Here is a 55,574-nt window from a genome sequence, read left to right as displayed (position 1 = left end):
GAGAAGTATCAGGCCTATATCGAGCGGATGCTGACCAACATCGGCTGGGCCGACCCGGCCGGTTCGGCGACCGCCATCGTCGCCCTGGAAGATCGAATCGCCGAGGCCCACTGGACCCCGATCGAGAACCGCAACCGCGACAAGACCTACAACCCCTATTCGATCCAGACCCTGGCCGCCGAAGCGCCCGGCTTCGACTGGGCCGGCTATTTCAACGCCGCCGGCCTGGGCGCGGTCGACCGTGTGATCGTACGTCAGAACACGGCCATGCCGAAGATGGCCGCCATCTTCGGTGAGACGCCGGTGGCGACCCTGCAGGCCTGGCAGGCCTTCCACACCACGGACGACGCCGCCCCCATGCTGTCGCAGCGCTTCTCGGACGCCCAGTGGGAGTTCCATTCGCGCGACCTGGCCGGCCAGCCCGAGCAGCGCAGCCGCGAGAAGCGCGCCATCAGCTTCGCCGAGGGCGCCCTGGGCGAGGCCGCGGGCCGTCTGTATGTCGCCGAATACTTCCCGGCCGAATCCAAGGCCAAGATGGAAGAACTGGTCGCCAACCTGCGCACCGCCCTGTCGCACCGCATCGACAACCTGACCTGGATGGGCACGGAGACGAAGGCGGCGGCCCAGGAGAAGCTGCGCAAATTCACCGTCAAGATCGGCTATCCGAACAAGTGGCGCGACTATACGGCGCTCGAGATCAAGGCCGACGACCTGTTCGGCAACAGCCAGCGCATGGGCCAATTCCAGTGGAACTACCGCCTGTCGCGCCTGGACCAGCCGGTCGACAAGGACGAGTGGGGCATGACGCCCCAGACGGTGAACGCCTATTACAACTCGGCCAATAACGAGATCGTCTTCCCGGCCGCCATCCTGCAGCCGCCCTTCTTCGACCCGGACGCGGACCCGGCCGTCAACTACGGCGGCATCGGCGGCGTGATCGGCCACGAGATCGGCCACGGCTTCGACGACCAGGGCTCCAAGTCCGACGGCGACGGCGTGCTGCGCAACTGGTGGACCGATCAGGACAAGGCCAATTTCGAAGACCTGACCAAGCGTCTGGGCGCCCAGTACGACGCCTTCGAGCCCCTGCCCGGCTTCCACGTCCAGGGCGGCCTGACCATGGGTGAGAACATCGGCGACGCGGCCGGCACGGCGGTCGGTCTCGAGGCCTACCACCTGTCGCTGAAGGGCCAGCCCGCCCCGGTGATCGACGGCGTGACCGGCGACCAGCGCTTCTTCTACGGCTGGGCGCAGGTGTGGCAGTCCAAGTACCGCGAGGACGCCCTGAAGAACCAGATCGCCACCGATCCGCACAGCCCGGCCGAGTTCCGCGTCATCGGCCCGGTGCGCAACGTCGACGCCTGGTATGAAGCCTTCGGCGTCAAGCCCGGCACGAAATACTATCTGGCGCCGGAAGACCGCGTCCGCATCTGGTAAGACGCAGCGCCTGCTGAATGAAGAGGGCCGGAGCGTCGCCGCTCCGGCCCTTTTTCATGGCGGTTAAAGCTCCCCGCCGTCATTCTCGGGCTTGACCCGAGTATCCAGGAGGCAGCGGTCGGAAGGGTCAGAAGCTTGAGCGCGCGGTTGTCTGGATCCTCGGGTCAAGCCCGAGGATGACGGCGCATTAGGTCAACGCTCCAGCAACTCTCGAATATTCTTCGATACGTGTCCTGAGCTCCGGGCATGAAAAAGCCCGCTGCGGGGGATACATCGCAGCGGGCCTTCTCGCTCTCTCAGGAGCGGACGTTTCCTCCCCGAAACGCCTTCAAGATGTCGCTGCGGCTGAGCGCTGCGCCTCTTGAGTGAGACCAAATGACGCCATGGAGGGGGTCAAGTCAATCAAGCCTCCATCGAAAGAGCGTTCTTTCGTAACTGAACGTTGATAACTCACGTCTTCGTCAGGGTTTTTATCGAAACCTATTCGATAATGGAGCAAACCACCGCGACCAACTGATCGCGCGCCACGGTCTGCTGCCCCGGACGTTCGGCCTTCCAGGCGTCGTTGTCGGCGATGGCGGCGGCGCGGGCGCGTCCGGCGTCCAGATCCTTGATCGTCACCTGACCGGCGGCGATCTCGTCTCCGCCCAGGATGACGGCGGCCGGGGCCCCGCGCCGGTCGGCGTATTTCATCTGCGCCTTCATGCCCGCCCGGCCCAGATACAGCTCGGCGGCGATGCCCGCCGCCCGCAGTTCGGACACGGCGTCGAGATAGTGCTGCATGTCGTCCTCGGAGAAGACGATGGCCACCACCGGCCCGCGCGTCTCGTCCTCGGCGCCCCGTCCGGCCGCGCGCAGAGCCGAAACCAGACGCGACACGCCGAAGGAGAAACCGGTCGCCGGGGTCGACTGACCGGTGAAGCGCGACACCAGATCGTCATAGCGGCCGCCGCCGCCGATCGAGCCGAAGCGCACGGTCCGGCCCTTCTCGTCCTTGGTGTCCAGCAGCAGTTCGGCCTCGAACACCGCGCCGGTGTAGTATTCCAGCCCGCGCACGATGGTCGGGTCGAAACGCACGTCGTCCTGCGCCACGCCCATGGCGGTCAGGGCGCGGTCGATAGCGGCCAGTTCCTTCAGAGCTTCTTCACCCGCGGCGCCCAAGGCGGCGCCGGACACGGCGTCCAGCACGCCCGCGCGGCTGAGGCCCGGCGTCTCGGCCGAGGCCAGGAAGGCTTCGATGGCCCCGATCACCGAGGCAGGCAGGTTCGCGCCCTTGGTGTAGTCGCCGGACTCGTCCAGACGCCCCTCGCCGAGCAGCAGGCGCACGCCTTCGACGCCCAGACGGTCGTACTTGTCCACTGCGCGCAGAGCCGTCAGCCGCTGCACCGGATCCGTGATCCCGCCCGCGTTGAACAGGCCGTCGAACAGCTTGCGATTGGAGACGCGGATCACCGCCTGCCCGGCCGCCAGACCCGCGGCGCGCAGGCCCTCGCAGCCCATGGCGATGATCTCGGCGTCGGCCTCTGGCCGGTCGGAGCCGACGGTGTCGGCGTCGCACTGCCAGAACTCGCGGAAGCGGCCCGGACCCGGCTTCTCATTGCGCCACACCGGCCCATAGGCGTAGCGGCGGAACGGCTTGGGCAGGGTCTCCCAGTTCTGGGCGGCGAAACGGGCCAGAGGCGCCGTGTGGTCGTAGCGCAGGGCCATCCATTGGTCGTCATCGTCCTGAAGCGCGAAGACGCCCTCGTTCGGACGGTCGGCGTCCGGCAGGAACTTGCCCAGCGCGTCAGCGTATTCGAACGCCGGAGTCTCCAGCGCCTCGAAGCCCCAGCGCTCATAGACCTCGGACACGCGCGCGACGATGCGGCGCTCGGCGGTCAGGTCGCGGCCGCGACGGTCGGCGAACCCGCGGGGCGCGCGGGCTTCGGGGCGGTTGGAGGCTTCGTCGGTCATGGGGCGGCGATTAAGCCATCAGTTCCGCCGCCGCAACTCACAGTCCGCCCGACGCTCTCAGGCCGTGCGGCGCAGCGGCAGATCGCGCCCATAGCTGAGGCGCCGCCACAGCCACTCGAACGGCCCCATGGTGAACTTCGACAGCCACAGCGGCGACCAGATCAGCTGCAGCGCCCAGACGCCGACGACGATGGCCCACTGCATCGGATAGTCGACCTGACCGAACAGACGCGGCCCCCACGGCATGTAGAAGATGGTCGTCATGATCAGGGTCTGGGTCAGGTAGTTGGTGAAGGCCATCCGCCCCACCGGCGCCAGCGCCTTGCGCAGCCAGCCCACGCCGCGCGTCGTCATCAGGATCAGCGCCGAGGCGTAGGCCAGGGTGATGATCAGCGGATAGGAGCCCACCGCCATGGCCCAGCCGCCGGTCGCCTCGACCTCGGCCCCGGCCTGGATTTCGAACCATTCCAGCACGCCCAGCAGGGCCAGAACCGCCGCCCCGCCCGCCATCAGCATCGCGTAGACGCGCGTCGGAACCCGCCCGTGGAAGAAGCCCGCCTTGAACAGACCCAGGCCCAGCATCATCAACGGCACGGTCGAGAACACATACATGAGCAGGCTCATGCCCTGGGCGATGGCCCAGGCCTTCAGGTTCTCCAGCGCCGCGCCGGCCCAGCCGCTCTGATAGGCGGCGATCGAGGCGGCGACCGCCCCGTCCGAGGCGCCGCCGCTGCTCATGGCCTCGGGGAAGCGCGCCGTCAGCAGCATCAGCCCGGCCTGAAGCGTCGCCAGAAGGACCGTCGCCCCGGCGCCGATCCAGATCAACGGCTTGGCGGGCATCGACCGCATCAGCATCATGAACAGGCCGGACCAGGCGTAAAGCAGCAGAATGTCGCCGTACCAGAAGGCCGCGCCGTGGATCAGGCCGAACAGGGCCAGGAACAGCAGACGGCGACGCAGGACGCGCCCCTTCGCCTCATCGCCCCGTTCGCCGCCGACCAGGAAGACCGACACGCCGAACAGCATGGAGAACAGGGTGACGAACTTCTGCTGGAAGAAGACGGCCACGACCCATTGCGCCACGCCCGACGCATTGGGGCCCGCCGGAAAGGGCGACTGGCCGCTCGTCATCTCGATCGCCATCATCGGCAGAGCGAAGGCCGCCGCATTGACCGCCAGGATTCCGAGAACCGCCGCGCCGCGCAGCACGTCCAGGGTCACGATCCGCTGATCCGCCGCCACCGGCTTCGGCTGGGCCGTCTCGACCTGATCCCTCATGCTCGCCCCCTGTTCTGCGTGAAGAGGTTGAGGCTTAGGCGGGACCGCCGCTCCGCTTCACGTTAAATCCCCGTAACGTCCCGTTCGGCCAGGACGCCCATGCGGTTCTTGACCGTCGGCGCCGGGACAAAGCCCAGATAGGCCACGCACAGGCCGCCCCACAGGGCGTAGCTGACGCCCATCATGACCGCCAGCGGCAGGCCGCCGACGCCATAGATCAGCAGGGCCGTCTCGATCGCGCCCAGGCCCTGGACGAGGCTCTGCGAGGCGGCGCCCGCCAGGCCCGCCATGATCACGGCCATAACCGTCTGCATCGCCGCCGCCAGCAGGCCGCCGAACACGGTGAAGCGGCAGACCACGCCCAGCCGCGTCGACGGCCGACCGGTCCTGCCGTGGCTGTCAAGCAGCAGCCAGAGACCTGCCGGCGCCGCGATCAGTCCGACCGCCAGCATCACCAGCCGCCAGTCCGTATCCACGCCCGACCACCAGTTCTCGGGCGGCCAGATGAACAGGGTCAGGATCACCGGAGGCCAGGCCGCCGCCGCCAGGGCGGCCGGAACCAGGGCGCCCGCGCCGCGCCGCGGCGCCACGCGCTTCAGGCCCGGCAGGGAGGGAAAGGCGACGGCCATCAGCGGGTCGGAACCGGCGTCTCGCCGGAATAGTCGTAGAAGCCGCGCCCGCTCTTCTTGCCCAGCCAGCCGGCCTCGACATATTTCACCAGCAGCGGACAGGGCCGGTATTTGCTGTCGGCCAGGCCTTCATACAGCACGTTCATGATGGCCAGGGCCACGTCCAGCCCCATGAAGTCGGCCAGCTCCAGCGGTCCCATCGGATGGTTGGCGCCCAGCTTCAGCGCCTTGTCGATCGAGACCACGTCGCCGACGCCTTCATACAGGACATAGACCGCCTCGTTCATCATCGGCACCAGGATGCGATTGACGATGAAGGCGGGGAAGTCCTCGGACTCCGTGATGATCTTGCCCAGGCTCTCGGCGAAGGCGACCGCCGTCTCGAAGGTCGAGGCCGAGGTGGCGATGCCGCGCACCAGTTCGACCAGCTTCATCGTCGGCGCCGGCTTCATGAAGTGCAGGCCGATGAAGCGCTCGGGCCGATCCGTGACCGAAGCCAGGCGGGTGATGGAGATCGAGGAGGTGTTGGACGCCAGCAGAACATCCGGCCCCAGCAGCGGCGTCAGTTCGGTGAAAACGCCCTTCTTGACCGCTTCGTCCTCGGACGCGGCTTCGATGACCAGATCGGCCCCGGCCGCCTCCGCCAGGGTTTTCACGGCGGTGACGCGCTGAAGCGCCGCCTGGGCCTCCGCCTCGGTCGACAGGCCGCGCGCCGCACGCCGCGCCAGGCTGGCCGCGATCTCGCCCAGGGCCAGGGTCACCCGGTCCGGCGCAATGTCGTACAGCTTCACCTCATAGCCGCCGGCGGCCACCACCTGAGCGATGCCCGAACCCATTTGCCCGGCGCCGATGACGGCGACTGTCCTGATCGTGGTCATGAATTACGCGTAAAAGGCGGTCCGCCAGGGACCCATCGTCGGCACCTTAGGAGCCCGCTCGCGCCGCGCAAGGGCGGAAATGGGCGCCGAACGCCGAATCCCGCGCCGCCGTGGCTTCGCTTCAACGGAGGCTCGCTCGCCTCAGCCCAGCGACATGATCAGCATGGGCGCGACCGACCGGTTGAACAGCACGCTCAGGAACTGCAGCGCCAGAAGGGCGATGATCGGGGTGATGTCGATCCCGCCCAGCGGCGGCACCACGCGCTGGATCGGACCCAGGATCGGCCGCGTCACCGTATCCAGCACATAGGCGATCTGGCCCACGAAGCGGTTGCGCGGATTGATCACGTCGAAGGCGAACAGCCAGCTCAGGATCGCCGAGGCGATGATGCACCAGATCATCAGGGTGACGACGGCGTTCACCAGCCAGACAAGGGCGAAACCCATGAGAAACTCCTGCTTCGTTCACGCCGCTTCTAGCGGCCCGGCCGCGGATCGCCAAGGATTCGTGCGCGGCCCGTTGACACGCCCCCCTGGACGCTTCTATGTCCCGCCCCTGCCTGTCGGTCGGGGCCGTAGCTCAGTTGGTAGAGCGCGTCGTTCGCAATGACGAGGTCAGGGGTTCGACTCCCCTCGGCTCCACCAGGGCATCTCCGCGAAATCGTTGAAGACCACCGTCTTTGGGCGCGGTGCCGACGCGCGCGTCAATTCTCACGATAGAAGTTGCAATACCAGTCGACGAAGCGGGCCACGCCCTCCTCCACAGGGGTCGTGGGGGCGTAGTCGAGGGCCGCCAGGGTCTCGGCGACGTCGGCCTCGGTGTCGGCCACGTCCCCGTCCTGCATGGGCATGAGGTTCAGCTTGGCCTTGCGGCCCAGCTTGCTCTCCAGCACCTCGATATAGCGCATCAACGGCACCGGACGGCCGGCGCCCAGGTTCAGGATGCGCCAGGGGGCGACGCCGCTGGTGGCGGGGTTGGGGGCCGTCGCGTCCCACGTCGGGTCGACGGCGGCCGGTCGGTCGAGGGCGGCGATCACGCCGGTGACGATGTCGTCGACATAGGTGAAGTCGCGGCTCATCCGGCCCTCGCCGTAAACGTCGATCGGCTCGTCCTTCAGAATGGCGCGGGTGAATTTGAACAGGGCCATGTCCGGGCGCCCCCACGGGCCATAGACGGTGAAGAAGCGCAGGCCCGTCGCCGGAAAGCCGAACAGGTGGGCGTAGGAATGAGCCATCGCCTCATTGGCCAGCTTGGTCGCGGCGTAGACGGTCAGCGGATGGTCGGCGGGCTGGCGCACCGAGAACGGCAGGGCGCGGTTGGCGCCGAACACCGAACTGGTCGAGGCGAAGACCAGATTATCCGCCCCGACCGCGCGGCAGCCCTCCAGGATGCTGAGGAAGCCGACGACGTTGGAATCGACATAGGTCTCGGGCGCTTCCAGGCTGTAGCGGACGCCCGCCTGGGCGGCGAGGTGGACCACGCGGCGGGGCTGGTGCTCGGCGAACAGGGCGGCGACGCCCGCGCGGTCGGCCAGGTCCAGCGTGTGATGGCGGTAGTTCGGATGGGCCTGAAGCTGAGACAGGCGCGCCTGCTTCAGCGACGGATCGTAATAGGCGTTGAGGTTGTCCAGACCGATCACGCGCTCGCCCCGCTCCAGCAGACGCCGGGCGGTGTGGAAGCCGATGAAGCCGGCGGAGCCGGTGACCAGGACGGGATCGCTCATGATCGGCTGCGATAAACGGTCGCGCGGCCGGACGCCAGCGTTCGCATTTTAGGGCAGAGTCTCGACCACCGCCGGCGAGGGGCAGCATCTGGGCCGACAGATTCAGCCCGACGCCCGCGATCAGGCAGGCGGCTGCGGCGAACAGAACCAGGCGCGTCGTCTTCGCTCCGGGCGCCAAGGGGCGGGCGAACAGCAGGATCAGCAAGGCGATCATGGCCAGGGCGCCCGGCAGGTCCATGCCGACGCCCAGGAAGACGAAATGGCCGATCCCCGCCAGCCAGGCCCCGCCCAGCACTGTCATGACCGCCGGCGGCAGAAGGCTGACCGGCCGCGTCAGGCCCGGATCGATCAGGGCCGCCAGGACCGCCGCCGTCGCCGCCAGCAGCACCGGCCAGACGAACAGCAGCGCCGCCTCGGGCGCCGCGCCCTGTAGGGCGCAGCCGAAGACGAAGACAATGGCGATCAGGCCCAGCCAGCCGCCCCAGGCAGAACGCTCGGCCTGTCCCGGCCACAACGACAGGCCGACCGCGATGACGCCGAGCGCCAGCATCACCGGGCTGAAGCCGCCGATGATCAGAACCACGGCGGTCAGCAGGGCGAACGCCCCGGCGATCACGCGCGGCCGCGTCCGGCGCGCGCCGCTCAGCAGGACCAGCGCCAGGGCGAGCGCCGCCAGCGCCGCTCCCGCCTCCATCCACGGCAGGCGGCGCAGCAGGGTGTAATAGACGTCCGGCGAGGCGGCGCGGCTCGACATCGGCCCGGCCAGCAGACGCGTGGCCTGCAACAGGATGACGCCCCCGGTCAGGAACCACAGCCCGTCCAGCACGCCCAGGCCGACCTGCCCCGCCGTCAGCCCCGCCCCGCGCCGCGCCCGCCAGGCGGCGAAGCCGCCCAGGGCCGCCGCCAGCGCCAGCAGGATCCAGCCCGTCCCTTGCGTATGGGCGATCACCCAGCGGCCGAAGACGTCGGCATAGACCAGGTTCTCGCCCCTGGCCGGCAGGCTCGGCGCGCGCAACAAGGCGTCGGCCGCCTCCAGCGCCTGAGAGCCCAGATGCTGCACCGCGCCCCGGTCCAGATTGGCGGGCGTCGCATTGGCGGCATGATACTGGTCGGGACGGCCGATGAAGGCCAGGTTCAGACCGCCGACGCCTCGGTCCTTGGGCACGGTGAAGTCGGTGCCGTTGGGCATCCGCTCATACATGAAGGCGGCGATGGAGGTGGCGGTGGTCCCGCCGTCGGCTTTCGCCGCCGCACGGCGGAACAGCTGGACCGTCGGCCCCGCCTCGCGCCCGGTCTCGAACATGGCGGCGCGGCCGCCGCCGCCGCGCGCCTCGAGATTGACCACGGCCCCGATGCGGTCGCGCAGGAGATGGCCGCCGAAGAAGACCCGCGCCCCGTCCAGGCCCAGCTCCTCCGCATCGGTCAGCAGGACGATCAGATCACGCTCGGCCGGGCCGCGCGCCTGGATCGCCCGCACGGCCTCCAGGATGGCGGCCGCCCCGGCTGAATCGTCGGCCGCGCCGGGCGAGCCGACCACGGTGTCGTAATGGGCCATCAGCATGACGGCGGGCTGGCTGCGGTCTTTTCCGGGCAGGACGCCGATCAGATTGATCGCCTGATTGTTCGCCGCGCCGGGATCGCCGCCCGCGCGCTCCAGCCGCTTGACGGCGGCGGGCGACAGCGGCCCGGCCTGCTCGCTGACCTGAAGCCCCAGTTGCGTCAGGCGGTCGTTCAGATAGGCGCGGACCCGCGCATGTTCGGTTGAGCCGACCGGGTGCGGCGCGCGGGCGATCTGTTCGATGTCGGTCATGGCCCGGGCGGCCGAGAAGGCGACAGCGGTCGCGTCCGCCGCGCGCGGCTTCGGCGCCTGGGTGGTCCACACCGCCAACAAGAAGGCGAGCGCCAGCGATCCGAACAGCAGGGCCAGCCGCATGAGAGATCCTCCCCGATCCGGGCGGCAGTAGGACCAAGCCCGAGCGGAATGGCAAGAGGGCGGCGGCAGGTCTCCCCGCCGCCGCCCTCCCGATACGATCCGCCGTATCGGCTTAGAAGCGCTTGGACAGCTCCACGCCGTACATGCGCGGCTCGTTGACGAAGGCCGTCAGGTTGTTGAAGTCGATGGCGCCGATGACGTTGGCCTCGTCCGTGATGTTGCGGACATAGACGGCCGCCTCCAGACCCCGGTTCAGGTCGCGCCAGCCTGCGCGCAGGCCGCCTTCGAAGTTGGTGTCCTGACGGAACTCGACCGCCTCATAGAGGAAGAGGTTGAAGTCCTTCTGCATCACCCAGTCGGTCGAGGCGAACAGCTCCTGATCGTCGCCGATCGGGCGGACGTAGGACAGGGTCAGGTTGGCCGAATACTCGGGCGCCTGCGGGAAGGGGTTGCCGTCGATGTTGGCTCGATCCGTGCCGCCGACATTCACCATGGGGTCGGTGATGGTGCACAGGTGGTTGCCGCAGATGGCGACCAGCAGGTCCTTGTCCTTGATCTCGGTGTGGTTCCACGCCACGCCGCCGGCCAGGGTGAAGCCCGCGCCCAGATAGACGTCGCCGTCGATCTCCAGACCGTAGCCCTGACCCTTGTCGGCGTTGATCAGGCGGTTGGAGTTGTCGATGCCGCCGATAGCCGTGAACTGCATGTCCTTGACGTCATACAGATAGGCCGTGGCGTTCAGGCGGGCGCGGCCGTCCCACAGGCGAGCCTTGAAGCCGGCCTCATAGGACATGACCGTTTCCGAATCCGCCGTGGTCAGAACCGGCAGGTTGCGGCCTTGAATCGACGGACCGCGATAGCCGCTGGCCACGCGGGCGAACAGGTTCAGGCTGTCGTTGACCTCATACAGGGCGCTGACGTCCCAGCTGACCTGCTCGTCGCCGACCGAGACGGCGCCCTCGGACACCGTCGGAACCAGAAGCCAGCCATGATATTCGCGGCTGTCGTCGGTGTAGCGCAGGCCGCCCGTCAGCTTCAGGGCGTCCGTGACCTGATAGTTGGCCTGACCGAAGATCGACCAGGAGTCCGACTTCTGCACGATATCGGTGAGCTTGACCGTTGGGAACAAACCGCCAAAACCGTCGAAGCTGCCCGACACCAGGTTGATGCGCTCATCCCAGTAGAAGGCTCCGACCTGCCAGCCAAGACGCCCCTCGGCGTTCGAGGCTAGGCGCAGTTCATAGCTATTCTGCAGCAGGTCGCTGGACAGGGTGCCGGACTCGACCGGGAAGGGGATGGCGCCGCTGTGGACCGGATCGCCCAGCACGCCGCCGTCGATATCGCCGTCGCCCTGGGACCAGCCCTGGAAGGAGCCGACCACGCCGGTCAGGGTCGCCGGGCCGAAGTCATAGGCGACCTGCAGCGACTGGGAGGTGGTCTTCTGCTTCTGGAAGTTGTTGCGGCCGCCGTCATACCAGACCGTCTCGCGATCGAAGTTGTCGTTCAGCTTGTTCGAGCCCTTGGTCAGGACGTTGGCGCGGTTCATCGTGCCCGTGCCCTCATAGTCGCGCGCCTGCAGGGTCAGCAGGGTCGAGAGACGGTCGGTCGGCGTCCAGGCGACGTGGATGCGGCCCGCCACATCGTCGAAATTGCCCAGGTCCTTGCCGTCCTTCTTGGCGAAGGGGGCGTCATAGGCGTTGTTGATCCAGTCGTCGCGGTGGTTCCACAGGGCCGCCACGCGCACCGACAGCGTATCCGACGCCGGCAAGGTCACGGCCGCCTCAGCGCGGGTCGAGCCATAGTTGCCGTAGGTGATCGAGCCGAAGCCGGTGAACTCATCGCCCGGCTTGGTGGTGTCGATCTTGATCACGCCGGCCGGGGTGTTGCGGCCGAACAGGGTGCCCTGCGGCCCGCGCAGCACTTCCAGCTGCTTCACGTCGAACAGAGGGAAGCCCTTCAGATAGACGCTTTCCAGAACCAGCTCGTCCATCACCATCGACACCGGCTGAGACGCCGTGAAGTCGAAGTCCACATTGCCCAGGCCGCGGATGTAGAAGCGCGGGGCGTAGCGGCCGTTGGAGCTTTCGACCTGCAGGCTGGGCACCCGGCCCGACAGCTGCAGGATATCGCCGCCGCCGGCGTTCACGGCGTTCAGCGTCTCGGTGTTCATGGCGGTGACGGCGAAGGGCACGTCGCGGATGCTTTCGCTGCGGCGCTGGGCGGTGACGACGATGTCGCCGACGGCGGCGGCCTGGTCGGCCTGGACATCGGCGGATTGCGCCAGGGCCGGCGTGGAGAGCAGCAGGGCCAGACCGCTGGCGGAGGCGGCGAGAACCGAGAGACGCGTCATCGAGATATCCCCTTCTTGATGATCTTGGGTGGGTGAATTCGCCGCAGCCCCTAGGCCCGTAGCGTCGCGGGTTCCAGCGCCGATGCGGGCTGGCGCATGAACCTTTCGCGACAGGGACACAGACCGCAAGAAACCGCCGTTCGATTCACACGTCGCCGTAGCGCGACATTGTGCGCCGCAACAGGACATGCCAAGCAGACCGGCTGCGCCTTCCTTCTGCCGCCCTAGATGCGCGAAGCGCGCGACCTGCCGCAGGAGACGCCATGCCCCTCGCCGCCCCGTCCCGTCGCCGATTTCTTGCCGGCGCCGCCGCCCTGCCCCTGGTCGGCGGAACCGCCGCCCTCGCGCTGGATCAGCCGCCCGCCGTCATCGGCCGCGTCCTGGCCATGTCGGACCTGCATTCCGCCTATGAGCGCAGCGCCCAGCTTCTCGCCGCCTTGCGCGCTGAGGTCCGCAGCCGACCGGTTCCGCATCTGATCGCGGTCGACGGCGACATCTTCGAGCATGGCAACGTCGTGTCGGTGCGGTCCGAAGGCGCGATCGACTGGGCCTTCCTGGCCGCCCTGCCCGCCATCGCCCCCACCGTGGTCAACCTGGGCAATCACGACAACGACCTGATCCCCGACCTGCATGAGGTCGTGAAGCGGATGCAGGGCCTGGGGATCACCGTCCTCAGCAACATCATCGACGCCCGCAACGGCCGACCCTACGCCCCGGCCGCGACGGAGCTGACCTTCGGCGAGCGCCGTCTGCGCATCGCCGGCTTCGGCACGAATTCGCTGAACACCTATCCCAAGGCCAGCCGCGACTGGCTGTCGATCCCCGATCCGACCGAATGGGCCAACGCCCATCTGTCGTCGCTGCTGGAGGGCGCCGATCTGACGCTGGTGATGAGCCACGCTGGCGTGGCGGGCGACCGCGGGATGCTGGCCGCCCTGCCCGACGACGCCCTGATGATCGGGGGACACAACCACCTGCTGTTCCAGGAGCCGCTCGGGCGCGGCCTCTACGCCCACACCGGATCGTGGAGCAACGCCTATACCGCGGCGGACTATCTCAGCGATGGAAGCGTGCGGGCCCAGTCGCGCACCGTCGCCCTGGACGGCGTCGTCGACCCGACCCTGGCCGCGCTGATCCGCACGACGCTGGACCGGCATCTGACCGCACAGGAGCGCGCCGTTCTCGGGACCAGTTCGACCGCCCTGTCGCTGGGGGACACCGGCCGCGCCGTGGCCGCCGCCTTCGCCCGCTTCGCCGGGGCCCAGGCCGGCTTCATCGGCCACACGACGCTGGGGACGGGTCTGTCCGCCGGGCCGGTCAGCCGCTACGCCTTCGACGCCGTGGTGCGCTTCGACGGCAAGCTGATGGCCGCCGAGGTTCCCGCCGCGCGCCTGGCCGAGCTGACCGCCCTGGCCAACCAGGATCGGGTCATGCCCTTCGCACGGCGCACCGGCGACTTCGTCTATGGCGCGGTCGAGGGAATCGAGGCGCGCGAGACCGTCCGCATCGTCACCACCGACTGGTGCGCCCTGAACCAGCAGGAGTATTTCGGCGTGACCGACCTGGCCTTCGCCGAGGTTCCCGGCCCCGGCGTCAAGGCCGTCGCCGCCCAGGGCCTGCTGTCGGTCGCCTGACAGCTCAGGCGGCGCGGCGTGCGGCGGCCGCGCTCTTCACATAGAGGCCCTTGCGTCCGGCCACCGGACGGAAGGCCACGCTGTCGCCGTCCGGCCGCTCGTCGCGCCCCAGGAACAGGCAGCCGTCGTCGACCATCCGCCGCTCCAGCCCGTCCAGCACCCGCGCGCGGCGTTCCGGCGCCATGTCGCCCAGGACATTGCGGCAGAAGACCACGTCGAACCGGCCCTCGTCGGCCGCCTCGTCCAGCAGGTTGGCCCGCTTGAAGGCGATGGCGGCGCGCAGTTCGGGCCGCGCCCGCCACTGATCATCGACCTGCTCGAACCAGCGCAGCATGGCGCGCGCCGACAGGCCGCGCTGTATCTCGAACGAGGTGTAGAGGCCCGACAGCGCCTTCTCGATCGCCTGACGCGACAGATCCGTAGCCTCGATCTCGACCTGGGCGCCGGCCTCGAGCGCGGCGATAGCCAGGGAATAGGCCTCCTGCCCGGTCGAGGCGCCGGCGCACCAGAGGCGCACCCGCCCGCCCGGCCGCGCCGCCGTCAGGGCGGGCAGCAGTTCGCGCTCCATCACCTCAAAGGCCGCACGGTCGCGCCGGAACCAGGTCTCGCCGTTCAGCAGGGCCTCGATCACGCTCCAGCCCAGGGAGGCCACCGGCCGGCTCCACAGGCTGGCCAGCATGGCTTCGACGTTGTGATAGCCCTCGCGCCGCGCCACAGGCCCCAGCCGATGCTCGGCCAGCTGCATCCGGTCTCTGGTCAGCCGGAAGCCGGCGCGGGACGCCAGCAGGGTCTGAAGACGATCAAAATCCTCCGGCGTCATGACGGCGACTGCACCACTCCCACTTCGGCGAGCTTGGCCTGAAGGATCTCGCCGTCGAAGGGCTTCATAACATATTCGTCGGCCCCTGCGGACAGGGCTTCGGCGATCCGATCCGCCCGCGTCTCGACCGAGCAGAACAGAACCTTGGGCGTGCGCCCGCCCGGCAGGTCGCGCAGGCGACGCAGGAAGGCCAGGCCGTCCATCACCGGCATCTGCCAGTCCAGCAGCACCACCTGGGGCATGGCCGCCTGGCAATAGTCCAGCGCCTCGGCGCCGTCGGCCGCCTCGGCCACGTCAAAGGACAGGTCCTCCAGGATGCGGCGCGCCACCTTGCGGATGATGCGGCTGTCATCGACGATCAGACAGGTTCTGGGGTCCACAGGGTCTATTCCCGTTTGGCGCGAGATTAAAATCACGCTCACGCCATAGTCGTTCAGGCAGGTTAACGGAGCGTTGGCTAGACGAACGCGGGTTGCTCACTAGCGCCCGGCAAGCGCGCCATCAAGGCCACGCGGCCGTCTTCAGCCGCCAGGTCCAGCCGCCCGCCCGCCTCGCGCGCCGTCAGCCACAGCCAGTAGGGTTGGATCCACTGCCCGGCCAGCCCCTCAGTCAGCCGCTCGCCCTTCAGGCCGACCACGGCCTCCGGCTTGAGCCGGGCGCGGGCGCCCTCGGCCGATCCGACCAGAAACAACTGATCGCCTTCCCGGCGGACGGTCACCACCGCCGCCCCGCCCATCGGCAGGGCCGAAACGGTCAGATAGGCCAAGTTGATCAGGGTCCGCGCCTGGATCTTGGAGAAGGTCTCATCCCCTACGCGCCAGTCCAGCGTGGCGCGCCCGCCGTCGGTCAGGCCCGCGACCAGGCCGTGCAGTTCGGCGCCGGAGAACTGTTCGCTGCTGGTCGCGGCGCCGAAGGCCACCCGGGCGAAATGCACCAGGGCCACCATCTTGGCCGCGCTCTGACGGATCAGGCCCAGGGCGTCGTCGCGCATGTCCTGGGCGCCGGGATCGTCCAGCAGGTCCAGCCCCGACATCACGGCGCCGGCCGGGCTGATGAAGTCGTGGCACAGCTTGGCGGCGATGAAGGCGGCCAGCTCGGCGCCGTCCACAGGCAGATCGGCGGCGGATAGGGAGGCAGGGTCGTCGGAAACGGTCATGGCGCACAAGGTTTCGAAAAGGTTAAGGCCAAGGTGGCCTGATTTGCCGGTTCGTTAAACCGGCCGCATGGTCTATCCAGCCCTTCATGACCGCCTCCGCCTACGCCGACCTTGAATCCGATCTCGCCTCCGGCCGCCTGGCCGAGGTCATCGCCGACATCGCCGAGGAGGCCGCCCGCCTGATCCTGCCCTACTGGCGGGCCGATACGGCCGTGGAGACCAAGGCCGACGCCAGCCCCGTGACCGAGGCCGACCGCGCCGCCGAGGCCCTGATCCTGGCCCGCCTGGCCGAACATTGGCCCCAGGTCGAGGCCGTCGCCGAGGAGGCCGTCGCCGCCGACGGCGCCCCGTCGTCGGTCGGTACGTGGTTCTGGCTCATCGACCCGCTGGACGGCACGCGCGGGTTCGTCCAGGGGCGCGAGAGCTATTCGGTCAACATCGCGCTGATCCGCGGCGACGCCCCCGTGGCCGGTGCGGTGACGGCCCCGGCCCTGGGCGTCAGCTGGCGCTCCGCCGCGCCGGGCCAGGGCGCGCTGCGCCGCGCCTTCGGCGAGCCGTGGAGGACGATCCGCGTGCGCGAACGCCCCGCCGATGCCGTCGCCCTGGTCAGCCACAGCATCAGCGACGAAGACGCCCTGCGTCTGGCCGCCCGCAACGGCTGCACCCAATGGCAGGGCATGGATTCCTCGCTGAAGTTCTGCCTGATCGCCGAGGGCCGCTTCGACGCCTATCCGCGCACCGGCCCCACCAGCGAATGGGACACCGCCGCCGGCCAGGCCGTGCTGGAGGCGGCGGGCGGCCGCGTCCTGGCCGAGGACGGCCGTCCCCTAGCCTACGGCAAGCCCGGCTTCCTCAACGGCCCCTTCTCCGCCATCGGCGCCTGAAGCCGATCAGGCCGAGGCGTCCACCCGCGCCATCTCGATCTGTGCCGAGAGGCCGGCGGGCAGGTCGCGCTCGGGCACGCTCGCCAGGTCTTCCAGATGCGCCCGGTCCCTGGGCCGGATCAGCACGCTGGCCACCGCAGGGTCCGCCAAGGCGTAGGCCAGGCAGATGGCCTCGCCGGTCCACCCCGGCGTCCGGTGCAGGAAGGCGAAGGAGCCCGGCCGCTCCAGATCGGCCTCGCCGCGCCCCGCGCCCCAGCCGCCGAACAGGCCCCGCTTCTTCGCCCCGCCCGCATCGGCGGCGCGGCGCTCGGTGGCCAGGCTTTCGGGAAAATAGTCATAGGCGAACAGGCTCATCTCCCGATCGCGCGCGGCCTTCATGCGCGAGCGCACCTGCCAGGGCACATTGGCGTGAAAGGGGGTGAACAGGACGTCGAACGCCCCGGTCGAGACATAGAGATCCGTCACCGGTTCATCGCCCGACACGCCCAGCATCCGCACATACTCGGCCTTCCGCATCGCCTTCAGGGCGGTCAGGGAGGTCTGGGGCAGCTCATCCTCGGCCGGGCGCTCCAGCACCGCCATATCGAACCAGCCCAGGCCCGAGGCGTGCAGCCCCTGTTCGATCGAACGGCCCAGCCTCTCGGCCGAGAAATCCCGGTCGGCGCCCAGGGTCGTGCTGACCCACACCAGCCGCCGCTCGACATGGCCCAGGGCCTCGCCGACGGCCTGAAGCAGCATCGGGTCCAGCCGCTCGATATGATAGGCGTTCACCCCCGCCTCAAGCCCGGCGAACACCAGGTCGCGGACAGGGTTCGGCCCCCGCGTCGCCGCCTCGGCCCCCAGGCTGAGCGTCAGACTGGAGACCGCAGCCCCCGAGGCGCCGAAGGGGCGGTAGCGCATGGGGTTCAGCCCGCCTCGACCGGCGCCGAGGTCTCCAGCGCCAGGGCGTGCAGTTCGCCGCCCATCTTGCCCTTCAGCGCGGCGTAGACGGTCTGGTGCTGACGCACGCGTGGCATTCCGCGAAAGACCTCCGACACGATGCGGGCGCGATAGTGGTCGCCGTCGCCCGCCAGGTCCTCGATGGCGATGTCCGCGTCGGGAAAGGCCTCCACCAGATGGGCGCGAAGGTCGTCGGCGGACATGGGCATCTTGGAACTCCTGAAACGCAGAAGGCCGCTTCCGGGCCTGGATTGTAAAGCTTATCGCCCCGCGCCCCGCCTGTCAGCCGCTCATCCGGCGCGAGGGCGCTCATACAGGTCGACGGCCGATCCCTTGTAGTCCGCGCGGGCGTAGGGGCGATAGCCCACCCGCTCGGCCAGACGCACCGAGGGCGCGTTCTCGGGCGAGATCATGCAGACCGTGCGCGGCTCCAGCCGATAGGCGTCGGTCCAGGCCAGGGCCGCCTCCAGCGCCTCGCGCGCCAGGCCCGCGCCCTGGAAGGCCGGCGCCACGCCCCAGCCCAGTTCCGGCGCGTCGAAGGGCGGCTCGATCTCGCGGCGGTAGTCCAGCACGCCGACGCTGCCGACATAGGCCCCCGTCGTCGTCTCGCGGATCGACCAGTTGCCGTAGCCCTTGGCCTGCCAGTGGCCGATGTCGCGCAGCAGGCGGAACCAGACCTCCTCCTCCGACAGGCCTCGCCCCATGATGTGGCGGGTGAACTCGGCGTCGGCCCACAGGGCGGTCAGGTCGTCCATGTCGCCGACGGCGGCGGGCGTCAGGGTCAGGCGTTGGGTGGTCAGAACAGTCACATCAATCCCAGTTGCTTGAAGCTGGCCACGCCTTCGCGGCCGACGATGAGGTGGTCGTGAACCTGAACCGACAGGGCGCGGGCGGCCTCGATCACCTGTCTGGTCATGTCGATATCGGCCCGGCTGGGCGTCGGATCGCCCGAGGGGTGATTGTGGACGATGATCATGGCGCTGGCCGACAACTCCAGCGCCCGGCGCACCACCTCGCGCGGATAGACGGGGGCGTGGTCGACCGTGCCCCGGTTCTGAATCTCGTCGAGGATCAGCTGGTTCTTCTTGTCGAGATAGAGGACGCGGAACTGCTCGCGCGGCTCATGCTGAAGCGACAGGCGCACGTAAGACAGCAGCGCCGTCCACGACGAGATGACCGTGCGCTTGTTGGCCTCTTCCTTAGCCACGCGGCGCGAGACTTCGTGCAGGGCGGCCAGGTCCAGCGCCGTCTCAGGCCCCACCCCCTTGGCCCGGCCGCGCGAATCCTCGGCTTTCACCGTCATCAGATCCTCGACCGAGGCCGCCAGCACCGCCGCCAGCGACCCGAACCGCGTCAGCAGTGCCTTGGCCACCGGCTTGACGTCGCCCTGCGGCTGGCTGCGGAACAGGAACAGCTCCAGCAGCTCATAGTCCGGCAGATGATGGAGGCCCGCCGCGCGCGCGCGATCACGCAGCCGTTCGCGATGACCGGCGTGGTGCGGCTTGGCCTTCGGTTGTTCCGGCGGTTGATCCAGCATCAGCCTCCCCCACGGGGGAGACTAGCTCAGAATTTCGGGCGGAACAGGCCCTTGGGCGAGGCGGTGAAGATTTCCAGCCCGTCCTCGGTCACGCCGATCGAGTGTTCGCACTGCGACGACAGCGATTTGTCGCGCGTCACGGCGGTCCAGCCGTCCGACAGCACCTTCACCGCCGGCTTGCCCAGGTTCACCATCGGCTCGACGGTGAAGAACATGCCCGGCTTCAGCACCGCGCCCTCGCCGCGACGGCCGTAGTGCAGGACGTTGGGGCTGTCGTGGAAGACCCGGCCGATGCCGTGGCCGCAGAAGTCGCGGACCACGCTCATGCGCTGGGCCTCGACGAACTTCTGGATGGCGAAGCCAATGTCGCCGAAGGTGTTCCCCGGCTTGATCTGGGCCAGACCCAGGTCCAGCGAGTCATAGGTGACGTCGATCAGCCGCTTGGCGCGGGCGTTGATCTCGCCGACCGGGTACATCCGGCTGCTATCGCCGTGCCAACCGTCGACGATGACCGTATGGTCGATGTTGACGATGTCGCCTTCCTTCAGAACCTTGTCGCCGGGAATGCCGTGGCAGACGACGTGGTTGATCGAGGTGCAGACCGTCCTGGTGTAGCCCTTGTAGCCCAGGCAGGCGGGGACGCCGCCGTTGTCCAGGGTGAACTCGCGCACCAGATCGTCCAGCTCGCCCGTAGTGACGCCCGGCTTCACATGGTCGGTGATCATGTCCAGCGCCTCGGCGACCAGGCGGCCGGCCTTGCGCATGCCCTCGAACCCTTCCGCGTCATAGATGCGGATTTCGTGGCTGCGGACGAAGACGTCGGTTTCCAGGTCGGGGGTCTCGTACATGATCGGCTTTCGGGGAGGCGCGCGCTCCGCGTGCAGGCGGACCGGGCGAAGAAACGACTTCAGGACTTCAGATGGTCAGACTAGCACAAAACCTCAAGCCCGTCAGGGTTCACGGCTGACGCATGGCCTGGCGCTTCCTATCTTCAGCCCATGTCACAATCGTCCCCCTCCCCCACCGCCGCCGTCCTGATCATCGGCGACGAGATCCTGTCGGGCCGAACCCGCGACAGCAATCTGAACACCCTGGCCCGCTTCCTGGCGCCGCTCGGCGTCGATCTGATGGAGGCGCGGGTGGTCGGCGACCGTCAGGACCAGATCGTCGCGGCGCTGAACGCCCTGCGCGCGGCGCACGACTATGTCTTCACCACCGGCGGCATCGGCCCGACCCATGACGACATCACCGCCGATGCGGTCGGCGCCGCCTTCGGCGTTTCCGTGCGCGAACACCCCGAGGCCCTCGCCATCCTGGAGCGCCGCTATGCGCCGGGCGAGTTCAACGCTGCGCGGCGCCGCATGGCCCGCGTGCCCGAAGGCGGCGTCCTGATCGCCAATCCGGTCAGCGACGCGCCGGGCTTCCAGGTCGACAACGTCTTCGTCATGGCCGGCGTGCCCAAGATCATGGAGGCCATGCTGGACGATGTGGCGCCGCGCCTGAAGACGGGCGCCCCGGTGCACAGCCGGTCGTTGCGCGTCACCGGCGTCGGCGAGGGCGCCGTGGCCGACATCCTGCGCGCCGCCGCCGAGGCCAGACCGCATCTGTCCTTCGGCTCCTATCCCTTCGGTTTCGGCGCCGGACAGACCGCCGGCGAGGTCGGAACCCAGCTGGTGATCCGGGGTCGGGATCAGGCCGAAGTTGACGCTGCGGAACACGATCTTGCCGCAAACCTGCGTTCTTCAGGCATCGAAATTGCCGCTACGTAACCTCACCAAGGTGTGAAATTGTGCGATTTTTGCGCCACGCTTTCGCCGAGAAGCGGTCCGACACCGGCCTTGGACGCAACGCTTTCATGACACGGACGCTGTGATGGGTAGCGTGGCGGCCCTCCCCGAACCAAGGCCGCCCGCCTTTCTCAAAATGGTCGGCCCACGACATAGGTGAAGCGTAATGACTCCCAGGAACATGGCCCGCCTCGGCGGCCTGGCTCTGACCACCGCCCTGATGACGGGCGTCGCCGCCCCGGCCTTCGCGGGCTCCTTCTATCTGCAGGAACAGTCCGTGCGCGGCGCCGGACGCGCCTATTCGGGCGAAGCCGCCGACCGCGGCGTCGGCTCGATGTGGTGGAACCCCGCCTCCATCGCCCGCAGCGGCCGTGAAGTCTCGGTCGGCCTTCACGCCATCCGCATCGACTCCGAAGTGAAGAACGCCGGCTCCTACGTCACCTATCCGGGCGGCGTGGACGTGCCGGTGGTCAACCCGCGCAACACCGAGGTCGACCCGATCGAAAGCGGCCTGGCGCCGAACTTCGCCTTCGCCACGCCGATCGGCGACCGCTTCGCCGTCGGCGTCTCGGTGGCCGCCCCCTACAACTTCACCACCAAGTACGAACAGGGCTCCTTCGCCCGCTACGACGCCCTGACGTCGGAGCTACGCTCGGGCGACGCCAGCCTGACCGTGGCCTATCAGGTCAACGACTGGCTGGACGTCGGCGCCGGGCTGAACGCCCAGTTCGTCAAGGCCAAGCTGACCTCGGCCATGCCGAACCTGTCGCCAGCCCTGCCCGACGGCTCCAACAGCCTGGAAGGCGACGGCTGGGACTTCGGCTGGAACGTCGGCGCCCAGGTGCACAGGGGGCCGTGGGACTTCGGCCTCAGCTACCGCTCCAAGATCGAGCATGAACTGGAAGGCGACGTGGTCGTCGCCGGCCTGCTGGGCCCGCTGGCGGGCGCCAACATCTCGACCGGCGGCAAGGCCAGCTTCAACACCCCGTGGTTCGCCTCGGCCTCGGTCCGTTACGCCGTCAACGACAAGCTGACCCTGAACGCCCAGGTCAACCGCATCGGCTGGTCCGAGTTCCAGGCCATCACCGTCGAATATCCGGGCGGCGGCGACGTCATCCATCAGGACTACAAGGACGTCACCACCGGCGCGATCGGCCTGGACTACGCCATCAGCGACAAGACCACCCTGCGCGCCGGCGTCGGTTACGATCCGACCCCGACCCGCGACAGCCTGCGCACCGCCCGCATCCCGGACGCCGACCGCTGGCTGTTCTCGGTCGGCGGCTCGACCGAGGTGACCGAAGGCGTCACCTTCGACGCCGGCCTGACCTACATCGCCTTCAGCGACTCGACGATCCACGACGACCGCGCCTTCTACGCCGGCACCCCGGCGGCCGTGACCTCGCACCTGCGCGGCGAGGCCGAAGGCTCGGCCCTGGTCGCCTCGATCGGCGCCCGCTGGGCCTTCTGATCCTCGCCTGACGACGGATACGGAAACGGCGGCTCCCGCAAGGAAGCCGCCGTTCTTGTTCCTGCGCCGATCTCGACGATCAGCCTTGAGCGCCGTGTCCCTTGCCGCCGTTCGACGGGCGGCGACGACGAGGACGGCGCTTCAGCTCGCCGACCGGCTTGGGTTCGGCCTCGGGCGTCGCCCGGACGGCCGAGCGGGCGCGGTCGCCCGCCATCGGGTCATAGGCCGCCGCCGGGCGCTCGGCGTGATGAGTCCGGTCGCGTTGCCCCTTGCGCTGACGGTGCGGCTGGCCGCCGCCCTCGGGCTTGACGCCGTCGCGACGCGGGTTGCGACGACCGCCGCCGCGGCCCTCGCCGCCCGAACGACCTTCGCGCTCGGGCAGGGTCGCCTTCTTGGCCACGCCCGCCGCCATGATGGAGGCGTCCAGTTGGGCCAGGGCCTTGTCGTTGCGACGGTCGATCGCGGGGATCTTCTGGCGCGTGACCTTCTCGATGTCCTTCAGCAGCTTCATCTCGTCGCCGGCGACGAAGCTGATGGCGGTGCCGTCCTTGCCCGCGCGGGCCGTGCGGCCGATGCGGTGGACATAGGCTTCCGGCACATAGGGCAGCTCGAAGTTCACCACGTGGGTGACCTTGTCCACGTCGATGCCGCGCGCGGCGATGTCGGTGGCGACCAGGACGCGCAGCTTGCCGTTCTTGAAGGCCTCAAGCGCGCGCTCGCGCTGGGGCTGGCTCTTGTTGCCGTGGATGGCCCCGGCCTCGACGCCGCCGGCCTCCAGATAGGCCGCGACCTTGTCGGCGCCGTGCTTGGTCTTGGTGAAGACCAGGCAGCGCGTATAGGCGGGGTCCGAGAACAGTTCGGTCAGCAGGGCGCGCTTCCTGCCCTGTTCGACCCAGATCACCGACTGCTTGATGCGCTCGACCGTGGTGGCCTGCGGCGTGACCTGGACCTTGACCGGATCCTTCAGCAGTTCGCCCGCCAGCTTGCCGATCTCCGACGGCATGGTGGCCGAGAAGAACAAGTTCTGGCGCTTTGCCGGGATGCGGCTGACGATCTGGCGGATCGGCTTGATGAAGCCCAGGTCCAGCATCTGGTCGGCCTCGTCCAGGACGAAGATCTCGGTCTGCGACAGGTCCAGCGTCTTCTGTTGCAGGTGGTCCAGCAGGCGGCCGGGGGCGGCGACCAGGACGTCGAGACCCTGTTGCAGGGCGCGTTCCTGCGGGCCGTATTTCACGCCGCCGAAGATGACGGCCACGCGGAAGCCCAGGTGGGCGCCGTATTGCTTGAAGCTGTCGGCGATCTGGGTGGCCAGTTCGCGCGTGGGGCTCAGGATCAGGGCGCGCGTGGTGCGCGGCTTGGGCGCCACGCGGTTCTCGGCCAGGCGATGCAGGATCGGCAGGGCGAAGGCCGCCGTCTTGCCGGTGCCGGTCTGGGCGATGCCCAGCAGGTCCTTGCCCTTCATGACGTCGGGAATGGACTTGGCCTGGATCGGCGTCGGCTTCTCATAGCCGGTCGCGGCCAGGGCGGTCAGGAGAGCCTTGTTCAGGCCCATGGATTCGAAGGTGATGGTGTCGCTCACGTCTGTCTTTCACGAACGGCGGCGCGCGCGGCTGGACAAGCCAGGCCTTCACTAGGGGCGCACGTCGCCTGCCCGAAGCTCGGGCGGGGAACGGGCGCCGCCCCGCGTGTATGGACGACGTATGAAATCGAATGATCCGGCCGCTCGACAGACAGGCCTTCCGGGGAGGGAAGCCCAACACGCGCTGGAACGCGCCGGTCACCGCATTGTGCGATGCAGCGCAGATGGGCCTCAATAGCGGCCAAGTCAAGGCGGACCGGGCGAAAGCCTACAGCAGGTTGACCGCCAGATTGACCGCCAGAGCCAGGATCACCGTGTTGAACAGCCAGGCCACGATGCTGTGGACGGTGGCGATGCGGCGCAGGCGCTGGCTTGAGATCTGCACGTCGGCGGTCTGGTTCGCCACGCCGATGATCAGGGCGAAGTGCAGAAAGTCCCAGTAGTCGGCGTCGTCCTCGCCCGGAAACATCAGGCCCTGACGATCCCCCTGGCCGGCCTCGGCGGGCGCATAGAACTCATGGGCGTAATGCAGGGTGAAGATGGTCTGCACGAACAGCCAGCTCAGGGCGATGGTGACCACGGTCAGAACCGCCGCCGCCGTCGTCGGCTTGCCGCCCGACGCCGCCATGAAGACGATGACGAAGACGCTGGCTCCCGCCGCCAACAGGCTGAGCGGCAGCACCGCCCCGCCCGCCTGATCCAGCTCCGCCGACCGCGCGCGGATCGCCGCCACCGATCGGGCGCGACTCAACCGCATGAAGGTCAGCAGCAGAAAGGCCGTCACGCCCGCGTCCCAGGCGACCGCCAGCCGCATCGGCCAGCCCCAGACGACCGGCGAGACGGCGCTGGCCGCCGCCATCACCGCCAATCCCAACCAAAGGGCGAAATGCAGACGAAAGAGGTGCGCGACCGGCTTCATGGCCGCATGATTGCGCCGTTCCGTGCGAACGGCCAGAGCCCCGCCGCCGGACTTCAGCCGTCAGCTCTTCCAGCGCAGCACCGTCTCCTTGATCGGATTGACGAAGGCGCGGCCCTCGGCGCGGCTCTTCAGCCATTCGCGCTTCAGCTGCTGATACCATTTGGCCTGTTTGTCGGCGTCGTCGATCCAGATCAGGGCCGGGTCGTATTTCAGCCCCTCGTTCTGCAGGTTCACCATGCCGCCGTCCTGCTTCAGGAAGGCGACGACGCCCATCCGCAGGAAGGGCTTGGCGATGCCGAACACCCAGTGATCGGACCAGAAGATCTGGGTGATGCGGGTCTTGATCTCGCTCACCGGCGTCAGGCAGGTCAGGGCCAGCACCTGCTTTTCCCCCACCTGGATATGCTCCCAGCGATAGCCCGGCAGGCGGAAGGTGATCTCGGTCGCGGGCGCCCCGCCCAGCACCTTGTAGAGGCGGCTGTTCGACGACGGCGCGTGACGCACCATGGCCCAGCCGAAGTCGACCGGGGCGAAGGTCTTGGCCTTCTCGTGCATCGAATGTTCGGACCGCCACCACCACTGCTGGTGGACATAGGGGCCGTGGGCGGGGTCCATCAGGCCGACGACGGCGTGGTCGATATGGCTGTCGAAATCCATCCACTCGACCAGACGGGGCTGGCCGACCGCGCCGGGGAACTGCGGCGGTTCCTGATCCGGCTCGGACGGGTTGCGGGCGTCCGCCGCCATCCAGACGAAGACCATGCCCTGGCTCTCGCGCACTGGGTAGGACCGGACCTTGATGCGGTTCGCCTCGAACGCCTGATCCTCGACCAGCGATGGAATGGCCGCACAGACGCCGTCGGGCCGGAAGCGCCAGCCGTGATATGGGCATTCGACCGTCTCGCCCTCGCCCGGCTTCTCGACCAGCCGCCCGGCCGACAGCGGCGCCGCGCGGTGGGGGCAGATGTCGCGCATCCCATAGACCTCGCCCGCGCGCGTGCGGCCGATCAGGACCGGCTCGCCCATGATCTCATAGCGTTTCAGGCTGGCGACCGGCACGTCGCGCGCCAGGGCGACGAAATACCAGGCGTCGGTGATGAAGCCCTTGCCGAAAGCCGTCGGCGGGGCCTTGGCTTCTGGGGCGGCGGAAGATGCGGGCGCGGCGTCTGCGGTCATGGCCGCCTTGTAGCAGCAGCGACGGTCGGCCGTCCAAAGACCATTCCCTTCCTCAGCCGATGAATTAATCTGGCGCAAATTCTCTTTGGGAGAGACGCCTTGATCCGCACCGCCTCCACCGCCCTTTTCGGCGCCGCCGCCCTGTTGCTAGCCGCCGCCCCCGCCGCCCTGGCTCAGGACGGCCCCGCCAATCACGCGACGCACGCCGCCTTCGCGTCCGATCGCCTCAGCGTGGTGGTCGACGGGCCGGAGGGCGCGCCCGACCTGATCCTGATCCCCGGCCTGTCGTCCTCGCCCGCCGTCTGGCAGGGAACGGTCGATCACCTGAACGGACGCTATCGCGTCCACCGCATCCACGTCGCCGGTTTCGCCGGCGCCGCGCCCCAGGCCAACGCGCAGGGCGACGCGCCTCAGCCGGTCGGCGCCCCCGTGGCCGAGGAGATCGCCCGCTACATCCGCGAACAGCATCTGAACAAGCCCGCCGTCGTCGGCCACTCCATGGGCGGGACCATGGGCATGATGCTGGCCGCGCGCCACCCCGATCAGGTCGGCAGGCTGATGGTCGTGGACATGATCCCCTTCATGGGCGCCATGTTCGGTGCGCCCGGCGCGACCGCCGAAAGCGTGACCCCCGTCGCCGATCAGATCTGGACCGCCCAGTCCGCCAGCCCGCGCGACGCCTACGTCGCCCAGGCGACAACCGCCATCAACGGCATGATCAACACCGAAAGCCGCCGCGAGGAGGCCCTTCAGGACATGCGCGACAGCGACCAGAAGGTCTCGGCCGCCGCCTTCCGCGAACTGGTCACGACCGACCTGCGCCCCGAACTAGCCCGCATCACCGCCCCGACCGAGGTGCTCTACGTCAAGTTCAACGACGCCCGCATGACCGATGCGATCACCGACGCCATCTATCAGGCGTCGTTCGCGACCCTGCCCGGCGCAAAGCTGAAGCGCATCGACGACAGCGCCCACTTCATCATGTTCGACCAGCCGACGGCCTTCTACGGCGAGCTGGACGCCTTCCTGGCCCGATGAGCCATCCTGCCGCGGATCGGATCGTCGGCCTGTATCAGGAGAAGGCGGCGGACTGGATTCGCGACCGAGGCTCTGTTCTGCGCCGGGAGGAGGGCGACTGGAACGAAGCGGCCTGGCTGGACCGCTTCACGCAGGGCTGGCCGCCCGGCGCCCGCGTGCTGGACGTCGGCTGCGGCTCGGGCTGGCCCATGGGCGCCGCCCTGCTGGAGCGCGGCTTCGAAGTCATCGGCCTCGACGCCTCGCCCGGCCTGATCGCCCATGCGCGCCAGACCCTGCCGGGCGGCGACTGGCGCATCGGCGACATGCGCGAAACCCTGCCGGACGGCGCCTTTCACGGCGTTCTGGCCTGGCACAGTCTGTTCCATCTGACGCCTGAAGCGCAGACGACGGTCCTGCCCGCCCTGGCCGCCCGCGTCGGCTCAGGCGGGCGGCTGATGTTCACCGCCGGTCCCGCTCACGGCGAGGCGATCGGCGAATGGCGCGGCGAACCGCTCTATCACGGCAGCCTGGACCCCGACGCCTACCAAGCCCTGCTCAGCGAGGCCGGCCTGACGGTGGAGAGCGCCGGCGATCAGGGCGTCTGGCTGGCGCGGCGCGCCATTCTTTCGGCGAAATAAACGCACACGCTGGCGTGATCGGAAACGGGGGCGTTTTCGCGGGCGACGTGAACGGCTAGAGCGAAATCGGTTCAGTTGGACTGCGTTCAACTGAACCCAGATATTCGCTCCAGCTTAATTCTGGACCATTGTTCTAGGTTCAGTCGATTCCGACTGAACCGAAAATGGTCTAGGGTTCGCGCCGCTGGCATAGAGGGATGTTCATGGCGCGCAAGGACCGCGGACCCGACGGGAACGATCAGGGCGGAGGAAAACCGCGTCGCACCTTCATGGGCCGTCTCTTCTACTGGGGCGCGGTTCTGGCCGTCTGGGGTCTGATCTTCGGCGTCGTCTTCTTCGCCGTCTTCGCGCGCGACCTGCCCGACACCTCCAGTCTGTATGAGGTCGATCGCCAGCCCTCGATCACCTATCTGGACCGCTCCGGCGCCCTGATCGCGGTGCGCGGCACCCAGATGGCGCCGCCCGTCGATCTGGACGCCCTGCCCGACTACGTCCCGGCCGCCTTCGTGGCCATCGAGGACCGCCGCTTCTACCACCACCCCGGTTTCGACCCGATCGGCATGAGCCGCGCCATGGCCTCGAACCTGAAGGCCGGGCGCGTGGTCCAGGGCGGCTCGACCATCACCCAGCAGCTGGCCAAGAACCTGTTCCTGACGCCCGATCAGAACATGAAGCGCAAGGTCCAGGAGCTGATGCTGGCCGTGTGGCTGGAAATGAAGTTCTCCAAGAAGGAGATCCTCGCCCTCTATCTGAACCGCGTCTATTTCGGCGCCGGCGCCTATGGCATCGAATCCGCCTCGCAACGCTATTTCGACAAGAGCGCCGATAAGCTGACGGTCGGCGAGGCGGCCCTGCTGGCGGGTCTTCTGAAGGCGCCCTCGCGCTATTCGCCGGTGTCCGAGAGCGAGCGCGCCGCCGCCCGCGCCAACGTCGTTCTGAACGAAATGGTCGAGGTCGGCGCCATCACCCGCGCCCAGCGCGACGCCGCCGTGGCCGAGCCGGTGCGGGTGTCCAAGACGCTGGCCAGTCAGCACGCCCAGTACTTCATCGACTGGCTCGACAAGCAGATTCGCGGCCTGGTCGGCGAGCCGACCGAGGACCTGGTGGTCGAAACCACCCTGGACCTGACGCTGCAGACCGACGCCGAGCGCGCCGTGCGCCGCATTCTGGACCGCGACAAGGGCAAGGGCGTGGAGCAGGCGGCCCTGGTCGCCCTGGACGGCGACGGTCGGGTGCGCGCCATGATCGGCGGTTCGTCGTATGGCGACAGCCAGTTCAACCGCGCCGTCGACGCTCGCCGCCAGGCGGGCTCGGCCTGGAAGCCCTTCGTCTATCTGGCGGCGGTCGAGGCCGGCTATACGCCCGAGACCCCGGTGGTGGACCAGCCGGTGACCATCGGCGGCTGGTCGCCGCGCAACTACTCGGGCCGCTTCTCGGGCCAGATGACCCTGGCCCAGGCCGTGGCCCAGTCGACCAACACCGTCGCCGCCTATGTCGCCGACCAGGTCGGCCGCGACAGCGTGGCTCGCGCCGCCCGTCGCCTCGGGATCAGCAGCGAGATCGGCCTGCAGCCCTCCATGGCCCTGGGCGCCGTCGAAGTCAGCCCGCTGGAGATGGCCCAGGCCTATGACGCCTTCGCCAACGGCGGCCGCCACGTCGACGCCTACGGCATCAGCCGCATCCGCACCCCGTCCGGGCGGGTGATCTACACCCACGGCCCGTCCGAAGGCGGCCAGGCCATCAACAATCCGCCGCTCTACTACATGAACCAGATGCTGCGCGGGGTGATCACCTCGGGCAGCGGTCGCTCGGCCGCCATCGGCGGGCGCGACATCGCGGGCAAGACCGGCACCACCTCGGACTACAAGGACGCCTGGTTCGTCGGCTACACGGGCGGCTTCGTCGCCGCCGTCTGGGTCGGCAAGGACGACAACAAGCCGATGGCCCGCGTCACCGGCGGCTCGTCGCCCGCCGCCATCTGGCGCGGCTTCATGGAGGCGGCCCTGCCGCGTCTGGCGGTCCAGGCCATCCCCAACGGCCCGCCCCTGCCCGAGGGTTGGATCCCGCCCGACCCCGTCGGCGACCTGATGGGCCAGGTCGAGGACCCCTACGCCACGGCCGTTCCCTACGACGACGCCCAACCGCCCGTGGTCATCGACGGCCAGGCCCCGCAGGCGGCCCAGCCGCAACAGCCCCCGGCGGCGCGACCCGCTCCGCAACAGCAACGCCAGCCCGACGCCTTGTTCTTCTGACCTTATCCCCTTCTCCCCTTGCGGGAGAAGGTGGCCCGTCAGGGCCGGATGAGGGGTTTCTCCAACAGAAGAAACCGCCGGATGGGATGAGGTAGCAAGACCCCTCATCCGTCTCGCTACGCGAGCCACCTTCTCCCACATGGGGAGAAGGACTTAGCCCACCGCGTGAAGCGCCGCGCCATGCTCGCGCAGCCAGCGTCGGTGCGGGCGATGATCCCCGACCAGACGGGCCACGACCGCCCAATAGGCGGGGCTATGGTCGGCGTGGACCAGGTGGGCGACCTCGTGCGCGGCCAGGTAGTCGGCCACGGCGGGCGGGGCCATGATGACGCGCCAGGAATAGCGGATCGAGCGGTTGTGCGGACTGCACGAGCCCCAGCGCGAGCGGGTGTCGACGATGGACACCTTCACCGGCTTCTGGCCCAGAGCCTTGAGGTGAACCTCGGTCCGCTCGACCAGGAAGTCGCGTGCGGCGCGGCGGAACCAGTTCTCGATGCGGCGGGAGAAGGCCTCCCCCTCTCCGCCCGAGCGCAGCACCGGCCCCTCGGCCGTTTCGACCAGGCGCGCCGCGCCTGCGCCGCCCGTCGCCTCCAGCCGCAAGGGACGCCCCTGCCAGCTCACCTCGGCGCCCGGCGCAAACGCCAGGGTCTCGGCCCGCGCGGCCAGCCGTTCGGCGATCCATTCGGCTTTAGTGCGGGCGAAGGCCACGACTTCGCCCAGGCGCCGCTCGCTGGGAGCGACGGCCACGGCCTCGCCCGCGCGGGCGTCGATGCGGATCGACAGCCTTCGCGCGCGCGGATTGACCGACAACCTCAGGGCGCCGCCGCCCTCAAGCGGCAGACGCTGACCGTTCCGGTACGACACTGACAGCTTCATTGCTGGCGATGAAATCGCGCACGCGCGGATAGATCTCCTCGCGGAACCGGCGGCCGTTGAAGACGCCGTAGTGGCCGACCTTGGGCTGGACGTAGAGCAGGCGGCGGTCGTCGGGGATGTTCGGCGTCAGGCCGTGCGCGGCCTGGGTCTGGCCGACGCCGGAGATGTCGTCCATCTTGCCCTCGATGGTGGCCAGGCCGATGTCGGTGATGGCGCTGAGGTCGACCGGCTTGCCGCGATGCTGCAACAGGCCGCGCGGCAGCAGGTGCTGCTGGAAGACGATGTCGATGGTCTGGAGATAGAATTCCTCGGTCAGATCCAGCACCGACAGATACTCGTCATAGAACTGCTCGTGCTTCTCGACCCCGTCCCCGTCGCCCGCCACCAGATCCTCGAAATAGCGGCGATGGGCGTCGACGTGCTTGTCCTCGTTCATCGACATGAAGCTGTAGAGCTGGACGAAGCCCGGATAGACCCGCCGCCCGACGCCCGGATAGGGCCAGGGCACGGTGTGGATCATGTTCGACTTGAACCAGGTGAAAGGCTTTTCCTCGGCCAGCTGGTTCGTCACCGTCGGCGACAGGCGGGCGTCGATGGGCGAGCCCATGAAGGTCATGGAGGCGGGACGGTTCGAGTCGTTCTCGGCGGCCATGACGGCGCAGGCCGCCAGCACCGGCGGTCCCGGCTGGCAGACGCCGACGACGTGGGCGCGCGGCCCGACCGCCGCCAGCATGTCGCGCACATGGTCGATGTAGTCGTTGAAGTCGAAGCGCCCCTCCAGCATCGGCACCTGGCGGGCGTTGGTCCAGTCGGTGACATAGACGTCGTGGTCCTGAAGGAAGGTCTCGACCGTGCCGCGCAGCAGGGTGGCGTAGTGGCCCGACAGGGGCGCCACGATCACCACGGCGGGCGCGCCGGCGGGTCGGCCCGCGCGTTTCAGGTCGCCGATGTTGCGGGCGAACCGCACCAGACGGCACCAGGGCGAGGACCAGACGACCTGTTCGGTGGTGCGGACGGCCTTGCCGTCGATCTCGATCGTCTCCAGACCCCAGTCAGGCTTGCCGTAGCGACGCGTCAGACTCTCGAACACCTCAGCCGTGGCGTAGGCGGTGCGGCCGATCGCCGTATCCGACGCCGGATTGAATGGAGAGGTCCAGAACTGGCGGGCCATCTGGGCCCCGATCCGGAACGGAGTCGCCGAATGATAGGCGAGCTCGTGAAAAGCGTAGAGCATGAAACCCCGACTGCGGCCCCCGCCGATGCGGAACGCCGATCATACAGGGTGCTGCGCCGCAAAAAAGACCGGCCGCGCTTCGTTCAGGGAAAGGTGATCAGCCCTTCTCCATCGCGTTTTCGATCAGGGTCGCGGTGCGACTGGGGCCCAGGTCATGGGCGACGGCGCTGCGGAACTGGCCGTCCGGCCCCATCAGATAGACGGTCAGGCCGTGATTCATGGTGTAGCCCTCGCCCTCGCCGACCTTCTGATAGAAGGCGCGGTACTCCCTGGCGACCTGGGCCACCTGTTCCGGCGTGCCGGTCAGGCCGATGACGCCATCCGGGAAGCCGTCCGAGGACAGATAGTCCTTCAGCATCTGCGGCGTGTCGCGCTCGGGGTCGATGCTGATGAAGACGATCTGCAGATCCCTGGCCTTGTCGCCCATCCGCTCCTGCACGGCGTTCAGCACGCCAAGCGTCGTGGGGCAGTAATCGGGGCAGTAGGTGAAGCCGAAGAAGACCAGGCTCCACTTGCCTTCCAGAATTGACTGATCGACGACCTGGCCGTCCTGATTGGTCAGGGTGAAGGGACCGCCGACCAGAGGCTGGCCCGTCGCGGCGTCCGTCGTCTGGGCCGCCTGCTGGCGACCGCCGACCACCACCATGGTGATCAGGCCCAGCGCCAGGGCGATGACCGCGCAGGCGGCGGCGAACAGGATCACGGGACGGCGGGGCATGGCGTCTCCTCGGCGGAAGGGTCATTCGGCAGGCGCGACACGGCGAACCGTGCAGCCGCCCTGCGCCCGGTCTATAGAAGAGGGGTGAGCCCTACAGAAGCCCCCATTCCGCCGCACGTCCAGCCGCCCGCCTCGCCGCACCTCCTAGCCCTGGCGGGAGGCGAGCTGGCCGGCCTGCCGGAGCTGCCCCGACGCGGACGCGGCCTGTCGCTGCGCACCCTGATCGTGCTGCGCTGGCTGGCGGTGATCGGCCAGACCTCGGCGATCCTGACGGCCTATTTCGCCCTGCACTTCCCCTTGCCGTTGTGGGAATGCCTGACCGTGATCGGCGCCGGCGTGGCGATGAACCTGGCCACCATGGCGCGGGCGCGGCGCATCGACGGCAGCCTGCCCGACGGGCCTCGAACCGCCGCTCAGCTGGGTTTCGACATCCTGCAGCTGGCGACCCTGCTGGCCCTGACCGGCGGGCTGGCCAACCCCTTCTGCCTGCTGCTGGTGGCGCCGGTGACCATCGCGGCGGCCGCCCTGCCCGCGCGTCAGGCGGTGATCCTGGGCGTCATGGCCCTGATCGCCGTGGGCTTCCTCTTCTCCTGGTCCCTGCCCTTGCCGTGGCGGCTGCACGAACATCTGGAGCTGCCGGGCCTCTATCGTCTGGGGCTGGGACTGGCCCTGGTGACGGGGGTGCTGTTCACCGCCGGCTACGCCTGGAAGGTCGCCGCCGACGCCGACAAGCTGGAGCTGGCTCTGGCCACCACCCAGGACGTTCTGCAGCGCGAGCAGAGGCTGGCGGCCCTAGGCGGCCTGGCCGCCGCCGCCGCCCATGAGCTGGGCACGCCCCTGGCCACCATCCAGGTCGTCGCCAAGGAGATGCTGCGCGACGCCCCCACCGACAGTCCGGCCGCCGAGGACGCCGCCCTGATCCTGCAACAGGCGGAACGCTGCCGGGCCATTCTCAAGCAGCTGTCGGCCCAGCCCGAAGAGGGCGACCCCCTGTTCGCCGACATCGACCTGAAGGCCCTGCTGGAAGAGGTGGCCGAGCCCCACCGGGGCTTCGACCTGGACTTCGAGATCGCCGTCAAGGCGCCGCCCGGACACCCCGTGCCGCGGGTCCGCCGCCTGCCCGAGATCGTCCACGGCCTGTCCACCCTGGTCGAGAACGCCGCCGACTTCGCCGCCCGCAAGGTGCGGCTGACCGCCGTGGTCGACGCCGGTTGGATCGAGATCGACATCCTGGACGACGGCCCCGGCTTCGCCTCCGAGATTCTGCCGCGCCTGGGCGAGCCCTATGTGACCAGCCGCCCCCAGGCCAAGGCCCGTCGCGCCCTGGCCGCCCAGATCGCCGCCGCCTCGCGCCCCGCCCGCCGCGGCCGCCGCGCGGCGCCGCCCCCGATCACCGCCCCCATCGCCCCCAGCCAGGGCGGCATGGGCCTGGGCTTCTTCATCGCCCGCACGCTGCTGGAACGCACCGGCGCCAAGGTCTCGGTCGGGTCCGGAGACGGCGAGAAGGGCCAGCCCAAGGGCGCTCGCGTCTCCATCCGCTGGCCGCGACAGGCGCTGGAGGCGCCGGTTTCCGCCATGGAGTCCGGTGGAACCTGATGTCGCAGTCGTCGGCTTCGCCCTTGACCCTGCGCCCATGACGCACGACCTGAACCGCAGGAGAACCGCATGTCCGACCTCGAACCCCAAGTCGCCGCTCAAGTCGCCGCCCTCGACGACAAATCCCTATTGCTGCTGGATGACGACCAGGCGCTGCGCACCCGTCTGGGGCGGGCGCTGGAATCCCGCGGGTTCGCCGTCACCGTCGCCGGCTCGGTGGCCGAGGCGAACGACGCCCTGCGCCAGGCGGTCCCCGCCTTCGCCGTGCTGGACATGCGGCTGGAGGACGGCAACGGCCTGAAGGTGGTCGAGATGATCCGCGAGCGGCGCGAGGACGCCCGCATCGTCATGCTGACCGGCTACGGCGCGATCGCCACGGCCGTCGCGGCGGTCAAGGCCGGGGCCGTCGACTATCTCCAGAAGCCCGCCGACGCCGACGACGTGGTCAAGGCCCTGCTGTCCACCGGCGAGGCGCCCGAGCCGCCGGAAAACCCCATGTCGGCCGACCGTGTGCGCTGGGAGCATATCCAGCGCGTCTATGAGTTGTGCGACCACAACGTCTCCGAGACGGCCCGTCGCCTGGGCATGCACCGCCGCACCCTGCAACGCATCCTGGCCAAACGCGCGCCGCGATAGGCTACGCCTATCGCTTCATTGTGGGGCGCTATGCTCGCGACGCGGTCGCTCGCGACTTGAGCGCATTGTTCTTCTCCTTCTCCCCTTGTGAGAGAAGGCGCTACTCCCGCATCGTCCGGAGCGCGCCCAGGCGGGCGAAGGCCAGGGTCAGGGCCTTGCGGCGCGCGGGAGCGAGGGGCGTCGCCGGCGCCTCGCGCACCACCGCCCCGCCGAAGCCGTCAGCGACGATCAGACCCGGTTCGTCGGGCAGGACGCCCTCAGGAAACTCCGGCGCCACGGCGAAATAGAAGGCGTCGCAGAAGGGGCCGTACTCATGCCACTTCCGGTCGACGCGATAGTCGTCGATCCCCGACTTCACCTCGCAGATGACGATGTCCCCCTTCGGCCCCAGGGCCATGACGTCGGCGCGCCGTCCATTGGGCAGGCAGACCTCCAGCAGGGGCGCATACCCCATGTCCGCCATCAGCCGGGCGGCCCCGCGCGTGACGGACAGGGTCGTTTCGGGGCGGCTGAAGACCAGTTCGAGGTGAAGCGCGGCGGCGGGCATTCGCCTTTATGTTCCGCCTATGTTCCTATCGCAAGCGCTGCCGGTTCAGACGCCACTGATCCCGCGTCTGGCCCCACAGATTGACGGCGTGCTCATGGAAGGGCGGCGGCATGACGGCCGGTCCGCGATTGGTCGAGCCCAGCCGTTCCGCCACCTTCTCCGACGCCCGGTTGTCCGGGTCGATGCAATGGATGACGTCCGCCCAGTCCAGCACGTCGCAGGCGTAGTCCATGGTCGCGACGGCGGCCTCGATCGCATAGCCCTTGCCCGTGGCGTCGGGGTGCAGGCTCCAGCCCACCTCCCGACCCGGCCAGTCATAGGGATGCAGCGGCCCGATGCGGCCCATCCACAGGCCAGTCGCCTTCTCGATCACCGAAAACATGCCCTCGCCATGCAAGGCCCACATGCCCGCGACCGAGGCGATGGTCCGCCAGACCTGATGCTTCGACTGCGGCCCGCCGATGAAACGCGTCGTGGCCGGGTCGGCCTGAAACTCGGCCCAGCGCGGAAAATCATCCAGCGTCGGCGGACGCAGGAACAGGCGCTCGGTCTCCAGCGTGGGACCGAGAGGCGAAGCAGGGCGTTCGATCACAACAGATACTCGCGTTCCAGGGTGTAGACGCTGCCGTCGCCGGTCAGAACGCTGGAATAGAGGCCGAAGCGATCCACGCGGATCGGCGGCGACTTCAACAGGTTGTGCCCGGTGATCCAGGCGCCGATACGGTCCGGGTTCGCCTGGGGCTTCAAATAGGCCAGGGTGACGTGCGGGCGGTATTCGCGCTTCTCCGGCGGCACGCCCGCCCGTTCGCCCGCCGCGCGGCAACGCCCGGCCAGGACGTTCAGCGGCTCCGACCGGTCCAGCCCCGCCCACAGGGTGTGGCTGCGATGGGCGTCTCCGAAGGCGCCGACGCCGTTCAGGGTGACTTCGAACGCCCCTCCGCCCTCGGCCCGGGTCAGCTCCGACGCCAGATCGTCGGCCGTGCGCTCGGACGCCTCGCCATAGAAGGCCAGGGTGACGTGCAGGGCGTCCAGCGGCCGCCAGCGGGCGCCGGGCAGGCCGGACTGGCGCCGCGCCAGGGTCTCGGCGACGTCCTCGGGAATGGCGATGGCGGTGAACAGGCGCAACATGCGACCCTTGGTAGCGGGCGGAACCGGCGGCCGGAAGTCCGGTTTTTCTTGCATGGACGTCTCCGCGTCCCGATATTTGAGCCACGGGTCGGGATATTTCCGGCCACATGGGAGACTTCTTTCGCGATGAGCGATTTCAACAACGGCTATGCGCGCCCGCTTCCGCAGTCGGCGGACATGTCCGTCGACGCCGGCCTGCGCGCCTTCATGCTGGGCGTCTACAACAAGCTGGCGATCGGCCTGGTCGTCGCCGGCGCCCTGGCCTACGTCACCGGCAACGTTCCTGCGGTGCAGCAGCTGCTGTTCGCCCGCATGCCGGACGGTCGCGTCGGCCTGACGATGCTGGGCATGATCATCCAGTTCTCGCCGCTGGTCATGCTGTTCGGCTCCATGTTCTTCATGAAGAACCCGACGGCCCGGGGCGTGAACATGCTCTACTGGGCCGTGGTCGCCACCATCGGCGCCGGTCTGGGCGTGCTGTTCCTGCGCTATACGGGCGGTTCGCTGGCCTCGACCTTCTTCGTCACGGCCGCCGCCTTCGCGGGTCTGAGCCTGGTCGGCTACACGACCAAGAAGGACCTGAGCGGCATGGGCACCTTCCTGATCATGGGCGTGATCGGCCTGATCATCGCCTCGATCGTCAACATGTTCATGCAATCGGGCGTGATGTATCTGGTGATCTCGGGCGCGGGCGTGCTGATCTTCTCGGGTCTGATCGCCTATGACACCCAGCGCCTGAAGATGACCTACTACGCGCTCGGCGGCGACAAGAACGCCATGGGTGTGGCCACGGGCTTCGGCGCCCTGAGCCTGTTCATCAACTTCATCAACCTGTTCCAGTTCCTGCTGGCCTTCATGGGCAGCCGCGAATAGGGACTTTTTAAGTGCGCTATGGCTGTGACGCGGTCACGGCCGACTTGAGCGCAGCTTAGTCGGCCAAGACAGAATGGGGCCTCGACGGCAACGTCGGGGCCTTTTTCTTGACCGTGTCCACCTTAAGTGTCGGCGATTGCCTGCCCCCCGCTCATCCCGGCGGACGCCGGGACCCAGTGCTTTGGCTTCAGAGCTCCCGGCTCAGTGGTCAGGCTCAAGTTTGGCTTACTCACTGGGTCCCGGCGTCCGCCGGGATGAGCGGGAATGAAGGGGCTCCCCCTACTCCACCACCGTGAAGCGCCGGCTGTCGAAGACGCGCAGCACCTGGGCGAGGTCGCCGCCGCGCTTCAGCACATGGCCGCCCTCGCCGATCACCGCCCACTGCCCCTGTTTCAGGCGCAGCGCCGGGCGCTTCTCGATGCGGTAGAGCGGCGCGTCGCCGTGGCGACGAAAGACGGCGAACTCGGCGTGGTCCCTGCCTCCGGCCATGGCGTAGTCCCGCCATTCGCCCGCCGCCACCATGCGTCCATAAATCCGCAGCATCTGGTCCAGCTCGCGGCGGTCGAAGAAGACCGGCCCCGACGGGGAAGCGTCTTGCGGCTGCGCGTTCGAACTGTCGACGTCGAAGCTCATGGCTTCAACTTAGACCGCCTGCGGAGAAACGCCAGCTTCGCAGATTGAGCCCGAGCCGAGGTCTGGGCGCTTGTCACCCGCCGCGCGCCCGTCCAAAAGGCGGATCAAGTTCTAGATACGGAGACGAACCCATGGCGACGAGCGAAGGCTGGGACATGCCCACCGGAGACCTCATGAAGGGCAAGAAGGGCCTGATCATGGGGGTGGCCAACTCCAACTCCATCGCCTGGGGCATCGCCTCGCAGCTGGCCGCCCAGGGCGCCGAGCTGGCCTTCACCTATCTGGGCGAGGGTCTTGAGCGCCGCGTGCGCCCGCTGGCCGAAAGCGTCGGCGCCAAGCTGCTGATCCAGGCCGATGTCACCGACGACGCCTCGATGGACGCCGCCTTCGCCGAACTGGAGAAGGAATTCGGCACGATCGACTTCGTCGTCCACTCGGTGGCCTTCGCCAACAAGGACGAGTTGAAGGGCTCCTTCGTCGACAACACCACCCGCGACAGCTTCCTGCTGGCCATGAACATCTCGGCCTTCAGCTTCGTCGACGTGGCCAAGCGCTCGGCCAAGCTGATGCCCAACGGCGGCTCGATGATCACCCTGACCTATCTCGGCTCCGAGCGGGTCATTCCGAACTACAACACCATGGGCGTGGCCAAGGCCGCCCTGGAAGCGGCCACCCGCTACATCGCGCGCGACCTGGGGCCGAAGGGCATCCGCGTCAACGCCATCTCGGCAGGCGCCATGCGCACCCTGTCGCTGGCGGGCATTTCGGGCGGGCGCGGCCTGCACTCCAAGTCGGCGCAGTTCTCGCTGATCAAGGAAGAGACCTCGATGGAAGGCGTCGCCGGCGCCGCCCTATGGCTGTGCTCGGACCTGGGCCGCTCGACCACGGGCGAGGTCGTCCACGTCGACGCCGGTTTCCACGCCGTCGGCCTGCCGGACGACATGGAAGGCTGAGTCCTCGAGTGAGATCAGGAAAAGTTGCAGACTTTTCCGGTTCGATCTCACGCCGCCCTCAGCGGACCGCAGCGCCCCGGCAGCAGGCCTCGATGTTGTTGCCGTCGGGGTCCAGCACGAAGGCCCCGTAATAGTCCCCGGCCCCTTCGCGGGGGCCGGGCGCGCCGTTGTCGCGGCCGCCCGCCGCCAGGGCGGCCCGATGGAAGGCCTCGACCATGGCCTTGTCCCGCGCGACGAAGGCGACGTGCATCTGGTTCAACCCAGCGCGCGAACCCTCGACCCAATAGGACGGCCGCGTGGTCCCGATCCACAGATAGGGAATGGGCTGTTCGGCGCTGTGGCCGAACAGGAAGGACTCCGGCAGAATTACTGGCGGTCTGCAGGCCCAGAGCCTCCGCCACGGCGTCATAGAAGCGGCGGGCCGCCGTCAGGTCCGAAACGATGATCCCGGTGTGGTCCAGCATGACGACTCAAACGACGCCAGAACGGCGCCGTTCCCCTTTGCGAAGCGTTGCGGCGCAGCCTAAGCCATAGGGCATGAGCTCGTCCCGCCTGCCGCCTTCTCCCAGCATTGTGGCCGCCAGCTTCTCGGCCGCCGCCGTGGCGACCGTCGTCGGCTTCGGCGGGACCGTGGCCCTGGTGGTGCAGGCCGGCCAGGCCATGGGGGCGACGCCCGCCCAGATCATCTCCATGGTCACCGCCCTGTGCCTGGGCATCGGCCTGCCCGGCGCGGTGCTGAGCTGGCGGCTGAAGATGCCGGTCGTGCTGGCCTGGTCGACGCCGGGCGCGGCCCTGCTGGCCGCCTCGACGCTCGGCCTCGGCTGGTCGACGGCCGTGGGCGCCTTCGTGATCGCCGGGCTGATGATGGTGCTGACCGGGCTGGTTCCGGCGCTGGGGCGGCTGGCCGAGCGCATTCCGGCCGCCGTGGCCTCGGCCATGCTGGCGGGGGTGCTGCTGCCCTTCTGCCTCAAGCTGTTCCTAGTGTTCCCGACCGACCTGATGCTGGCGGCGGGGCTGCTGGTCGTCTTTCTTGTCATGCGGCGGCTGGCGCCCGCCTGGTCCCTGCCCGCCGTTCTGGTCGCCGCCTTCGCCGTTCTGGCCGTGCGCGGTCAGGTCGCCCTGCCCGAGGGGACCGGCCTGTTCGGCAATCTGTCGCCGGTCATGCCCGCCTTCGACTGGAAGGCGGCGGTCAGCCTGGCCCTGCCGCTCTATCTGGTGACGCTGGCGTCGCAGAACCTGCCCGGTCTGGTGGTGCTGAGGGCGGCCGGCTACGCGCCGCCCGCCGGCAAGCTGATCTTCTGGGGCGGGCTGACCAGCACGCTTCTGGCCCCGTTCGGAGCGCATGGCGTCAATCTGGCCGCCATCACCGCCGCCATCTGCACCGGGGCGGACGCCCACCCCGATGCGACGAAGCGCTGGACCGTGGGCGTGATCTACGGCCTGTTCTATCTGGTCGTCGCCCTGTTCGCCGCGCCGCTGGCGGGCCTGTTCATCGCCATGCCGACCGGGGCCCTGGCCGTCATCACCGGCCTGGCCCTGATCGCGCCCCTGACCGGATCGCTGGGGGCCATGATGGGCGAAGCCAAGGATCGCGAGGCGGCGGTGCTGACCTTCGCCGCCACCGCATCGGGCGCGGCCCTGTTCGGGGTCGGTTCGGCCTTCTGGGGCCTGGCCGTCGGCTTCCTGGCCCTGGCGGCGCGGCGCTGGATTCCCTCGCGCGGCTGAGCCGCTTCGCCGCCTTTTACATTTCACGCCCTTTACGGCCCGAGCGGGGCCGTGGCAGCCTCCGTTCCGGCCGACTGGCGGCCGTCAGAGCGAGGCGATCATGGCGCACAAGTTCGAAGTCTATCAGGACAAGGCGGGCGAGTTCCGCGTCCGGTTCAAGTACAACTCCGAGATCATCTTCTCGACCGAGGGCTATTCCGACAAGTCCGGCGCCAAGCGCGCCATCGAGTCCATCAAGAAATACGTGCCGGACGCTCCGACCGAAGAGATCTGAGCCTGCGCGGGGGCGCGGCGCATCGCCCGCCCCCGCAACTCTCGCCTTACGGCCGCGCCGGGATGTTCAGGCCCCGCTGCACGGCCGGGCGCGCCAGGCCGCGCGCCAGCCAGGCCGCGACGTGCGGGAAGTCGGCGTAGCCGACCAACTCGCCCGCGCCATAGTGTTCGACCAGATTGCGCACCCAGCCCAGAATGGCGATGTCGGCGATGGTGTAGTCGTCGCCCATGATCCAGGCGCGATCTTTCAGCCGCCCTTCCAGCACGCCCAGCAGGCGTCGTGATTCCGCGACGTAGCGATCGCGCGGACGTTTGTCCTCGAAGGCGCTGCCTGCGTATTTGTGGAAGAAGCCGACCTGGCCGAACATCGGGCCGATGGCCGCCATCTGGAAGAAGACCCACTGCAGGGTCTCATAGCGCGCCGCCGGATCGGTCGGCAGGAACCGCCCCGCCTTTTCGGCCAGATAGACCAGGATGGCGCCGGATTCGAACAGGGGCAGCGGCTTCCCGCCGGGCCCGTCCGGATCGATGATGGCCGGGATCTTGCCGTTGGGATTCAGCGACAGGAACTCCGGCGTCCAGGTCTCGTCCTTGCTGATGTCGACCAGATGGACCTCATAGGGCAGGCCCAGTTCCTCCAGCAGGATGGAGACCTTCACCCCGTTGGGAGTCGGCAGGGAATAGAGCTGAAGCCGATCCGGATGCTGCGGCGGAAACTGGCGGGTGACGGGAAAGGTGGACAGATCGGCCATGGAGCGCTCCAACAAGAAGTGTCCCGCTCATGTTGGAGGCGTCGCCGCCATCCGCAACCGCCCATGCGGCGAATGTCCGTGCGTCAGTCTTCGTCGCGCTCGCTGACTTCGGTCGGGCGGACGATGCGCAGCCAGCCCTCGCTGATGTGCAGCTGGGGCGCCGCCTCGCGGGTGAAGGGCAGGTACCAGGTCGGACCGCCCTCGGCCGGGGCGATCTCCAGCATGTCGTCGGCGCCGAAGTTCTGGACCGACTTCACCTTGCCCAGAACCACGTCGGCCGGATCGCGCCCCTCCAGGCCGATCAGGTCGGTCAGGTAGAACTCGTCTTCGTCAGGCTCAGGCAAGGCGTCGCGGGTGACGAACAGCTTCTGGCCGCGCCGGGCGTCGGCCTCTTCCTTCGTCGCGATCTCCTTGACCCGCGCCACCACCCCGGCCTTGTCCGGCCGCGCCGAAAGCAGGGTCAACACGGGCTTGCCGTCGGCGCCGAGCAGCGGCGAATAGCCGACCAGGGCCATGGCGTCGGCGGTATAGGCGCTGATCCGCACCTCGCCCTTCACGCCGAAGGCGCCGCCGATCTGGCCGACCAGGATCAGTCTGTCTTCGCTGCTCATGGCCGGGCTCCGTTTGCCGATGCGATGGGTCCAGATAGCAGAAAAGCAGCGCCCCGGAAGGACGCTGCTTTCCCGTCTCAACCGGCCGGAGCCGGATGAACAATAAGGCTTAGGCCTGCTCTTCGGTCGCCTCGGCGGCGACTTCAGCAGCGGGGGCTTCTTCAGCCGGAGCTTCTTCCACGGCCGGAGCGGCGGCGGCGGCGGCGGCGGCTTCAGCGGCCTCGGCCTTGGCGGCGGCTTCGGCTTCCAGGCGGTCGGCTTCGCGCTGGGCGCGCTCGGCGGCGCGTTCCTGGGCCTTCTTGCCCGGCTCGGCCTTCTTGGGGTTGTTGCCCTGGACCCACTTGACCTTCTGGCCCAGGGTCTCGTCCTGCGACAGGAAGCGAGCGACGCGGTCGGTCGGCTGGGCGCCCTTGGCCAGCCATTCGCCGATGCGCTCGACCTTCAGGACGACGCGCGGCTGGGCGCTGTCCTTCGGCAGCATCGGGTTGTAGCTGCCGACGCGCTCGATGAACTTGCCGTCGCGCGGGCTGTGCGAGTCAGCGATGACGATGTGGTAGTAGGGGCGCTTCTTGGCGCCGCCGCGGGCCAGACGAATCTTCAGCATTTTCAGTCTCTTTCTAGAAGGTCATTATTTCTTTTTGGGGAAGCCCGGCAGACCCGGAAGGCCCCCGGAAGTTGTCCGCCGCCCAGGCCCGCAAGGCGGTCCTGAATGGCTTTCATTTCATCGGCCGAGGGTTCCGGCATCTTGCCGCCGCCCAGGGCCTTCAGACGGTTCATGTCCGGACCGCCGCCGCCCATGCCGGGCAGGCCGCCCATCATGGAGGCCATCTTCTGCAGGTTCTTGCCGCCGCCCTTGGACAGCGACTTGACCATGTCGGCCATCTGCCGGTGCTGTTTCAGCAGGCGGTTGATGTCCTGAACCTCGACCCCGGCGCCCTTGGCCACGCGCTTCTTGCGGCTGGCGTTCAGCAGGTCCGGCTTCTTGCGCTCGGCCTTGGTCATGGAGTTGATGACGGCCAGCTGACGGTCGATCATCTTGTCCGAGACGTTGTTCTCGGCCATCTGGTTCTTCAGCTTGGCCACGCCGGGCAGCAGGCCCATGATGCCCTGAAGACCGCCCATCTTCTTCATCTGGTTCAGCTGGCCCGCCAGGTCGTCCAGATCGAACTGGCCCTTGGCCAGCTTGCGGGCCATCTTCTCGGCCTTGGCCTGGTCCAGCTCGCCCGCGGCCTTCTCGACCAGGGCGACGATGTCCCCCTGCCCCAGGATGCGGCCGGCGACGCGGCGGGCGTCGAAGACGTCCAGCGCATCGACCTTTTCGCCCGCGCCCAGATATTTGATCGGCAGGCCGGTGACGGCGCGCATCGACAGCATGGCGCCGCCGCGCCCGTCGCCGTCGGCGCGGGTCAGGATCAGGCCGGTCAGCGGCAGGCGCTCGTGGAAGGCGCTAGCGGTGCGCACCGCGTCCTGACCGGTCAGGCTGTCGGCGACCAGCAGGGTCTCGACCGGCTTGGCGATCTGGGCGACCTCGGCCACCTCATTCATCAGCCCTTCGTCCAGGGTGATGCGGCCGGCGGTGTCGAGGATCAGGACGTCGAAGCCCTGCAGCTTGGCCAACTGAAGCGCGCGGCGGGTGATCTGGACCGCGCTCTCGCCCGCCACGATCGGCAGGGTCGCGACCTCGATCTGCTGGCCCAGGGTGGCCAGCTGCTCCATGGCCGCCGGACGACGCGTGTCCAACGAGGCCATCATGACCTTCTTCTTGTCGAACTTCGACAGACGCAGGGCCAGCTTGGCCGAGGTCGTCGTCTTGCCCGAGCCCTGCAGACCGGCCATCAGCACGACGGCGGGCGGGGTCGCATTGGTGTTCAGCGGAACCGGCTCTTCGCCGCCCAGCATGTCGACCAGACCATCATAGACGATCTTGACCACCTGATCGGCGGGCTTGACCGCGCGAATGACTTCTTCGCCGGTCGCAGCCGTCTTGGCGCGGGCGATGAAGTCCTTGACCACCGGCAGGGCGACGTCGGCCTCGAGCAGGGCGACGCGGACCTCGCGCAGGGCCTCCTCGACATCCTTTTCGGACAGGGCGCCGCGGCCGGTGATCCGGTCGAAGACGCCTGTCAGCCGCTCGTTCAGAGCCTCGAACATTCAAACCCTTTCATGCGCCTGGGCCTTCGCCTCCGTGAGAAACGCCCATAGACGGGCGACCTCTGCGAACGATCACGTCGACAGAGGCCCTCTCCCGCCTCGTCCTGAAGAAAATCAGGGGTCGTGCGGGTGGAGGCGCAGGTTCAATTGCGCCGGAAGTCGCGGCTTATGGCGGAAAAGCAAGGCGATGTCGACTCCGTTTCTCCGTCGAAACGCCACCACACAAAGGGTTTCTGCGTTGCAGCATGGACTGGCGCGCTCGGATTCCGCTGATACGGTTCCGCTTCCGGCCTCCCCGCTGAGAGACATCCATGACCCAGACTTCCGAATTTCCTCACGACCGCCTCCGCGCGGAGGTCCGGCTTCTGGGCGCCTTGCTGGGCGAGGTGATCCGCGACGAGGGCGGACAGGCTCTCTACGACCGCATCGAAGCGGTGCGCCAGGCGTCGGTCGCCTATCACCGCGACCCGGCCTCGGACGACGCCTCGGAGCTGGAGCGTCTGCTGGGCGAGCTGTCGCTGGATCAGGCCATCGGCCTGACGCACGGTTTCGCCGCCTTCTCCCTGCTGGCCAATGTCGCCGAGGACCGAGCAGGCAAGCGCCGCGCCCAGGCGCAGGCCGAGGCCGGCCAACGGGCCGACACGCCCGAGGGCGTGCTCAAGCGCCTGGCCGACGCGGGCGTCGGTCTGGACGCCGTGCGCGACCTGCTGGCCCAGGCCCTGATTTCGCCGGTGCTGACCGCCCATCCGTCCGAGGTGCGCCGCAAGAGCGTGCTGGACCGCACGGCGACGGTCGGCGAACTGCTGGACGGCTGCGACCGCGACGGCGTGGCCTGCGACGCCAAAACCCTGAAGGAAGCGCTGCGCCGCCAGATCGTCATCCTGTGGGCCACGCGGCTGACCCGCGCCTCGGCCCTGGTGGTGCAGGACGAGATCGACACCGTGGTCGACTGGCTGCAGCGCATCTTCCTGCACGTCGCCCCGGCCCAGTTGGCCGAGTGGCGCAAGCTGCTGGACGCGCCGGACCTGGCGCCCTTCCTGCGCATCGGCTCCTGGGTCGGCGGCGACCGCGACGGCAACCCGAACGTCGACGCCGACACCCTGCGCGCCGCCTTCCGCAGCCAGGCCCGCGCCGCGCTCGGCTTCTATCTGGACGAGGTGCACGCCCTGGGCGCCGAGCTCAGCCTGTCCATCGACCTGACCCGCGTCACGCCCGAACTGGCCGCCCTGGCGCAAGGGTCCGGCGACGCCTCCATCCAGCGGGCGGACGAACCCTATCGACTGGCGCTCAGTCAGATCTACGCCCGGCTATCGGCGGCCTATCCGGGGCTGACCGGCGAACCGACGCCGCGTCCTGCCCGTTTCCTCGCCCCGCCCTACGACGGCCCTGACGCCTTCCGCGCCGATCTGAACATCCTGCACGACAGTCTGCTGCGGACCCACGGCGCCGTCTTCGCCGACGACCGGCTGGCGCGGCTGATCACGGCGGCGGACGTATTCGGCTTCCACATGGCGACGTTGGACCTGCGCCAGAACTCGGACGTGCATCAGCGCGTGGTCGCCGACCTGCTGAAGACAGCCGGCGTCTGCCCCGACTACGCCGCCCTGGACGAGGCCGAACGGCTGGCCGTGCTGGCGCGCGAACTGGCCAGCCCCCGCCCCCTGTTCTCGCCTTACGCCGACTATGCGGCCGAGACGCTGAAGGAGCGCGCCATCCTTCAAGCCGCCGCCGAGGCCCTTTCGACCTTCGGCCCGCAGGCGATCCGCACCCACATCGTCTCCAAGACCGACGCCGCCTCGGACATGCTGGAGGTCTATCTGCTGCTCAAGGAAGTCGGCCTCTACGACCCGGCCAAGCCTTCCGCCTGCCCCATCCAGGCCGCGCCCCTGTTCGAGACCATCGACGACCTGCGCGCCGCCCGCGCCACGCTGGAGCGCGTCCTCGCCGAGCCGTCCGCCCGCGCCGTGGCCGAGGCGCGAGGCGTACAGGAGGTGATGATCGGCTATTCGGATTCCAACAAGGACGGCTCCTACCTGACCTCGGGCTGGGAGCTGCACGAGGCCTCTCGCGCCCTGCTGGAGGTCACCCGCGCGGCCGGGGTCCGGCTGCAGTTGTTCCACGGGCGGGGCGGGGCGGTCGGGCGCGGCGGCGGCTCGGCCTTCTCGGCCGTGCTGGGCCAGCCGGCGGGCACGGTGGCCGGCCGCATCCGCGTCACCGAACAGGGCGAGGTCATCGCCAATAAATACGGCGAGCCGGAGGTGGCCCAACGCAACCTGGACGCCCTGACCTGCGGGACCCTGCTGGCCTCGCTGGGACCGCAGTCGGACGGGGGCTATAGCGTGCGTTACGGCGAGACGGCGGCGCGCCTGTCGGCGGCTTCGATGCAGGCCTATCGCGCCCTGGTCTATGAGACGCCCGGCTTCGTCGACTATTTCCGCGCCGCCACCCCCATCGCCGAGATCGCCGACCTGAAGATCGGCTCGCGTCCGGCCAGCCGCACCGCCTCGCCCGCCATCGAGGACCTGCGCGCCATTCCCTGGGTGTTCAGCTGGTCGCAGTCGCGCGTCATGCTGCCCGGCTGGTACGGCTTCGGCGCGGCGGTCCAGGGCGAGGACCCCGCCGAACTGCGCGCCATGGCCGAGACCTGGCCCTTCTTCCGCACCGTGGTGCAGAACATGGAGATGGTGATGGCCAAGGCCGACATGGCCATCGCCCGCCGCTACGCCGGACTGGTCCCCGACCCCGCCCTGGCCGAACGCATCTACGCCGCCATCCGCGCCGAGTGGGACCGCACCGTGGCCGCCGTCCTGTCGATCACCGGCCAGGGCGCCCTGCTGGGCGGCCAGCCCGAGCTCAGCCGCCTGATCCGCCAGCGAATGCCCTATGTCGAGCCGTTGAACCATGTGCAGATCGAGCTGATCCGCCGCCGCCGGGCGGGCGACGACGACCCGCGCGTCAGCAACGGCATCCTCCTGGCCATCAACGGCGTGGCGGCGGGCCTTCGAAACAGCGGCTGATCACAGCCACCGCGTCCGCTTGAAGGTGACGTACAGGCCGATGCAGATGGCGACGATCAAGGCCAGCACGGCCGGATAGCCATAGGTCCAGCGCAGCTCGGGCATGTGCTCGAAATTCATGCCGTAGATGCCCGCCACCGCCGTCGGCGTCGCCAGGATGGCGGCCCAAGCGGCCAGCTTGCGGGTGATGACGCCCTGGCGTTGCTGCTCCAGCAGGTTCGACACCTCGAACACCGAGGCCAGGATGTCGCGCAGGGCCGCCGCCCGGCTGGCGACGCGACGCACATGGTCGGCCACATCGCGGAAATAGGGCCGAACCTCACGGTCGATGCAGGGCAGGTCCAGCGACTGCAGCTTGACGCAGACCTCCTCCATCGGCCCCAGAACCCGGCTGAACTTCACCAGTTCGCGGCGCAGCTGGAACAGGCGGGTGATGTCGTCGCGCGCCAGGAAGCTGTCCAGCGCGACCTGCTCCATCTCCAGCACCTTGTCCTCAACGGCGTCGATGATCGGGATGTAGCCGTCGACGATGAAGTCCAGCACCCCGTGCAGGATGAAGTCCGGCCCGTGCTTCAGCTGATGCGGCGAGGCCTCCAACTGGGCGCGCAACTGGGTGTGGGCGCGCGCCGATCCGTGGCGGATGGTGATGACGTAGTTGGGTCCGACGAAGACGTGGGTCTCGCCGTACAGGATGCGGTCGCCCTTGGCCTGGGCCGTGCGGGCGACGATGAACAGCTCGGAGCCATAGACTTCCAGCTTGGGGATCTGATGCGCCGTCAGGGCGTCCTCGACCGCCAGGGGGTGCAGATGGAAGCGTCGGACCAGGACGTCGAACTCCTCGTCCGACGGCTCATGCAGGCCGATCCAGAGATACTCCCCCTCGCCCAGGGCCAGGCCCTGATCCGTCAGCGGCGCCGCGCGCACCCGCTTGCCATCCTTGTAGACATAGGAGGCGACGACGCTCATGGGCTCTCCTTCCTGGTGGGCCGCGATCAGAAGGCTCCGCCTTGGCGGCTTCGCGCCGCCCTTCGGGTCTCGACCCGACGCGGCCCGTGACTCTTCCAAGCCTTAGCATGGACGCGGTCGCCGTCGAGGCCTCCCCCTCCTTCGTCATCCTCGGGTCAAGCCCCGGCAACGAAAAGGGCTCGGCAAGTCACCCCGCCGAGCCCCTTCAGCTTTATCACCTAACGAGCCTCAAGCAGCCCGAAGGGCGATAGGCCCCCTTAAGACACCGGGAAGCCGCGCACCTTCAGCAGGGCCGCCACGTCCGGGTTGCGGCCGCGGAACTGGCGATAGGCGTCGCCGCGATCCGTGGTGTTGCCCGGCGCCAGCATGATCGACTTGAAGCGGCCGGCGATATCCGGATTGAAGACGTCGCCCGACTCCTCGAAGTAGGCCCAGGTGTCGGCGTCCATCGTCTCCGACCACAGGTAGGAGTAGTAGCCGGCCGAATAGGCGTCGGAGGTGAACAGGTGGTTGAACTGCGGCAGGCGGTGCCGCATCACCATCTCCTTGGGCATGCCGAAGCGCGCCAGCGAAGCCTTTTCGAAGCCGTCGATGTCGGTCGGCGGCGTCGCCTGGGTGTGCAGGTCCATGTCGACCAGGGCCGACGACAGATAGCTGACGGTCGCATAGCCCTGGTTGAAGGTCTGCGACGCCTCGATCTTGTCGACCAGGGCCTGCGGCATCGGCTGGCCCGTCTCGACGTGCTTCATGTAGCCGTCCAGGATCGGGCGGGTCAGCACCCAGTGCTCGTGCACCTGAGACGGATATTCCACGAAGTCGCGCGGCGTGTTGCCGAACGACGGATAGGTCACGTTCGAGCTGAAATAGTGCAGGGCGTGGCCGAACTCGTGGAACAGGGTCTCGGCGTCGTCCAGCGAGATCAGCAGGGGCTGGCCTTCGGGCGCCTTGACGAAGTTGTTGTTGTTCGAGGCCAGGATCGGCTGGGACCCCGTCAGGGCCGAGAACGACCGATAGGTGGTCATCCAGGCGCCCGAGCGCTTGCCCGGACGGGCGAAGTCGTCGGCGTAGTAGAGGCCGATCAGCTTGCCGGTGGCCTTGTCGGTGACCTCATAGGTGGTCACGTCCGGCTCGAAGGTCGAGACCTGGCCCTTGGGCAGTTGCTTGAAGACGAAGCCGTACAGGCGCTCGGCCATGTAGAAGGAGGCCGCGCGCACGGCGTGCAGCTCGAAATAGGGCTTCAGCTCGTTCTGATCGAGGTCGTACTTCGCCTTGCGGACCTTCTCGGCGAAATACAGATAGTCCCACGGCTCGATGTCGTGGCCGGCGATCGCCTTCATGTCGGCGACTTCCTCGGCGACGCGGGCCTTGGCCGGGGCCCAGACGCGCTGCATCAGGTCCATGGCTGCGGCCGGGGTCTTGGCCATGGTGTCCTGCATCCGCCATTCGGCGTGGTTCTTGAACCCCAGCAGCTTGGCGCGCTGGTCGCGCAGGGCGACGATGCGGACGATGGTCGCCTTGGTGTCGTTGGCGTCGCCGTTGTCGCCGCGCATGACGAATTTGCGCCAGACCTGTTCGCGCAGGGCGCGGTCGTCGGCGAAGGTCAGGAAGGGATCAACGCTGGAGCGGGTGTTGAGGATGGCCCAGCCCTGGACATTGCGCGAACGCGCTGCGGCGGCCGCGGCGGCCTTGTTCGAGTCCGGCAGCCCCCTCAAACCGGCTTCGTTCGCGATCACCGTCCAGGTGTTCTCGTCGGCCACGACCTTCTGGCCGAAGCTGGTGAAGGCGTTCGACAGTTCGGTGTTGATGCGGCCCAGTTCGGCCTTGCCGGCGGCGTCCAGGGCGGCGCCGTTGCGCACGAAGCGGTCGCGGCTGCGCTCGGCGAGACGCGTCTGCTGGGCGTTCAGGCCGTCGTTGTCGGCGCCGTCGGCCACAGCCTTGATGCGCTGGAACAGCTTGTCGTTGAAGGTGATCTCGTCGGACGCCGCCGACAGGATCGGCGACAGCTCGGTCTCGAGCACATCCCACTCGTCGCCGCCGATGTTCGACGTCATGACGCTGAAGATGTTCATCGCGCGATCCAGAGGCTCGCCGACCAGCTCCATCGCCGCCAGGGTGTTGGCGAAGGTCGGGCCCTCGGGGTTGTTCGCGATCGCGGCCACGTCGGCGCGTTGCAGTTCGATGCCTTCCAGGATGGCTTCGCGCATCTTGGGCGCCGTCACCTTGTCCCACGGCGGCACGCCGTCATAGGGGCCGGTCCAGGGCTGCAGCAGTTCGGCGCGCGGCGCGCTGGTCGGCAGGACCGCGCGGGCGATGCGGGCCTCATCGGCGGTCGTCAGGGCGGCGACGGCGCCGCTCACGGCGTTCTCCACGGCCCCGGCCGAGGCGCAGCCCGACAGGGCGAAGAGGCTCGCGCCCCCGATGAGAAGATGGCGTCTGTGCATCCAGGTCTCCCAACCATTGCTGTTTCGCACGTCCTTCGGCGCAAGGGCCTCTGACGTCGCATAAATCCGGTTTAGTCCTAAGTATTGGACGACGAAACCCCGCGAGGCTAAAGGCCGCTGCATGGCGATAGGCGTTTTCGACTCCGGCGTGGGGGGCCTGACGGTCCACCGCGAACTCACGACCCGCTTTCCGACGCGGGACTTCATCTATCTGGGCGATCAGGCCCATGCTCCCTATGGCGGACGCGGCGGCGAGGACATCGTCGCGCTGACCCGCGCCGGGTGCGAGCGCCTGTTCGAGGCCGGCGCCTCGGTGGTGATCCTGGCCTGCAACACCGCCTCGGCCATCGCCCTTCGCCGCCTGCAGCAGACCTGGATTCCGGGGATGCGCGAAAAGCTGGGCCGGCCGGTCAACATCCTGGGCATCATCGTCCCGACCATCGAGGCGGCCACCGGCCTGCCCTGGTCGTTCGAGGCCGAGCGCGAAAGCCGCCTGGAGGGCGAGAAGAAGGAGGCGATCGACATCACCGGCGTCTTCTGCACCGCCGCCACCGCCATGAGCCGCGTCTATGAGATCGAGATCGACAAGCGCCGCGACGACCTGGCCGTCTTCACCGAAGCCTGCCCCGGCCTGGCGGGCCTGATCGAACTGGGCGCCCCGGCCGAGGAGCTGAAGGTGGTGGTCGACGACCACGTCGACGCCCTGCGCCGCCGCATCGGCCGCCACCCGGACAAGGCCATCCTGGGCTGCACCCACTATGAGATCGTGGCCGACCTGTTCGCCCAGGCCCTGCCGCCCGGCGTCCAGGTCATCAGCCAGCCCGCCGCCGTGGCCGATTCGCTGGAGCGTTATTTCGACCGCCATCCGGAATACGACCTGGGCGCGTCGGCGCGCCGCGACTTCCTGACCACCGGAACGCCCGGTCCGCAGTCGGACCTGGTCGCCCAGTTCTGGGGCGCGCCCCTGACGTTCGATCAGGCCTAGCCGCAACTCGGTCGCCATAGGGAGCAAGACCTACGGCTCCGCCCGCGTCCCGGTCCGACGCTGGCCGAAGGTCGGCGCCCGCTCCTTCTGCTGCGCCCAATAGGCCGGACCGTCGTCCGGCTTGAACATGGTGCGCGGCACGCCGTTGCCGTCCACCACGGCGAAGGTGTTGGTCGACGCCTGATAGAAGAGGGTGTCACCGTTCGGCCGTTTGACCGTTTCGGTCCCGCGCGGCGCGTTGTCGGTGAAGGCCCTCACCTTCTGCAGATAGTCGTCGGCCGACCGGGCTCCGAAGGCCGCGCCGTTCCGTTCATACAGACGCTGCACCTTGGCGTCGGCGGTCTCGCGGCGGTTGGCGGTGACCGTCGGCTTGGCCGGCTCGGGCGGCGAGACGTCGGCCTCCGCCGACGCCGCCGTCGCTGACAGGCCGACCGGCTCGGCCGCGCCCCTCTCCCGCGTCTCGACCGCAGAGCCGCCGTTGTCGCATCCGACCAGAACCACAACCGTCGCGGCCAGCGCCGCCGTCACTCGCATCCGCATGGAAATTCCTCCCGAACACCCAGAGAACGCAGTTAGGCACAAGATTTTTGTTCCGACAATGTTCCATTTACATCGCCGTCAGCGAGGCGGCTTTGTCTCGACGCCGTCACGCGGCGCGGCTACAGATTCCGCCATGACCGCACTCTCGCTTTCCGGCCGCAAGGTCCTGCTGATCATCGGCGGCGGCATCGCCGCCTATAAGGCGCTGGAGCTGATCCGCCTGCTCAGGAAGGCGGACGCCGAGGTGATGACCGTCCTGACCAAGGCCGGCGCCGAGTTCGTCACCCCCATGTCCTTGGCGGCCCTGACCGGCCACCCGGTGCGGCAGGACCTGTTCATGCCGGAAGACGAGACCGCCATGGGCCATATCGAGCTGTCGCGCTGGGCCGACCTGGTGGTGGTGGCGCCCGCCACGGCCGGGCTGATCGCCAAGGCGGCCAACGGCATGGCCGACGATCTGGCCTCGACCACGCTTCTGGCCACGGACAAGAAGGTGCTGCTGGCCCCGGCGATGAACGTGCGGATGTGGCTGCATCCCGCCGTCCAGGCCAATGTCGAGCGGCTGAAAGGTTTCGACGGCTTTCACGGCATGGCCGTGGTCGGGCCGGACGACGGGATCATGGCCTGCGGCGAGTTCGGGCCGGGCCGCATGGCCGAGCCGCCGATCATCCTCGACGCGATCACGCGTCTGCTGGCCGGGCCGGACGGACGGCCGCTGCAGGGCAGGACCGCCGTCGTCACCGCCGGACCGACTTTCGAACCCATCGACCCGGTCCGCGGCCTGACCAACCGCTCCAGCGGCAAGCAGGGCTACGCCGTAGCCGCCGCCCTGGCCGAGCTGGGGGCCGAGGTGACGCTGATCTCCGGCCCGGTGGCGCTGGACGCGCCTGTCGGCGTGAACCGCGTCTGGGTCGAGGCCGCGACCGAGATGAAGGCCGCCGTCGAGGCCGCTCTTCCTGCGGATATCGCCGTGATGACCGCCGCCGTCGCCGACTGGCGCGTGGACGGCGTGGCCTCGGGCAAGATCAAGAAGGCGCCGGGCGGCCCGCCGTCCCTGGCCCTGATCGAGAACCCCGACATCCTGGCCGGCGTCTCCGCCCCCGGGCCGCGCCGCCCTAAACTGGTGGTCGGCTTCGCCGCCGAGACCAGCGACCTGGAAGCGAACGCCCGCGCCAAACTGTCGAAGAAGGGCTGCGACTGGATCGTCGGCAACGACGTCTCGGACGAGGTCTTCGGCTCGGACGGCAACGCCGTGACCCTGTTCACCCAGGGCGGCGCCGAACCCTGGCCCCGCCAGTCCAAGACCGAGGTGGCGCGCAAGCTGGCCCTGCGCATCGCCGATCACTTCAAGGCTTAAGAGAGACCCTCCCCGTCATGACCACCGTCCGCGTCGAACGCCTGCCCCACGCCGAAGGCCTGCCCCTGCCGGCCTATGAGACTCCCGGCTCGGCCGGCATGGACCTGCGCGCCGCCATCGCCGAGGGCGAGAGCGTGGTGCTGGAGCCCGGCCAGCGCCGGCTGATCCCTACGGGGCTGAAGATCGCCCTGGAGCCCGGCTATGAGGCCCAGGTGCGTCCGCGCTCGGGCCTGGCGCTGAAACACGGCATCTCGGCGCCCAATTCGCCGGGCACAATCGACAGCGACTATCGCGGCGAGGTCGGGGTCATCCTGATCAACCACGGCGAACTGCCGTTCGAGATCAAGCGCGGCGACCGCATCGCTCAAATGGTCATCGCCCGCTACGAGCAGGCCCGGATGGTCGAGGTCGAGGCCGTGGACGAAACCACGCGCGGCGCTGGGGGATTCGGCTCAACCGGACGTTGATGAAACCATCACTTTCGCACCTGTAGATAATCATCTAGCGTCGCCGTCATGAACACGCTGGACCAGCTCGTCTATTGCAGCCGCTCGCGACTGGCCCCGGACGACGAACGGGCTGCGGTTCTCGACATCGTGCATGTCGCGGCGTTCCTGAACGCGCGCAACGGCATCACAGGCGCGCTGACCTTGCAGGACGGAGTGTTCGTCCAGCTTCTCGAAGGCTCGCCCAGCGCGCTCGACATCCTCATGCTGCATCTGCATTTCGACGAGCGGCATGAGGACATCGAGATCGTGGCGCGCGGCCGCATCGAGCGACGCGCCTTCCCTGCCTGGGGCATGACGGCTCCAACGCCAGGCCCATGCGGCGTGCTCAGCCGCCTGATCGCAGAGCGGCCCGACGACCTGACCGCCTGGCGCGAGGCCATGGACGCCCTACTGACCGAACCGGCCTGACAGCACTCAAATCGCGCTTAAGCAGCGAGCCGCCGCGCGGCGAGCGATAGCGCGGGCGCGTCAGCGCCTCCAGGCATTATGCCTGACGGAAGCCCAGCACGTCCTGCATGTCGTAGAGGCCCGGGCGACGGTTGCGCACCCAGGCGGCGGCGGCCACGGCGCCCTTGGCGAACAGGCTGCGGTCCATGGCGGAATGCGACAGGGTCAGCATCTCGTCTTCCGAAGCGAACATGACGGTGTGCTCGCCGATCACCCCGCCGGCGCGCAGGGAGGCGAAACCGATCTTGCCCGGCTCCCGGGCGCCGGTGATGCCGTCATAGGGGGCGCTGCGCAGCTCCTCCAGATCGCGGCCCCGACCGTTGGCGGCCGCCTCGCCCAGCATCAGGGCCGTGCCCGAGGGGGCGTCGACCTTGCGCCGGTGATGGGTCTCCAGCACCTCGATGTCCCAGTCGCGGGCGTCCAGCCGCAGGGCTGCGTGCTCGACCAGGCCGATCAGGATGTTCACCCCCAGCGAGAAGTTGCCGCTCATGACGATGGCGATCCTGTCGGCCGCCGCCTCGATCTCGGCCTCCTGCTCCGGCGTCAGGCCGGTGGAGCCGATGACCAGGGCCGGCCCGCCCGCCTCGGCGCAGGCGCGCGCCAGAGCCACCGAGG

Annotated in this window: 52 protein-coding genes, 1 tRNA gene and 2 pseudogenes (2 of these 55 only partly in view); 20 read left to right on the top strand and 35 right to left on the bottom strand. The window is 68.7% G+C overall.

Features of this window, described 5'->3' with window-relative positions; translation table 11 throughout:
- Positions 1–1,437: the 3' portion of a M13 family metallopeptidase gene (locus AC52GN_RS16275; protein ID WP_496527758.1), read on the top strand. 690 nt of this gene lie to the left of the window's left edge; the window shows 1,437 of its 2,127 coding nt (coding positions 691–2,127); the start codon falls outside the window, past its left edge; the stop codon is at positions 1,435–1,437.
- 480 nt (positions 1,438–1,917) lie between these two features.
- On the opposite strand, the gene hisS is transcribed toward AC52GN_RS16275, so the two are convergent.
- The 5 genes from hisS to AC52GN_RS16250 form a co-directional block, all read right to left on the bottom strand.
- Positions 1,918–3,390 carry a histidine--tRNA ligase gene (gene hisS, locus AC52GN_RS16270; RefSeq protein ID WP_496527757.1) on the bottom strand — a complete coding sequence of 491 codons (1,473 nt, stop codon included), beginning with the start codon at positions 3,388–3,390 and terminating at the stop codon, positions 1,918–1,920.
- Between the two features lie 57 nt (positions 3,391–3,447).
- The gene (locus tag AC52GN_RS16265; RefSeq protein WP_496527756.1) at positions 3,448–4,668 is read right to left on the bottom strand and encodes a DUF418 domain-containing protein; all 1,221 of its coding nucleotides are present in this window, start codon (positions 4,666–4,668) and stop codon (positions 3,448–3,450) included.
- A 62-nt stretch (positions 4,669–4,730) separates the two neighbouring features.
- Positions 4,731–5,297 carry a hypothetical protein gene (locus tag AC52GN_RS16260; protein ID WP_291779985.1) on the bottom strand — a complete coding sequence of 189 codons (567 nt, stop codon included), beginning with the start codon at positions 5,295–5,297 and terminating at the stop codon, positions 4,731–4,733.
- Entirely contained in the window at positions 5,297–6,175 is an 879-nt protein-coding gene (locus AC52GN_RS16255; protein ID WP_338577691.1) for a 3-hydroxybutyryl-CoA dehydrogenase, read from the bottom strand. The genes AC52GN_RS16260 and AC52GN_RS16255 overlap by 1 nt, the downstream gene beginning before the upstream one ends.
- Before the next feature lie 141 nt (positions 6,176–6,316).
- On the bottom strand, positions 6,317–6,622 hold the full coding sequence (locus tag AC52GN_RS16250) for a YggT family protein (protein ID WP_291779989.1): 306 nt from the start codon (positions 6,620–6,622) through the stop codon (positions 6,317–6,319).
- Between the two features lie 122 nt (positions 6,623–6,744).
- Between AC52GN_RS16250 and AC52GN_RS16245 the strand changes: the two genes are divergently transcribed.
- Positions 6,745–6,820 (top strand) — tRNA-Ala (locus tag AC52GN_RS16245).
- Positions 6,821–6,879: 59 nt separating this feature from the next.
- Here the strand turns inward: AC52GN_RS16245 and AC52GN_RS16240 are convergent.
- The 3 genes and pseudogenes from AC52GN_RS16240 to AC52GN_RS16230 form a co-directional block, all read right to left on the bottom strand.
- Entirely contained in the window at positions 6,880–7,899 is a 1,020-nt protein-coding gene (locus tag AC52GN_RS16240; RefSeq protein WP_496527755.1) for an NAD-dependent epimerase, read from the bottom strand.
- Between the two features lie 1,090 nt (positions 7,900–8,989).
- Positions 8,990–9,454: pseudogene (locus AC52GN_RS16235) on the bottom strand (M20/M25/M40 family metallo-hydrolase); the annotation flags it as partial.
- A gap of 490 nt (positions 9,455–9,944) precedes the next feature.
- Positions 9,945–12,182 (bottom strand): TonB-dependent receptor, encoded by a 2,238-nt coding sequence (locus AC52GN_RS16230; RefSeq protein ID WP_496527754.1) that lies wholly within the window; start codon positions 12,180–12,182, stop codon positions 9,945–9,947.
- Positions 12,183–12,445: 263 nt separating this feature from the next.
- On the opposite strand from AC52GN_RS16230, the gene AC52GN_RS16225 reads away from it, so the two are divergent.
- Positions 12,446–13,816, top strand: a complete 1,371-nt coding sequence (locus tag AC52GN_RS16225) for a metallophosphoesterase (protein WP_496527753.1) — start codon at positions 12,446–12,448, stop codon at positions 13,814–13,816.
- A gap of 4 nt (positions 13,817–13,820) precedes the next feature.
- On the opposite strand, the gene AC52GN_RS16220 is transcribed toward AC52GN_RS16225, so the two are convergent.
- From AC52GN_RS16220 to chpT, 3 genes are all read right to left on the bottom strand, one after another.
- On the bottom strand, positions 13,821–14,636 hold the full coding sequence (locus AC52GN_RS16220) for a CheR family methyltransferase (RefSeq protein ID WP_496527752.1): 816 nt from the start codon (positions 14,634–14,636) through the stop codon (positions 13,821–13,823).
- The gene (locus AC52GN_RS16215; protein ID WP_291780002.1) at positions 14,633–15,016 is read right to left on the bottom strand and encodes a response regulator; all 384 of its coding nucleotides are present in this window, start codon (positions 15,014–15,016) and stop codon (positions 14,633–14,635) included. Before AC52GN_RS16215 ends, AC52GN_RS16220 begins: the two co-directional genes overlap by 4 nt.
- Before the next feature lie 77 nt (positions 15,017–15,093).
- The gene (chpT, locus tag AC52GN_RS16210) at positions 15,094–15,792 is read right to left on the bottom strand and encodes a histidine phosphotransferase ChpT (protein ID WP_453988273.1); all 699 of its coding nucleotides are present in this window, start codon (positions 15,790–15,792) and stop codon (positions 15,094–15,096) included.
- Positions 15,793–15,878: 86 nt separating this feature from the next.
- Here chpT and cysQ point away from each other — a divergent pair, with 86 nt between their 5' ends.
- Positions 15,879–16,676, top strand: coding sequence for a 3'(2'),5'-bisphosphate nucleotidase CysQ (cysQ, locus tag AC52GN_RS16205; RefSeq protein WP_496527751.1), 798 nt, complete (start codon positions 15,879–15,881; stop codon positions 16,674–16,676).
- 6 nt (positions 16,677–16,682) lie between these two features.
- Here the strand turns inward: cysQ and AC52GN_RS16200 are convergent, their stop codons facing one another.
- The 5 genes from AC52GN_RS16200 to map all read right to left on the bottom strand — a co-directional run bounded on the left by AC52GN_RS16200 (position 16,683) and on the right by map (position 20,000).
- Positions 16,683–17,576 carry an aldo/keto reductase gene (locus AC52GN_RS16200; RefSeq protein WP_496527750.1) on the bottom strand — a complete coding sequence of 298 codons (894 nt, stop codon included), beginning with the start codon at positions 17,574–17,576 and terminating at the stop codon, positions 16,683–16,685.
- Between the two features lie 5 nt (positions 17,577–17,581).
- A complete protein-coding gene (locus AC52GN_RS16195) occupies positions 17,582–17,824 on the bottom strand; it encodes a BolA/IbaG family iron-sulfur metabolism protein (RefSeq protein ID WP_338577670.1) in 243 nt (80 codons plus the stop codon).
- An 81-nt stretch (positions 17,825–17,905) separates the two neighbouring features.
- Positions 17,906–18,424, bottom strand: a complete 519-nt coding sequence (locus AC52GN_RS16190; protein WP_496527749.1) for a GNAT family N-acetyltransferase — start codon at positions 18,422–18,424, stop codon at positions 17,906–17,908.
- Entirely contained in the window at positions 18,421–19,152 is a 732-nt protein-coding gene (radC, locus tag AC52GN_RS16185) for a RadC family protein (RefSeq protein ID WP_496527748.1), read from the bottom strand. Before radC ends, AC52GN_RS16190 begins: the two co-directional genes overlap by 4 nt.
- A 26-nt stretch (positions 19,153–19,178) precedes the next feature.
- Positions 19,179–20,000, bottom strand: coding sequence for a type I methionyl aminopeptidase (map, locus tag AC52GN_RS16180; protein ID WP_496527747.1), 822 nt, complete (start codon positions 19,998–20,000; stop codon positions 19,179–19,181).
- 150 nt (positions 20,001–20,150) lie between these two features.
- Between map and AC52GN_RS16175 the strand changes: the two genes are divergently transcribed.
- Complete coding sequence (locus AC52GN_RS16175; protein ID WP_496527746.1) at positions 20,151–20,921, top strand: competence/damage-inducible protein A; 771 nt, start codon at positions 20,151–20,153, stop codon at positions 20,919–20,921.
- A gap of 184 nt (positions 20,922–21,105) precedes the next feature.
- Positions 21,106–22,410 carry an OmpP1/FadL family transporter gene (locus AC52GN_RS16170; RefSeq protein ID WP_496527745.1) on the top strand — a complete coding sequence of 435 codons (1,305 nt, stop codon included), beginning with the start codon at positions 21,106–21,108 and terminating at the stop codon, positions 22,408–22,410.
- A gap of 79 nt (positions 22,411–22,489) precedes the next feature.
- Here the strand turns inward: AC52GN_RS16170 and AC52GN_RS16165 are convergent, their stop codons facing one another.
- The 3 genes from AC52GN_RS16165 to AC52GN_RS16155 form a co-directional block, all read right to left on the bottom strand.
- On the bottom strand, positions 22,490–23,989 hold the full coding sequence (locus AC52GN_RS16165; protein ID WP_425543231.1) for a DEAD/DEAH box helicase: 1,500 nt from the start codon (positions 23,987–23,989) through the stop codon (positions 22,490–22,492).
- 268 nt (positions 23,990–24,257) lie between these two features.
- A complete protein-coding gene (locus AC52GN_RS16160; protein WP_496527744.1) occupies positions 24,258–24,908 on the bottom strand; it encodes a DUF1345 domain-containing protein in 651 nt (216 codons plus the stop codon).
- Between the two features lie 60 nt (positions 24,909–24,968).
- Entirely contained in the window at positions 24,969–26,084 is a 1,116-nt protein-coding gene (locus tag AC52GN_RS16155) for a Rieske 2Fe-2S domain-containing protein (protein ID WP_496527743.1), read from the bottom strand.
- A gap of 99 nt (positions 26,085–26,183) precedes the next feature.
- Between AC52GN_RS16155 and AC52GN_RS16150 the strand changes: the two genes are divergently transcribed.
- From AC52GN_RS16150 to AC52GN_RS16140, 3 genes are all read left to right on the top strand, one after another.
- The gene (locus AC52GN_RS16150) at positions 26,184–27,122 is read left to right on the top strand and encodes an alpha/beta fold hydrolase (RefSeq protein WP_496527742.1); all 939 of its coding nucleotides are present in this window, start codon (positions 26,184–26,186) and stop codon (positions 27,120–27,122) included.
- Positions 27,119–27,739 (top strand): class I SAM-dependent methyltransferase, encoded by a 621-nt coding sequence (locus tag AC52GN_RS16145; protein ID WP_496527741.1) that lies wholly within the window; start codon positions 27,119–27,121, stop codon positions 27,737–27,739. Before AC52GN_RS16150 ends, AC52GN_RS16145 begins: the two co-directional genes overlap by 4 nt.
- A 197-nt stretch (positions 27,740–27,936) precedes the next feature.
- Positions 27,937–29,991, top strand: coding sequence for a transglycosylase domain-containing protein (locus AC52GN_RS16140; protein ID WP_496527740.1), 2,055 nt, complete (start codon positions 27,937–27,939; stop codon positions 29,989–29,991).
- Positions 29,992–30,144: 153 nt separating this feature from the next.
- Here the strand turns inward: AC52GN_RS16140 and AC52GN_RS16135 are convergent, their stop codons facing one another.
- From AC52GN_RS16135 to AC52GN_RS16125, 3 genes are all read right to left on the bottom strand, one after another.
- On the bottom strand, positions 30,145–30,855 hold the full coding sequence (locus AC52GN_RS16135) for a M48 family metallopeptidase (RefSeq protein WP_496527739.1): 711 nt from the start codon (positions 30,853–30,855) through the stop codon (positions 30,145–30,147).
- Positions 30,821–32,101, bottom strand: coding sequence for a polyhydroxyalkanoate depolymerase (locus AC52GN_RS16130; RefSeq protein WP_496527738.1), 1,281 nt, complete (start codon positions 32,099–32,101; stop codon positions 30,821–30,823). Before AC52GN_RS16130 ends, AC52GN_RS16135 begins: the two co-directional genes overlap by 35 nt.
- A 97-nt stretch (positions 32,102–32,198) precedes the next feature.
- Positions 32,199–32,819: an SCO family protein gene (locus AC52GN_RS16125; protein ID WP_496527737.1), complete on the bottom strand. Its 621-nt coding sequence runs from the start codon at positions 32,817–32,819 to the stop codon at positions 32,199–32,201.
- Between the two features lie 84 nt (positions 32,820–32,903).
- Here AC52GN_RS16125 and AC52GN_RS16120 point away from each other — a divergent pair, with 84 nt between their 5' ends.
- Both AC52GN_RS16120 and AC52GN_RS16115 read left to right on the top strand, forming a co-directional pair.
- Positions 32,904–34,415 (top strand): ActS/PrrB/RegB family redox-sensitive histidine kinase, encoded by a 1,512-nt coding sequence (locus AC52GN_RS16120; RefSeq protein WP_346485505.1) that lies wholly within the window; start codon positions 32,904–32,906, stop codon positions 34,413–34,415.
- 69 nt (positions 34,416–34,484) lie between these two features.
- Positions 34,485–35,051, top strand: a complete 567-nt coding sequence (locus AC52GN_RS16115) for an ActR/PrrA/RegA family redox response regulator transcription factor (protein ID WP_291780060.1) — start codon at positions 34,485–34,487, stop codon at positions 35,049–35,051.
- A gap of 100 nt (positions 35,052–35,151) precedes the next feature.
- On the opposite strand, the gene mmcB is transcribed toward AC52GN_RS16115, so the two are convergent.
- The 3 genes from mmcB to thpR are packed head-to-tail and all read right to left on the bottom strand — an operon-like array spanning position 35,152 to position 36,726.
- On the bottom strand, positions 35,152–35,598 hold the full coding sequence (mmcB, locus tag AC52GN_RS16110; RefSeq protein ID WP_291780062.1) for a DNA repair putative endonuclease MmcB: 447 nt from the start codon (positions 35,596–35,598) through the stop codon (positions 35,152–35,154).
- Positions 35,599–35,623: 25 nt separating this feature from the next.
- Complete coding sequence (locus AC52GN_RS16105; protein WP_496527736.1) at positions 35,624–36,190, bottom strand: GNAT family N-acetyltransferase; 567 nt, start codon at positions 36,188–36,190, stop codon at positions 35,624–35,626.
- On the bottom strand, positions 36,187–36,726 hold the full coding sequence (thpR, locus tag AC52GN_RS16100) for an RNA 2',3'-cyclic phosphodiesterase (protein WP_496528826.1): 540 nt from the start codon (positions 36,724–36,726) through the stop codon (positions 36,187–36,189). Before thpR ends, AC52GN_RS16105 begins: the two co-directional genes overlap by 4 nt.
- Before the next feature lie 126 nt (positions 36,727–36,852).
- Here thpR and AC52GN_RS16095 point away from each other — a divergent pair, with 126 nt between their 5' ends.
- A complete protein-coding gene (locus AC52GN_RS16095; protein ID WP_346485503.1) occupies positions 36,853–37,599 on the top strand; it encodes a Bax inhibitor-1/YccA family protein in 747 nt (248 codons plus the stop codon).
- A 279-nt stretch (positions 37,600–37,878) separates the two neighbouring features.
- Here AC52GN_RS16095 and AC52GN_RS16090 read toward each other — a convergent pair whose 3' ends face one another.
- Positions 37,879–38,232, bottom strand: coding sequence for a DUF2794 domain-containing protein (locus AC52GN_RS16090; RefSeq protein ID WP_496527735.1), 354 nt, complete (start codon positions 38,230–38,232; stop codon positions 37,879–37,881).
- A 155-nt stretch (positions 38,233–38,387) separates the two neighbouring features.
- On the opposite strand from AC52GN_RS16090, the gene AC52GN_RS16085 reads away from it, so the two are divergent.
- Complete coding sequence (locus AC52GN_RS16085; RefSeq protein WP_291781187.1) at positions 38,388–39,185, top strand: enoyl-ACP reductase FabI; 798 nt, start codon at positions 38,388–38,390, stop codon at positions 39,183–39,185.
- A gap of 58 nt (positions 39,186–39,243) precedes the next feature.
- Here the strand turns inward: AC52GN_RS16085 and AC52GN_RS16080 are convergent, their stop codons facing one another.
- Positions 39,244–39,594, bottom strand: a complete 351-nt coding sequence (locus tag AC52GN_RS16080; protein ID WP_496527734.1) for a VOC family protein — start codon at positions 39,592–39,594, stop codon at positions 39,244–39,246.
- A gap of 128 nt (positions 39,595–39,722) precedes the next feature.
- Between AC52GN_RS16080 and AC52GN_RS16075 the strand changes: the two genes are divergently transcribed.
- Entirely contained in the window at positions 39,723–40,910 is a 1,188-nt protein-coding gene (locus AC52GN_RS16075) for a benzoate/H(+) symporter BenE family transporter (RefSeq protein WP_496527733.1), read from the top strand.
- Positions 40,911–41,010: 100 nt separating this feature from the next.
- Entirely contained in the window at positions 41,011–41,184 is a 174-nt protein-coding gene (locus AC52GN_RS16070; protein ID WP_286952237.1) for a YegP family protein, read from the top strand.
- A gap of 46 nt (positions 41,185–41,230) precedes the next feature.
- Here AC52GN_RS16070 and AC52GN_RS16065 read toward each other — a convergent pair whose 3' ends face one another.
- From AC52GN_RS16065 to ffh, 4 genes and pseudogenes are all read right to left on the bottom strand, one after another.
- Positions 41,231–41,935 carry a glutathione S-transferase N-terminal domain-containing protein gene (locus AC52GN_RS16065; RefSeq protein ID WP_496527732.1) on the bottom strand — a complete coding sequence of 235 codons (705 nt, stop codon included), beginning with the start codon at positions 41,933–41,935 and terminating at the stop codon, positions 41,231–41,233.
- Between the two features lie 83 nt (positions 41,936–42,018).
- On the bottom strand, positions 42,019–42,546 hold the full coding sequence (rimM, locus tag AC52GN_RS16060) for a ribosome maturation factor RimM (RefSeq protein ID WP_496527731.1): 528 nt from the start codon (positions 42,544–42,546) through the stop codon (positions 42,019–42,021).
- A gap of 109 nt (positions 42,547–42,655) precedes the next feature.
- Entirely contained in the window at positions 42,656–43,150 is a 495-nt protein-coding gene (gene rpsP, locus AC52GN_RS16055) for a 30S ribosomal protein S16 (RefSeq protein ID WP_291780095.1), read from the bottom strand.
- 24 nt (positions 43,151–43,174) lie between these two features.
- Positions 43,175–44,697, bottom strand: a pseudogene (gene ffh, locus AC52GN_RS16050) (signal recognition particle protein).
- Between the two features lie 311 nt (positions 44,698–45,008).
- Here ffh and ppc point away from each other — a divergent pair.
- A complete protein-coding gene (gene ppc / locus AC52GN_RS16045; RefSeq protein ID WP_496527730.1) occupies positions 45,009–47,714 on the top strand; it encodes a phosphoenolpyruvate carboxylase in 2,706 nt (901 codons plus the stop codon).
- On the opposite strand, the gene AC52GN_RS16040 is transcribed toward ppc, so the two are convergent.
- Entirely contained in the window at positions 47,715–48,680 is a 966-nt protein-coding gene (locus AC52GN_RS16040; RefSeq protein ID WP_496527729.1) for a magnesium and cobalt transport protein CorA, read from the bottom strand.
- 257 nt (positions 48,681–48,937) lie between these two features.
- Positions 48,938–51,121: a M3 family metallopeptidase gene (locus AC52GN_RS16035; protein WP_496527728.1), complete on the bottom strand. Its 2,184-nt coding sequence runs from the start codon at positions 51,119–51,121 to the stop codon at positions 48,938–48,940.
- A 121-nt stretch (positions 51,122–51,242) separates the two neighbouring features.
- Here AC52GN_RS16035 and AC52GN_RS16030 point away from each other — a divergent pair, with 121 nt between their 5' ends.
- Positions 51,243–52,106 (top strand): glutamate racemase, encoded by an 864-nt coding sequence (locus AC52GN_RS16030; protein WP_312219277.1) that lies wholly within the window; start codon positions 51,243–51,245, stop codon positions 52,104–52,106.
- A gap of 30 nt (positions 52,107–52,136) precedes the next feature.
- On the opposite strand, the gene AC52GN_RS16025 is transcribed toward AC52GN_RS16030, so the two are convergent.
- Positions 52,137–52,646: an S-type pyocin family protein gene (locus AC52GN_RS16025; RefSeq protein WP_346485486.1), complete on the bottom strand. Its 510-nt coding sequence runs from the start codon at positions 52,644–52,646 to the stop codon at positions 52,137–52,139.
- A 133-nt stretch (positions 52,647–52,779) separates the two neighbouring features.
- Between AC52GN_RS16025 and coaBC the strand changes: the two genes are divergently transcribed.
- From coaBC to AC52GN_RS16010, 3 genes are read left to right on the top strand one after another with little or no spacing between them, the layout of a single operon-like run.
- On the top strand, positions 52,780–54,003 hold the full coding sequence (gene coaBC / locus AC52GN_RS16020; RefSeq protein ID WP_496527727.1) for a bifunctional phosphopantothenoylcysteine decarboxylase/phosphopantothenate--cysteine ligase CoaBC: 1,224 nt from the start codon (positions 52,780–52,782) through the stop codon (positions 54,001–54,003).
- A 17-nt stretch (positions 54,004–54,020) separates the two neighbouring features.
- On the top strand, positions 54,021–54,470 hold the full coding sequence (gene dut / locus AC52GN_RS16015) for a dUTP diphosphatase (protein WP_291780119.1): 450 nt from the start codon (positions 54,021–54,023) through the stop codon (positions 54,468–54,470).
- A gap of 48 nt (positions 54,471–54,518) precedes the next feature.
- Positions 54,519–54,920, top strand: coding sequence for a BLUF domain-containing protein (locus AC52GN_RS16010; protein WP_496527726.1), 402 nt, complete (start codon positions 54,519–54,521; stop codon positions 54,918–54,920).
- Between the two features lie 76 nt (positions 54,921–54,996).
- Here the strand turns inward: AC52GN_RS16010 and dapB are convergent, their stop codons facing one another.
- Positions 54,997–55,574, bottom strand: partial view of a 4-hydroxy-tetrahydrodipicolinate reductase gene (gene dapB, locus AC52GN_RS16005; protein ID WP_291780125.1) — the 3' portion only. Its footprint extends 172 nt past the window's final position; the window shows 578 of its 750 coding nt (coding positions 173–750); the start codon falls outside the window, past its right edge — the gene reads right to left on this strand; the stop codon is at positions 54,997–54,999.

Source organism: Brevundimonas sp. SS2672 (assembly GCF_059579685.1).
Note: the sequence above shows the minus strand (reverse complement) of the source record. Positions and strands in the feature narration are given on the sequence as shown.

Bases quoted from the DNA above. Each gene is read 5' to 3' on its own strand.
- hisS (WP_496527757.1), bottom strand. From the start codon at position 3,390: ATGACCGACGAAGCCTCCAACCGCCCCGAAGCCCGCGCGCCCCGCGGG.
- AC52GN_RS16265 (WP_496527756.1), bottom strand. From the start codon at position 4,668: ATGAGGGATCAGGTCGAGACGGCCCAGCCGAAGCCGGTGGCGGCGGAT.
- AC52GN_RS16260 (WP_291779985.1), bottom strand. From the start codon at position 5,297: ATGGCCGTCGCCTTTCCCTCCCTGCCGGGCCTGAAGCGCGTGGCGCCG.
- AC52GN_RS16255 (WP_338577691.1), bottom strand. From the start codon at position 6,175: ATGACCACGATCAGGACAGTCGCCGTCATCGGCGCCGGGCAAATGGGT.
- AC52GN_RS16250 (WP_291779989.1), bottom strand. From the start codon at position 6,622: ATGGGTTTCGCCCTTGTCTGGCTGGTGAACGCCGTCGTCACCCTGATG.
- AC52GN_RS16240 (WP_496527755.1), bottom strand. From the start codon at position 7,899: ATGAGCGATCCCGTCCTGGTCACCGGCTCCGCCGGCTTCATCGGCTTC.
- AC52GN_RS16230 (WP_496527754.1), bottom strand. From the start codon at position 12,182: ATGACGCGTCTCTCGGTTCTCGCCGCCTCCGCCAGCGGTCTGGCCCTG.
- AC52GN_RS16225 (WP_496527753.1), top strand. From the start codon at position 12,446: ATGCCCCTCGCCGCCCCGTCCCGTCGCCGATTTCTTGCCGGCGCCGCC.
- AC52GN_RS16220 (WP_496527752.1), bottom strand. From the start codon at position 14,636: ATGACGCCGGAGGATTTTGATCGTCTTCAGACCCTGCTGGCGTCCCGC.
- chpT (WP_453988273.1), bottom strand. From the start codon at position 15,792: ATGACCGTTTCCGACGACCCTGCCTCCCTATCCGCCGCCGATCTGCCT.
- cysQ (WP_496527751.1), top strand. From the start codon at position 15,879: ATGACCGCCTCCGCCTACGCCGACCTTGAATCCGATCTCGCCTCCGGC.
- AC52GN_RS16200 (WP_496527750.1), bottom strand. From the start codon at position 17,576: ATGCGCTACCGCCCCTTCGGCGCCTCGGGGGCTGCGGTCTCCAGTCTG.
- AC52GN_RS16195 (WP_338577670.1), bottom strand. From the start codon at position 17,824: ATGCCCATGTCCGCCGACGACCTTCGCGCCCATCTGGTGGAGGCCTTT.
- radC (WP_496527748.1), bottom strand. From the start codon at position 19,152: ATGCTGGATCAACCGCCGGAACAACCGAAGGCCAAGCCGCACCACGCC.
- map (WP_496527747.1), bottom strand. From the start codon at position 20,000: ATGTACGAGACCCCCGACCTGGAAACCGACGTCTTCGTCCGCAGCCAC.
- AC52GN_RS16175 (WP_496527746.1), top strand. From the start codon at position 20,151: ATGTCACAATCGTCCCCCTCCCCCACCGCCGCCGTCCTGATCATCGGC.
- AC52GN_RS16170 (WP_496527745.1), top strand. From the start codon at position 21,106: ATGACTCCCAGGAACATGGCCCGCCTCGGCGGCCTGGCTCTGACCACC.
- AC52GN_RS16160 (WP_496527744.1), bottom strand. From the start codon at position 24,908: ATGAAGCCGGTCGCGCACCTCTTTCGTCTGCATTTCGCCCTTTGGTTG.
- AC52GN_RS16155 (WP_496527743.1), bottom strand. From the start codon at position 26,084: ATGACCGCAGACGCCGCGCCCGCATCTTCCGCCGCCCCAGAAGCCAAG.
- AC52GN_RS16145 (WP_496527741.1), top strand. From the start codon at position 27,119: ATGAGCCATCCTGCCGCGGATCGGATCGTCGGCCTGTATCAGGAGAAG.
- AC52GN_RS16140 (WP_496527740.1), top strand. From the start codon at position 27,937: ATGTTCATGGCGCGCAAGGACCGCGGACCCGACGGGAACGATCAGGGC.
- AC52GN_RS16130 (WP_496527738.1), bottom strand. From the start codon at position 32,101: ATGCTCTACGCTTTTCACGAGCTCGCCTATCATTCGGCGACTCCGTTC.
- AC52GN_RS16125 (WP_496527737.1), bottom strand. From the start codon at position 32,819: ATGCCCCGCCGTCCCGTGATCCTGTTCGCCGCCGCCTGCGCGGTCATC.
- AC52GN_RS16115 (WP_291780060.1), top strand. From the start codon at position 34,485: ATGTCCGACCTCGAACCCCAAGTCGCCGCTCAAGTCGCCGCCCTCGAC.
- mmcB (WP_291780062.1), bottom strand. From the start codon at position 35,598: ATGCCCGCCGCCGCGCTTCACCTCGAACTGGTCTTCAGCCGCCCCGAA.
- thpR (WP_496528826.1), bottom strand. From the start codon at position 36,726: ATGTTGCGCCTGTTCACCGCCATCGCCATTCCCGAGGACGTCGCCGAG.
- AC52GN_RS16095 (WP_346485503.1), top strand. From the start codon at position 36,853: ATGAGCGATTTCAACAACGGCTATGCGCGCCCGCTTCCGCAGTCGGCG.
- AC52GN_RS16090 (WP_496527735.1), bottom strand. From the start codon at position 38,232: ATGAGCTTCGACGTCGACAGTTCGAACGCGCAGCCGCAAGACGCTTCC.
- AC52GN_RS16085 (WP_291781187.1), top strand. From the start codon at position 38,388: ATGCCCACCGGAGACCTCATGAAGGGCAAGAAGGGCCTGATCATGGGG.
- AC52GN_RS16080 (WP_496527734.1), bottom strand. From the start codon at position 39,594: ATGACGCCGTGGCGGAGGCTCTGGGCCTGCAGACCGCCAGTAATTCTG.
- AC52GN_RS16075 (WP_496527733.1), top strand. From the start codon at position 39,723: ATGAGCTCGTCCCGCCTGCCGCCTTCTCCCAGCATTGTGGCCGCCAGC.
- AC52GN_RS16070 (WP_286952237.1), top strand. From the start codon at position 41,011: ATGGCGCACAAGTTCGAAGTCTATCAGGACAAGGCGGGCGAGTTCCGC.
- AC52GN_RS16065 (WP_496527732.1), bottom strand. From the start codon at position 41,935: ATGGCCGATCTGTCCACCTTTCCCGTCACCCGCCAGTTTCCGCCGCAG.
- rimM (WP_496527731.1), bottom strand. From the start codon at position 42,546: ATGAGCAGCGAAGACAGACTGATCCTGGTCGGCCAGATCGGCGGCGCC.
- rpsP (WP_291780095.1), bottom strand. From the start codon at position 43,150: ATGCTGAAGATTCGTCTGGCCCGCGGCGGCGCCAAGAAGCGCCCCTAC.
- ppc (WP_496527730.1), top strand. From the start codon at position 45,009: ATGACCCAGACTTCCGAATTTCCTCACGACCGCCTCCGCGCGGAGGTC.
- AC52GN_RS16040 (WP_496527729.1), bottom strand. From the start codon at position 48,680: ATGAGCGTCGTCGCCTCCTATGTCTACAAGGATGGCAAGCGGGTGCGC.
- AC52GN_RS16035 (WP_496527728.1), bottom strand. From the start codon at position 51,121: ATGCACAGACGCCATCTTCTCATCGGGGGCGCGAGCCTCTTCGCCCTG.
- AC52GN_RS16030 (WP_312219277.1), top strand. From the start codon at position 51,243: ATGGCGATAGGCGTTTTCGACTCCGGCGTGGGGGGCCTGACGGTCCAC.
- AC52GN_RS16025 (WP_346485486.1), bottom strand. From the start codon at position 52,646: ATGCGGATGCGAGTGACGGCGGCGCTGGCCGCGACGGTTGTGGTTCTG.
- coaBC (WP_496527727.1), top strand. From the start codon at position 52,780: ATGACCGCACTCTCGCTTTCCGGCCGCAAGGTCCTGCTGATCATCGGC.
- dut (WP_291780119.1), top strand. From the start codon at position 54,021: ATGACCACCGTCCGCGTCGAACGCCTGCCCCACGCCGAAGGCCTGCCC.
- AC52GN_RS16010 (WP_496527726.1), top strand. From the start codon at position 54,519: ATGAACACGCTGGACCAGCTCGTCTATTGCAGCCGCTCGCGACTGGCC.